Genomic DNA, 56,434 nt, shown 5'->3' with positions numbered 1-56,434 from the left:
CTCGTCAGGCGACGAGGATATCGGCCAGGGCGCCCGACGAAACGCCCGACGCGCCGCAGCCCGGCATGGCCCTACAGATGGTCCTGCTGGCGACTGCCCTGGCGGTGATGGCCGGGATCGGCTCAACCATGGGAGCCCACCTGCCGCCCTTGCTGATCGGCATCGGCGCCAGCGCGACGGCCGCCATCGTCGCCGGCATGCTGGTCGGACCGGCCCAGGTCGCAGCGCGCGTGGCGGAGTTCGTTCTGGTGCGACGCATCCATCCTCTGGTCTCGGCGCGCGTCGCGGTCGCCCTGTTCCCAATCGGCGCAGGCCTGCTGCTGGTCTTCGGGCCGCTCGCCGCCGCGCCGTTCGCGATCCTCTACGGCGCCGGCAACGGCCTCTTCACCATCGTGCGCGGTACCCTGCCGCTGGTGCTGTTCGGCGCGAAGAACTACGGCGGTCGGCTCGGCGCGCTCAGCGTGCCGGCGAGGCTGGTCGGGGCCATCGCGCCGCTGCTCTTCGCGCTCGGTCTGGCCAAGTCTGAGCCCTGGGCGCTGGGCGTCCTGATCGCCGCCTGCCTGCTGGCGCTGGCCTGCCTGTTCGTCCTGCGCAAACCCGCGCCCTAGGCTGGCGCGGAACGGCGCAGGCGACTAAGTTCGAACCATGCGCCAGACCTTCGACGAAAGCACCGATCCCTCCTTCGGGCCCAAGCACGTCCCCCTGATCCGCCAGGCCATGAAGGCCCACGGACTGGACGGCTTCCTGGTGCCCCATGAGGACGAACACCAAAACGAATACCTGCCCGCCGCCAATGACCGGCTCGGATGGGCCACCGGCTTCACCGGCTCGGCCGGCGCAGCGGTGATCATGGCCGACAAGGCCGCTATCTTCGTCGATGGCCGCTACACCCTGCAGGTCCGCGACCAGGTGGACGCCGGCGTGTTCGAGATCCGCGACCTCGTCGAAGGCGGCGTCTCGGCCTATCTCGAAACCGCCACGCTTAAGGGCCAGACGATCGGCTACGACCCGCGCCTGCACGCCCCCGACGCGCTGGAGCGCCTTAAGGCCGCCGCCGCCAAGGCGGGCGCCAACCTGAAGCCCGTCGACACCAACCCGCTGGACGAAGCCTGGGGCCAGGCCCGTCCGGCGCAGCCGACTGCGCCGGTCGTTCCGCACCTGCTCGACTATGCCGGCGAAGACTCCGCCGCCAAGCGCGCCCGCGTCGGCGAGGCCCTGGCCGCCCGCAACGCCGACGCCACGGTCCTGACCGCGCCGTCTTCCATCGCATGGCTGTTCAATGTGCGCGGCGGCGACGTCATCCGCTCGCCCCTGCCGCTCGGCCAGGCCATCCTGAACCGCGACGGCACGGCCCGCCTGTTCCTCGACCCAGTGAAAGTCTCGCCCGAATTGCGCGCTTGGCTCGGCAACGAAGTCAGCCTGGAAACGGCCGACGACCTACCCGCCGCTCTGGAGGACCTAAAGGGCAAGCGCGTCCTCATCGATCCGGCCCAATCATCGGCCTGGTATTTTTCGGCCCTGCACAAGGCTGGCGCGGACGTCCTGCGCGGCGATGATCCCTGCGCCTTGCCCCGCGCCTGCAAGAACAGCGTCGAGATCGACGGAACTCGCGAGGCCCACGCCCGCGACGGCGTGGCGGTCACCCGCTTTCTGCACTGGCTCGCGACCGACGCTCAAGGCCGCACGGTCGACGAGGTCGAGGTCGTCACCCGCCTGGAAGGCTTCCGCCAGGACACCGGCGCTCTGAAGGACCTTTCCTTCGACACCATCGCCGGCGCCGCGTCCAACGGCGCCATCGTCCACTATCGCCCCACCACGCGACTGAACAAGCAGGCCGAACAAGGCTCGCTGCTGCTAGTCGATTCCGGCGCCCAGTACCTGGACGGCACCACCGACATCACCCGCACGGTCGCCGTGGGCGAACCCAGCCAGGAGATGCGCGAGCGTTTCACCCTGGTGCTGAAGGGCCATCTGGCCCTGGCCGCCATCCGTTTCCCGGCCGGGACCACGGGCTCGGCCCTCGACGCCCTGGCCCGCGCCCCGCTCTGGCTTCAGGGCCTGGACTACGACCACGGCACCGGTCATGGCGTCGGCTCTTATCTCGGTGTGCACGAAGGCCCGCAGCGTATCTCCAAACTGCCGAACTTCGTGGCCCTGCAGCCGGGGATGATCGTGTCCAACGAGCCGGGCTATTACAAGGAAGGCGCCTACGGCATCCGGATCGAGAACCTGCAGTTCGTCACACAGGCGGCCATGATCCCCGGCGGCGAGCGGCCGATGCTGGGCTTCGAGACCTTGACCATGGCGCCGATGGATCGCCGCCTGATCGTGGTCGAGATGCTGACCGCACAAGAGCGCGCCCAGATGGACGCCTACCACGCCAAGGTCCTGGCGGTGGTTGGGCCGCGTCTGGAACAGGCCGAGGTTCGCACCTGGCTGGAGGGCGCCTGCGCCCCGCTCTAGAAGCCACGCCCCTGACCCCGGCGAAAGCCGGGGGTCAAGCGGTTGACTGGGACGTTCCCTATTCCCCGGCCATCTTCAGGATCGTCGACCACTCGTCGGCGCTGACCGGCGACACCGAGAGCCGCCCCTGGCGGATCATGGGCATATCGGCGAGGGCCGGGTTGGCTTTCATCTGCGCCAGAGTCACCGACCGGGGAAGCTTGCGAACCGGCGCCAACTCGACCGCCACAAACTTGCCTGTGGCGTCACTGGCGTCCGGAAAGGCTTCCCGCGCCACCTGCGCGATGGCGACGACGTCCTTGCCCTCCTGCGAATGGTAAAACAGCACCTGGTCGCCCACCTTCATCGCCTTCAGGTGCGAGGCGGCCGCAAAGTTGCGCACCCCATCCCAGACGGTGCGGCCGTCACGTTCGAGATCATCATAGGAATAGGTGTCAGGTTCGGACTTCACGAGCCAATGAGACGCCACGAGATCCTCCTTGCTTGCCAGGGCGGCTAGTTAAGCCCCTAACCATCCACCATCGCCAGCCATTCATCCTCGGTCATCACCTGGATCCCAAGATCGGTGGCGGTCTTCAGCTTCGAGCCCGCGCCTGGGCCGGCCACGACGAGATCGGTCTTCTTGGACACCGAACCCGAGACCTTGGCGCCCAGCGCCTCGGCCTGGGCTTTGGCTTCATCGCGGGTCATCTTCTCCAGGCTGCCGGTGAAGACGATGGTCTTGCCGGCGACGGCGGTGTCGGTCTTCGGCCGCTCGGCAGGGATCACCGATAGTTCGGCCAGCAGCGCATCGACCTTGGCGCGATTGTGCTCCTCGCCGAAGAACTCGGCGACCATCCGCGCGGCCACGGGCCCGACGGCGTCGACCGACGAGATCTCGCGGAACTCCTCGCCAGGCATTTCTGACAAGGCCGCCTTCGCCGCCGCCTGGAACGTCGGCCAGTCGCCGAACCGCTCTGCCAGAGACTGGCGCGCCCTTGTGTTGAGCCGCGGGATGGCCAGCCGCAGATGTTCTTCCAGCGAAGCTCCCGGCGGGATCAGCAAGGCCTGGGGATGACGGGCATAGGCCAAGATCGCCTCCACCGCCGTCGGTCCGACCCCGTCCAATTCGGACAGCGCCTGGGCGCCAGCGCCGGGACGTTGAGCGGCGGCGGCGTTGGCTGTGGCGATGAAGTGCTCGACGGTCTCGAAATGCCGGGCCAGGGCCGTGGAGGTCGTCTCCCCGATGTGACGGATGCCCAGGCCGAAGATGAACCGGTCCAGTGGGATGGAGCGCTTGGCCTCAATCCCCGCGACCAGGTTGCGCACCGAGGTCTCGCCATAGCCGTCGGTAGTGCGCAGCTCGGCGAGCTTTTCCTCGTCACGGGCCAGCCGGAAAATGTCGGCCGGTTCCTTGACCCACCCGCGCTCGTAGAAAGCGGTGAGCTGCTTCTCGCCCAGGCCCTCGATGTCGTAGGCGCGGCGGGACACGAAGTGGCGCAAATGCTCGATGCGCTGGAATGGGCAAGCGAACTCGCCGGTGCAACGGCGCACGACGGTTTCCACCCCGGCCGCCGTCGTCTCCTTGGCCAGCGGTGTCTTCAGCGGGCACGGGCAGTGGGTCGGGAACTCGAACGGAACCGAGTCGGCGGGCCGCTCGTCGAGCACCGGGCCGAGGATCTGCGGGATCACAACGCCGGCGCGCTGCAGGATCACGGTATCGCCGATCCGGACGTCCTTACGGGCGATCTCGTCGGCGTTGTGCAGGGTTGCGTTCTCGACCACCACGCCGCCCACCGTCACTGGGCGCAGCCGCGCCACCGGCGTCACCGCGCCCGTGCGGCCCACCTGAACGTCGATAGCCTCTAGAATGGTCCGCGCCTGCTGCGCCGGGAACTTGCGCGCCACGGCCCAGCGCGGGGTGCGGGTGATGAAGCCCAGGCGCTGCTGCCAATCCAGGCGGTCGACCTTGTAGACCACTCCGTCGATATCGTAGCCGAGCTTGGGGCGCACGGCCTCCATCGCGGTATAGGCGTCCAGCAGCCCCTGCCCGCTGATCACCCGCTGGCTCTCCGGCGTGGTTTGGAAGCCCCAGGACTTCAGCAACCCCAGCGCCTCCCACTGGGTCTGGGCGAACGGCTGGCTGAACAGGCCCCAAGCATAGGCGAAGAACCGCAGCGGCCGCGTCGCGGTGATTTTCGGATCGATCTGGCGCAGCGATCCCGCCGCCGCATTGCGCGGATTGGCGTAGGTCTTCTGGCCCGCCGCCTCGTTGGCGGCGTTCAGCGCGGCGAACTCGTCGTGACCGAGATAGACCTCGCCACGCACCTCGATCACATCGGGCCAGCCTGCCCCCGACAACCGCTTGGGAATCTCAGAAATGGTCCGCAGGTTCTCGGTGACGTCTTCGCCGGTCCTGCCGTCGCCGCGCGTAGCGCCTTGGACCAAGACGCCCTTCTCGTAGCGCAGCGAGGCCGACAGCCCGTCAATCTTCGGTTCGGCCGTATAGGCCACGTCTTCAGCGCCTGACAGCCGCAGGAACCGGCGGATCTTGGCGTCGAACTCCAGCGCGTCGTCGTTCGAGAACGCATTATCGAGGCTGAGCATCGGCACGCCGTGCTCGACCGGCGAGAACTGCTCGGCCCGCGCAGCCCCAACCCGTGTCGACGGCGAGTTTTCACGGATCAGATGCGGGAACGCGGCTTCAAGCGCCGCATTGCGCCGCTTCAGCTCGTCATACTCGCCGTCCGAAATGGTCGGCGCGTCTTCCTGGTGATAGCGGATGTCGTGCGCGGCGATCTCGTCGGCGAGCCGCGTGAGCTCCTCGACGGCCTGCGCCTCGGTCAGATCTTTCGGCGTTTTAGGCATCCATCAGAGCCCTGGCCGCGGCGCGCGCGGCGTCGGTGATCTGGGCGCCCGCCAACATGCGGGCGATCTCTTCCTCGCGCTCACTGAGCGAAAGCGTCTCCACCGCGGTGCGAATGCGCTCGCTGTCGCCGGCCTTGGAGATCCGCCAATGCGCCTCTGCGCGGGCGGCGACCTGCGGCGAATGGGTCACGACCAGCACTTGGGCGTCAGCGGCCAGGCGCTTTAGGCGCAGGCCTACCGCGTCGGCGACGGCGCCGCCCACGCCCTGGTCGACTTCGTCGAATATCATCAGGGGCTGGGGGCCCTCAGCCCGGCCCGCGAGCGAAGCCTTCAAGGCCAGGGCGAAGCGCGCCAGTTCCCCGCCCGAAGCGATCGCGCCGAGGTCGCCGAATGGCGCGCCAGGATTGGTGGCGATCTCAAAGGCGATGCGATCCTGTCCGGTCGGACCGGCGCGGTCCTCCGGCAACGGCTCCACCGCCACCCGGAACCGCGCCTTGTCCAGCTTCAGCGGCGCCAACTCGGCCATCACAGAGGTCGCCAATCGCTCGCCGGCCGCGCGGCGCGCGTCGGACAGCTTGCCCGCGTCGGCGATATAGGCGGCCCGTGTCGCCGCCACGGCGGCGTCGGCCGCCTTCAGATCATCTTCGGAGGACTCCATCGCCCGAAGACGCTCGGCGAAGCGCACGCGCAGGATCGGCAGTTCCTCGACGCTGACCGACAGCTTGCGCGCCATGCCCCGCAATTCGAACAGCCGCTCCTCGGTCTTCTCCAGCTGGTCAGGTCGGAAGTCGAAGGCGTCGGCCACCGCATCGACAGCGGCCTCGGCTTCCTGGGCCTCGCTGAACACCCGGTCGATCGCCGCGCTGGCGGTGGCCAGGCGGACGACCGCAGCCCCGTCCTCGGCCGCGCCAGCAGCCAGGGCCCGCGTGCGCGCATGCTCCACAGCGCGCACGGCCTGGGCCATGCGTCCGGTCAGGCCGTCAAAGGCTTGGCGTGCCTCGGCAATGTCGGTCAGGGCCTTCTCGGCGGCGCCCAGAATGGCGCGCTCCTCGGCCAGCCGAACTTCCTCGCCCTCATGCGGATCCAACCGGTCGAGCTCGGAGAGCCGCAGAGCCAGCTCTTCGGATTCCTCGGCGGCTCGTGCGACGGCCGCACGCAACTCATCGGCGCGAGCGCGGGCGGACTTCCAGGCGCTCCAACGTCCTGCGACCGCGCTGTTCAAACTGCCGAGCGAGCCATAGGCGTCCAGCAAAGGCCGATGAGTGCGAGCATCCAGCAGGCCGACCGTCTCGTGCTGGCCATGCACCTCCAGCAGCATTTCGCCCAGTTCGCGCAGCACGGTGGCGCTGGTCGCCTGATCATTGACGAAGGCGCGGCTGCGGCCGTCAGCCGAAAGCGTGCGGCGCAGGACCAGATCCTCGTCGCGCGCGTAGGAAATGCCCTTCTCTTCCAGGATATCCCAGACGGGGTGCTCAGGCGCCGGCGCGAAAACGGCCGACACCGCCGCCTGGCTCGAACCCTGGCGGACCAGGCCGGCCTCGGCGCGCGCGCCCGTGGCGAGGCCCAGGGCGTCGAGGATGATCGACTTCCCCGCCCCTGTCTCGCCCGTCAGCGCCGTAAGGCCCGGACCAATGGAAAGGTCCAGCGCCTCGATCAGCACCACGTCGCGGATCCATAGCCCGATCAGCATGTCGGCAAGATCGCCTGGAATCAGACGGCGCGAAAGCCCGTCAGTTCACTTAAAGTTCTATTTGTCGTCGCCGCCCTTCATGAACGGCAGGCGGGAGATCAGACCCTTGCGCTTTGCAGGCTCAGCCGACGCGGCGGCGGCTTGCGGTTCGGCGGGCGTTGCGATCGGTTCAGCGGCGGGCGCTGGATCGGCCGCCGGAGCTGCTGGAGCCGCCTCGTCATAGCCCGGCGGCTTCACGGTGGTGTCCTTGTCCTTCACGAAAGGCAAGTGCGACACCAAGCTGCGGCGCTCGCCCTTGGTCGGCTCGACCGCCGGACGCAGGCCCTTGTCGGTCAGCAGGCGGTAAGCGTCGCGATACCAGACATCGCCCGGATAGTTGTAGCCCAGCACGGCGCCGTTGCGCTTGGCCTCTTCGATAAGGCCCAGCGTCAGATAGGCCTCGACCAGACGGTAAAGCGCCTCGGGCGTGTGTCCCGTGGTCTGATAGCGGTCGATTACGGTCTTGAACCGGCCCACCGCGGCCAGGGTGTCGCCCTGACGCAGGTAATAGCGGCCGATGGTCATTTCCTTGCCGGCCAACTGGTCATTGACCATGTCGATCTTCAAGCGCGCGTCGGCGGCGTATTCGGTGTTCGGATAGCGCTGGACGATTTCCGTCAGGTTGTTCAACGCCTGGCCCGTCGCGGCTTGGTCCCGGCCCACGTCAACGATCTGTTCGAAGTAGGAGATCGCCTTCAGATAGTGGGCGTAGGCCGCCGCGGGATTGCCCGGATAGAGCGAGATAAAGCGGTCGGCGTCGCCAATGGCCTCGGCGTAGTCGTTGCCCTGATAGTGGGCGTAGGCGGTCATCAGGATCGCGCGGCGCGACCATTCTGAATAGGGATGCTGACGCTCGACCTCGCCGAAGTACTGGACGGCCTGATTCCACAGGCCGCGGTCCAGCCGGTCCGCGCCCGTGGCGTAGAGTAGCTCCACCGGGCGCTCCTCATAGGCGAGCTTCGGCTTCTTATCTTTGCCGGCGCAGCCGGCTAGGGCGAGGACAGCGACGCTGACGACAAGCGCCGTGCGAGTCCGGGAATTGCGAAGCAAGGACACCTACACCTCTAAAGGACCGACGCGCGCCCCAGCGCCGCGAGTCCACGCTTCTACATCATGCAATGCGGGGCGCAAATGCGGCGAAGCCTAGGAAAGCCTGCTGGCGCCGACATCAGCGCCGAGACAGGTTCGATTGGATGGCTCGCGACAGGTTTCGAACGACCGCGAAGGATCGTGAAACTAGGACAAACCGCCAAGAGTCGGAGGCTCAAACCGCTTCGGCGTGTTCCGTCACCAGGGTGCGATAGCGCCACGATTTGGGCGAGGCCAACAGCGCGCGCACCAGTTGGTTGTTCAGGCCATGGCCGGCCAACACGCCCTCGAAGCGGCCGAGGATCGGCGCGCCCAGGACGTAGAGGTCGCCAATGGCGTCCAGCGCCTTGTGGCGAACGAATTCGTCCGGCCGGCGCAAGCCTTCGGGGTTGAGGATACGGTCGCCCTCGATGACGACGGCGTTTTCCATCGAACCGCCGCGCGCCAGGCCGATGCTGCGCAGGTACTCGACCTCGTGCAGGAAACCAAAGGTGCGGCAATTGGCCAATTCGTTGCGGAAGGTCCGCTCGTCCATCGGCATATCGATCCGCTGACGCCCGATGGCGGCGGAGTCGAAGGCGATCTCGAAAGCGACTTCGAATTGATCGGAAGGAGTCAGGGTGGCGCGCTTGTCGCCATCGATGAACTCGATCGGCTCGATGATCTCGATGTAACGACGCGGCGCGTCCTGCGGACGCCGGCCGGCGCGGTCCAGGATCTGAACGAACGGCAGCGACGAGCCATCCATGATCGGCATTTCGGGGCCGTCCAGCTCCACCACGGCGTTGTCGATACCCAGCATCGCCATCGCAGCCATGAGGTGCTCGATGGTGGAAACGCTGACGCCGGCGGCGTTCTCGATCACGGTCCCGAGTTGGGTCTTGGTGACGGCCTCGCCCGAGACGGGAACGCGGTTGTCGCGGTCGGTCACGTCGGTGCGGACGAAGACGATGCCGGAGTTGGCAGGGGCGGAGCGAACAGCCACGCGGGTATAGGCGCCGGTGTGGACGCCGACGCCGGCGAAGATGGCCGGACCCTGGAGGGTGTTCTGAAACTCTTGTGCGCGCAAAACTCGCTGCCTTCTCGGTTCGGTCTTGCAGCCGGACTGGCCGCGATACGCCCCACCTGCCAGATACGGCTTATGCTGCGGCGCCGCAAAACAACTCCTGTTTCGCAATGTTTCGCGTTTGGCGGCTTAAGATTCCCTTAGGAATCAAGGCGAAAGCAGGGCGAGTTACAGTCCCGCGCGGTCCCTTGGTCTAGCCCCATCAGAGGACCCGCAGATCGGAGCGAGCCGCCCGTTCGCAGGCCGTCCAGACCTGATCGCGAAAGCGGTCGATCGCACCGCGCAGCCCTTTAACCGTGGGCCCTTCGCGAAGGATAGCGCGGGAAACTGATGGCAGGGTTTGTAGGAGCGAGCGGCCAAAGGTCGTCTCCATATCGGCGATGCTTGCTCCCTGCGCTCCGACCCCCGGCGCGAGGACAAGCGATTGCGGCAGGCGCGTCAGTATCCTCGCACCTGCCTCGTCGACCGTCGCGCCGATCACGGCGCCGATCGCCCCGGTGCGAGGACCGCACGCGGCGTTGAAGGCGCTGATCTCGTCGGCAAGAGCCTCGGCGACCGTGCGCCCATCCGGGTGGCGAGCGTCCTGGAGAGAGCGGCCGTCCGGGTTGGAGGAACGCACCACCACGAAGACCGCCGCTCCGTGGGCGGCTGCCCGGTCAAGAGCCGGGCGCAGAGCGTCAAATCCGAGATAGGGCGCGACCGTCATCGCATCGGCGCCAAAGCCTTTGCCTGCGCCGATCATGGCTTCAGCATAGCCTCCCATGGTGCCAGGCACGTCCCCGCGCTTGCCATCGATGAGGCTCAGCGCGCCCTGCGCGCGAATTCGATCGACCACCCTGCCGAGCTCGACCATGCCCTCCGGGCCAAAACGTTCGAAGAAACCCGCTTGCGGCTTCACCACCGAAACCCTGCCGTCGGCGGCGTCCAGAACCGCCCCGCAAAACCGCTTCAGGCCCTCGGCGTCGTCATCTAGGCCCCAAAGCTCCATCAGATCGGCCGACGGATCCAGACCCAGGCATAGGGATGAGCGGACCCGCGACAGTCGAATGAAGCGTTCGGCAAAATCGGCCATCTGTAAATTTCCCTGTCTGCAAACCCGGTTTGCGATGCGCTGCTTTTCGGAGGCGCGGCAATCGACTAAGCCGGTCCAAGCTGTGAGCTGGAGTCACATGACCAGACGCCCTCTGCCGTCCTTGAGAGGCCTCCAGGCATTCGAAGTCTTCGCGCGCACGGGCGCGATGACTCGGGCCGCCGCGGAGCTATCGGTCACCCATGGCGCGGTCAGCCGGCAGATCAAGGCTCTGGAGGCGCAACTCGGCGCACGCTTGGTCGAGGGGCCTAAACACCAGCTGCGACTCACCCCGGCAGGCCGCGAACTCGCATCGTCCTTGAGTTCGGCCTTTGACATGGTGGCCTTGGCGTTGCCGGGCGCTGAAGCAGGCCAGGAACTCGTTGTCGCCTGCCCCGGGACCTTCGCCATGAAGTGGCTGATCCCGCGCCTGCCGCGGTTTTTGCACTCCCGGCCAGGCGTGCGCGTTCGCTTTGTCGAGGATCGCGCCGGTGACTTCAGTCGCGGCGGCGTGCACGCCGCCATCACGCTTCAGCGCGGCGCTGCGCCGGCGGGCCTGCGTGCGACGCCGTTCCTAGATCACGCCTACGGGGTGGTGCTGTCGGGGGCCCTATTTGAAAACTTGCACCAAGACCGGCGCAAGGTTCTTCGCCTCCCGCGCCTTCATGCCGAAACCTTTGCGTCGGGATGGGCAATGTGGGCCGCCGACATGAATCTGGATTTGCCGGAAGAGAGCGCCGAGCGGAGCTTCGAACACAACTTCTATCTGATCGAAGCTGTCGCGGCGGGCTTGGGCGCGGCGATCACAGCCTGGGCGTTCGTGCAGGCGGACGTCTTGTCAGGGCGGCTGGCGGCCCCTTGGGGTTTCCATCCGCTTGCCAGCCGCTTCACCTACTTGCGCCCTGCGCAGGCGGACAACACGCTTGCCGCCGAGTTCGGACGATGGCTCCAACAGGAAGGGCGGCGGGACGCTAAACCCCCAACGACTGCCGCCGCTGCGCAACCGTCGTTGACGGATCAAAACAGGGCCATGTAGCCTTCAGACCGGCGCAAAACACGCAGGAGGCGATGATGAGTACATCCACCGCAATTCATCGTGCGTGGCGCGCGGCGCGAGCCGACTTCTCGGCTATTCCCACCGTCACGATAGCGGGCCAACCGGCCTAACGGGCGCATGCGCCCTGTGACGAGACTTCAATGCCCAACACTACATCCCAAGCCGCCCCAACGGGCGCGGCGGCTCCGGCCCTGTCGGCCTGGAACTTGATCAACATAGAGCTCGAAACGCGCTTCACCCTCACGCCTACCGGCCGGATCGAGCGAGAGGCAGATCCTGATCGGTCGCCCGGGCCACTGATGTTCCTGGCCGGTTGCGACGGCGGCGCCCTTGTTCAATTCAGCCATGAACTGGAAGACGATCTAGTCGCTGAACTGAAGGCTCTAAGCGTCGATGAGCCGCCGCTTTCCGGTCCGGGCCAGGTTCCGGTCCACATTGAACAATACCTCGACCTCCTGGGCGCATTCGGCCCTCTCCAGAACCATCTTGGCCTCAGCTTCCACCTGCCCCACCGATCGCACGCCCAGGTCAGCGCGCCGCTCATCGCCTCGGGAACCGCGGAGGGGGACCACCTGCAGGCGACCTTGACGCGAGAGGGCATGCCGCCCGCCCTGGTGGAGATGGGATTTCGTGACGCTGGAGATCTTTGGGCGCCCTGGTGCCTGGCGCTGCAAGACGGCCAGATCGCATCGCTGGCTTTTGCCGCGCGGCTCGGCGGCGGCGGCGCCGAACTTGGCCTGGCCACCTTGCCAGCGTTTCGGGGTCTAGGGCTGGCGGCCGCCGCGACGGCGGGGTGGAGCGCCCTGCCCTCGCTGGCCGATCGCACCCTGTTCTATAGCACGGCGACCTCGAACCTCGCCTCGCAGCGGGTCGTCACCAAGCTCGGACTGAAGTTCATCGGCCCGACCTGGGCCATCTCCAGGGCCTAAACGCAGAATGGCCGGGCGCAGGCCCGGCCATTCAATCTTTGATCGCCTTGGTCTTTAGTTGGCCAGGCGGCGCAGGAAGGACGGGATTTCCAGGTCTTCCTGATTCTCGATCTGGGCTTCTTCCATCGGCTGCTCGACCGGCAAGGCGCCGCCACGGCTGACGGGCGCCTGCCGCGGCGCGGGGGCCGGAGCCTCGTAGCGCGGACGGCTGCCGAACAGGCTCAGGAAACCGCCACGTTGCGGACGACGATCTTCATAGGTCGCCTCGGCGAACAGCGGCTCTTCATCCTGCTCTTCGACCATCGGATCGACGATCTTGGTCATCGGACGGCTGATCTGCGGCTCAGGGGCGAACATAGGAGCTGGTGCGGGCGCGGCGGCCTGAGGAGCGGCGTAGAGGTCGCCCTGCTCTTCTTCCTCGAACTTCGCAACGATCGGCGCCGGAGCGGGCGCAGGCGTCGGGATCGGCGCAGGCGCAGCAGCTTGAGGAGTCGGCGGCACATAGGCGGCCGGCTCCGGATAGCGCGGCGCTGGACGGTCGGCGAAGTTCGGCGGGGCCGGACGTTCATAGGTTGGCGTGGTCCGCATCACCGGTTGGGTGACGGGAGCCGGGCGGCTGACTTCGGCGCGCAGCGGCGGGGCGGTGAGCGGCATCCGCTCGACCTTCGGCTCGATAGCCGCGATGGAAGCTCCGTCCATGCCGGTGGCGACCACCGAAACGCGGATCATGCCTTCCAGCGTCGGATCGAACGCCGCGCCGAAGATGATGTTGGCCTCGGCGTCGACCTGCTCGGAGATCGCGTTCGCCGCTTCATCAACTTCCAGCAGGGTCATGTCGAGACCGCCGGTGACATTGACCAGGACCGCCTTGGCGCCCTTGAGCGAGACTTCGTCCAGCAGCGGGTTGGCGATGGCGTTCTGGGCGGCCATCAGGGCGCGATCGTCGCCGGTCGCCTCCCCGGTGCCCATCATCGCCTTGCCCATTTCGGTCATGACCGTACGGACGTCGGCGAAGTCGAGATTGATCAGGCCCGGCAGCACCATCAGGTCCGTGATGGAGCGGACGCCCGAATGCAGCACCTGGTCGGCCATGCCGAAAGCTTCGGCGAAGGTCGTGCGCTCGTTGGCGACGCGGAACAGGTTCTGGTTCGGAATGACGATCAGCGTATCGACGTAGCGCTGCAGCTCGCCAATGCCGGCGTCGGCCAGACGCATGCGGTGGCGGCCTTCGAAGTGGAAGGGCTTGGTGACCACGCCCACCGTCAGGATGCCGCGTTCACGCGCGCACTTGGCGATGATTGGCGCGGCGCCGGTGCCGGTGCCGCCGCCCATGCCGGCGGTGATGAAGATCATGTGGGCGCCGTCGAGGTGCTCGCCGATCTCGGGGATCGACTCCTCGGCCGCGCTCATGCCGACCTCGGGGTGAGCGCCGGCCCCAAGGCCTTGCGTCACCTGCACGCCGAGTTGGATCCGGCGATCAGTCTTGGCGAATGAGAGCTGCTGGGCGTCGGTATTGGCGACGACGAATTCGACGCCCTCGAGCCCTGCCTCGATCATATTGTTAACGGCGTTGCCGCCGGCGCCTCCGACGCCGAAAACGACGATGCGCGGCTTGAGTTCGGTCGCGCGCGGCGCGGAAAGTGCGATAGCCATTGGGACCCTATGTCCTCCGTACCGTGGTCAAGGGAACCGCCGGCGAATCACCCGCCTGGTCCCCGCGACGGCTGACGTTAAGGAAGCGCCCACCATCGTTAATTGCCGGTTAACTGCATAAGGCGAGTCGGGCGTGCGTCGACCCGGAACGGCCTGCATCCACAACAAAATTTCTTGCTGGGTAAGGCTTAGCCGCTGGAGGGGCCCCAGCCGCACCGTTCCCCCGCCCTCAGTCCCGGCTCATTCAGCGCAACATGCTCAACGAACAGGGTTTTATGCCAAGGGCGACTCACGCAGACGCAGACCGAAGCCTCGCCATACGCCCTCGGCGAGCCGCAGTTTAGAGGTTTTCGCGCAGCCAGGCGGCGGCCTTCGCCACCGGATTGGCCCGAGGATCGAGCGGCTCGCGGCGAAGTTTGACCGAGGCGAGCGCCTTGGCCGACACCGCCTCGCGCGGACCGAAGGCGGCCCGTTGCAGCACGCCGGCCGCGGCGCAGAAGGCCGGGCCCGAAGCGGCATCGGCCAGATGCGGAACCCGACGCGGACGGCCAAGGCGAACTTGGCGGTCGAACACCCGCACCGCGACCTCACGGACGCCGGCCAGTTGGCTGGCGCCGCCCGTCAGGACGATGCCCGCCCCGGCCTCAACCGGCGCGCCCGAGGCCTTCAGGCGATCGCGCAGCAGTTCCAGGGTCTCTTCGACACGCGGGGCGATGATGCCCTTCAGCAGCGAGCGCGGCGCGATCACCGGGCCTGCGCCCGGATCATCACCGCGCGGCGGGGCCTCGATCATCTCGCGATCTTCATTGGCCGAGGCGATGGCCGAACCATGCAGGGTCTTGATCCGCTCTGCGCCGGCGATCGAGGTCGACAGGCCACGGGCGATATCGGCGGTCACGTGACCGCCGCCGACGGCCAGAGTCTCAACGTGAACCAGGCTGCCGCCGCTGAACACCGCCGCGGAGGTCGAGCCGCCGCCCATGTCGATGCAGACCGCGCCGAGATCCATCTCGTCTTCTTCCAGGGCGGCCAGGGCCGAGGTGAAGGGCGCGGCGACCACGCCTTCGAATTGCAGATGAGCGCGCTCTACGCAGGCGCCCAGGGTCTGGAACACCGCTTCGCTCACCGAGACGACCAGCAGCTCGACGCCCAACGAGCGACCGAACATGGCGCGCGGATCGCGGATCGCGGCCTGGCCGTCAACCGACCAGGCGACCGGCAGAATGTGAGCCGCGCGGCGGCCCGGAATTTTGATCTGCGCCAGGGCTTGCTGGATCGCACGCACGAGGTCGCCATCCGAGATCGGACGCGCGCCAATGGAGACCCGGCCCGAGATCCGGTGACTGGCGAGTTGACCGCCGGCGGTGGCGACAGTGACGCTCTGCACCTGCACGCCGGCCACGTTCTCGGCACGCTCGACAGCCTGGGCGATGGCGTCGGACGCCTCGTCGAGATTGATGATCGCCCCGCCGCGCACGCCGCGCGACTGGACGTAGCCGACGCCCGCGGCGGTCAGGGTGCGATCACCCCGACGCACGCCCTCAGGCTTCATGATGAAGCAGGTGACCTTGGACGCGCCCAGATCCACCGCCGCGACCACAGGCTGGCGGCCCAGCGCGGCCTTCAGGCCTTCGCGGTTTTCCTTGCGGTCGTCAACGCGGCTCGACAAGTCCTCAGTCCCTTCTTCTAGCTCAGGCGCCGTTGGCGACGAGTTGGCCCGGCAGGACCCCGTCGCGCGGGCGAACAGCAACAACAGTCGGATCGCGCAGGTCGATCCGCTCGAAGCCCAGCTCCAGGATCCGCGAGCGCTGGTCGAGCTGCTCGAGCTGGATCAGGGCCGCGCCCTCATCGACCGCCGGCAATTGCACCAGCGATCCGTCCTTCATCCGCAGGTCCCAGCGACGCCCATCGACGCGAACGAGAGCTTCCACGCGCTCGGCCAGCCGCGGACGCGCGGCGACTTCAGGCAGGATCGCGGCGGCGGCCTCGTTGGCGCCTGCCCCCACGATCAGCGGCAAGGTCGGGAAGCGGCCCGGATTGGCCTCGGGGATGACGCGGCCGGTCTCGTCGATGACATGGCTGCGGCCGCCGCTCTGCCACACCGCCAGTTGGCGACGCTCGACCACGGCCAGCACCAGCGTGTCGGGCAGCAAGCGCACAACGCGCGCTTCCTTGACCCAGCCCACGGCCTCGACGCTCTGGCGGATCTGTTCAAGGTCCAGGCCGAGCAGCGGCTGGTCCTGATAGATCCCGGCCGCGCGCAGGATGTCCGGGGTGGCCATTTCCGAAGCGCCCTGGACGTGGACGGCCTTCAGCTTGAAACCCATGCTCGCTAGCTGACCGCCGACGCCGGCGCTCACTGATGCGCCCAGCTTCTCGGCGCGGTGGCCGGTCGCCATGGTCAGGACCAGGGCCACGGCGACGACGCCGCCGGCCGCAAGCATCGCGTTGCGCGGCGACAGGCCGACGCCTTGGGCGGCGCCCAATTTCCCAGGTGCGTACGACGCCCCCGGCTTACCCGCCCGGGGCTTAGATTTGGAGCTAGCGGGCGCTTTCGCCCGGGGCTTCGCTGACGCTCGCGACTCCCCCCGCACTGCCGCGGGCATACGCATCCTCCGTGATCCAAAGCACTAGACTGTCGAACTCCACGCCCTTCAGCGCCGCCTGCTCGGGAACGAGCGAAGTCGGCGTCATGCCGGGTTGGGTGTTCACCTCTAGAAGGACCAGAATGTCGTTAATGTCGTCATAACGAAGGTCAGATCGGGTAACCCCTCGGCAACCAAGCGCAGCGTGCGCCCGCTCGGCCATTTCCAGGGCTTTTTCGTACGCATGGGCAGGAATTTCGGCCGGCAGGACGTGTTTGGACCCGCCCTCGGCGTATTTCGCCGCGTAATCGTAGAAGCCCGAGACCGGTAAAATGTCGGTGACCGTTAACGCCTTGCCGTCCATCACCGCCACGGCCAGCTCCCTGCCGCGAATGTAGGGCTCGACCATCACCTCTTCACCGAACGTCCAGCTCGGGTCGATCAGTTCCTGCGGCGGCTGATTGGCGCCCTCGGCGACGATAAACACGCCCACCGACGATCCCTCGGCGTTCGGCTTGATGACATAGGGCGTCGCCATCACGTGGCTGGCGGCAGCGACATGGCGATTGAACAACCCGCCGCCCGGAACCACCACGCCCGCGGCGGCCATCACCGCCTTCGACTTGTCCTTGTCCATGGCCAGCGCCGAGGCCAGTACGCCGGAGTGGCTGTAGGGGATGGCGAGGGTTTCCAGGATCCCCTGGACGCAGCCATCCTCGCCCCACTCGCCGTGCAGGGCGTTGAAGACGACGTCAGGCTTCAAGGCCGTCAGCACCTGGGCAAGGTCGCGACCGGCGTCCACGTAGGAGACCTTGGCGCCCAGTCGTTCCAGCGCGGCGCCGCACTCCTTGCCAGAGGACAGGCTGACGTCGCGCTCGGAAGAAAGACCGCCCCAGAGCAGGGCCACGTGGTGTCCGGAAAGGGGAAGGCTCACTTGGTCACCGTCGCGGTCTTGCGGAAGTCGATGTCGCTGTCGGCCACGGTGTAGACGAAGGCCGTCCACACCGCGACGTTCTGGGCTAGTTCCTTCGGATCGACCTTGTCCAGCGTATCGTCGGCGGAGTGGTGCAGATCGAAGTAGCGGGTGGCGTCCTGCTGAAACTCGGTCACCGGCACGCCCAAGCGCTTCAGCCCCGCGACGTCGGCCCCGCCATCCTCGGCCGGTTGACGCGAGACGATCGTGTTGAGCGGCGCTACTGCGGCGGCGAAGGCCCTCATGGCCGGATGATCCAGACTGCCCTGGGGGAGCTTGGCGTTGAAAATCTCGCCGGCGCCAAGGTCGCTTTCCCCGGCGACGATGATATTGGCCGCCTCGCCTGCGTGAGCGTCGGCATAGGCCTGCCCCGAACCGCCCTGCTCCTCGGCGCCCCACATCACCACTCGAATGGTGCGGCGGGGGCGCTGGGGCAGATCGGAGATCAGCTTGGCGGCGGCCGTGGTGATGGCGATGCCCGCGGCGTCGTCCACCGCGCCTGTGCCGGCGTCCCACGAATCCAGGTGCCCGCCGATGACGATCACTTCCTCAGGCCGCTCGCGCCCCTTGATCTCGCCGACGACGTTATAGGCCGGAGCCTTGTCGCGCTGGGTCGAGGCCATGGAGAGCTTGACCCGGACCGGCTTCCCGCGCGCGACCATTCGCTCCAGCAGGTCGGCGTCAGGCGTGGACAGCGCCGCCATCGGAATGCCCGAGGCTCCGCCACCACCAGTGTGCGGCAGGCGGGTGTCGTCAGTCGAGACAGAGCGGACCAGATAAGCCACCGCTCCGCGCTTGGCGGCCTCGGGACCGCCAACCGACCGAGCGCGCACGCCGTCAGCATAGCCCTTGATGTCCTGGGTGCGCCGGGTGCGCTGAGTCACGACGGCGATCTTGCCCTTCAGCGCGCCGGGCGGCAGGGCCAGCATCTCGTCCAGGGTCTTGAAGAGCGCAATCTCGGCCTCCAGCCCGCCAGCCGGCGTCGGCGTAGAACGGCCAAGGCCGAGGATCTGCAGCTTCTGGGGATAGGGAGAGACCACTTCGGCGCTCTCGGCCCCGCGCAGCCATGATCCGGTCTCGAAGGTCTCGACGTGGACGTTCTCGAAACCCAGGCTCTTCAGCTTCGCCACGCCCCAGTCGCGCGCCCTGTCCATTCCCGGCGAGCCCTGGGGCCGCGCCCCGACTTCGGTGGTCAGGGACTCGGTCACGTCCCAGGCGGTGGTGTCCTGTAGCGCCTTGTCGCGCAGCGCCGAGGCTGTAGCGGCCAGGTCGGCGGCATGGACAGGAAGAGCGGAAATGAACGTGGCCGCGGTGGCCGCAAGCAAAGCAATACGCATGCTCGGCGGGTGCGCTACGCGCGGAGTCCTGTCAAGAGCGCGCTCGGCCGGGCGCGCGTTGGCCGCAGGGAAGGTCTGCTACTAGCGCCGCCCGATCAGCGTCGGGACGACGCAGAGGGCTATGCCGCGCGTCGATCCAAAAGCGGCGACTTTGGGGAATTTTCTCGCCGCCAGGGCACTAAATGTGTCGGACAGCGGGCGAAAATGGCGTTCATCGGAGATCTGTCAGCTTGGGACAGTCTGGACCCACCAGCCCAATTGATCGAAATTTTCCCGCCTGGCACGAATACTTCCACTTGAAGGATGAGCGGACGTACACCGCTCAGTATTCAGACAACAAATTAACCACCCGGCAACCATTGCTGCTTGCCGATTTTACATTTCGGCGTTATCCAATGGCCAAGTTTCGCACCCGCTCGGGGGTGCGAGGGAGGCTCAAAATGCAATTCAAGTTCAAGGCGCTCGCCGCGGGCGTCGCGCTCGCCGCCGCCAGCCTAGCTTCGACCGCTTCCGCCGGGGTTGTTACGATCACCAACATCCAGGGAGCCTGGAGCGTCGCCAGCCCTACCGGCACGATCTCCAACGGCTCGCCCACCTCGACCGTCAGCTGGGGAACCGGGACTGAAGGCGGCGGCTACAAGAAAAGCAGCTACGCCTTTACGGCGGCGGCGGCTCCCTATGGCGAGAACCTCGGCAACGGGGATGCGGGTACGCCCTTCAAGATCGGCACCTTCCAGCACAACAACTGGCCCGTCACCGGCACGACCCTCCAAACGGTAACGCTGACGGTCAAGGCCATCGTCAACATCGACGGCCACGACATCGGGCTTCAGGACTTCATCTACAACTTCACCCACGTCGAGACCCCGAACGAGGGCTCAGGACGCTGGAACTCCTGCCAGTTCGGCGGCACTTCTGGCGACTCGGCCAATCCCTACGGCTGCTCCGACAAGGTCGTGGTGAACCCGATCTCCTACAACAACACCTTCACCTACGGCCTCGATACCTACACGCTCGACATTGCTGGCTTCCTGGTTGGCAACACCTTGAAGTCCGACTTCATCACCAAGGAGAGCGCGGTCGTCAGCGAGAAGTGCGGCAAGGACAAGAAGGGCAAGTGGAAATACTGCGACGTCACCCACGCCTTCGACAACAAGGCCGACATCATGGCCTCGGTGAGCATGGTCAGCTCCGCGGTTCCTGAACCGGCAACTTGGGCGATGATGATCATCGGCTTCGGCGCTGTGGGGACCATGGTCCGCACCTCGCGCCGCCGGAACGCGCTGGCCGCCTAAGCGCCAGCAACGATCTCCAGTCACGCCGTCGGTCTTCGGGCCGGCGGCGTTTTTTTATGCCGTGACGATCTCCAGGTGCGCGCCGTTCTCGCTAAGCACCGCCGCGGAACTCATCCCTAGGCGGCGCCAGAACGGCATGGGCTCGAAACGCAGCCGATGGCTGAGCCAGAGGGTGATGATACGGCCGTGCGCCACGATCACTTTTGTACCCTCTCCGCCGGTGATACGCGCCATGGCCGCATCGAAGCGAAGCCGTGCGGCGAGCCCTGTCTCCTCCCCCATGATCAGTTCATCGGGCTGGCAGAACATCCGTTCGACGCGGAACTCGAACTCTTCCTGCGTGCTGAACGGGCTGCTGTCGGCGTGGTGTTCCGCCAGACCGGCGTCGATGGCGGGCGCCAACCCAAACACCGGCGCCATAGCCAATGCGGTCTCCCGCGCCTTAGGTTCTGGACTGGTCCAAAGCGTAGTCGGCGCGAAAATGCTGAGCCGTTCAGCCAGGGCCGTGGCCGCAAGACGCCCTTCAGGTGATAGCGCCCACGACGATGGCGGCGCGCCGGCCACGATCTGCGGCCGGCCGTGCTTGACGAAGATCAGGCGGCTGGGCGGCCGATCCGCTTGATTTCCCATTCCAGGTCTATCCCCAGCTTGGCTTTGACATCGGCGCGAACCGCTTCGCCGAGACCCTCGAGATCCGCCGCCGTCGCTTCCCCGGTGTTAATCAGGAAGTTGGAGTGCAGCGGCGAGAACATCGCCCCGCCATGCAGCTTACCGCGCCAACCAGCGTCATCGACGAGCTTCCAGGACGAATGGCCGGGCGGGTTTTTGAAGGTCGAGCCACCGGTCTTTTCACGGATCGGCTGGGTGGTTTCGCGCCGCGCGGTGATCTCGGCCATCCGCGCCTCAATGGCGGCGGGATCATCGGCCGCGCCTTCAAACAAGGCGCCGGTGAAGATCAGCCCGCCCTCGGCCGCCTTGGCCGACTTGCGGTAGACGAAGCCCATTTCGGCGTTGCTGAACGTCACGCGCTCTCCTGCCCGAGTCACCGCATAGGCCTCGACCAGCACGTCCTTGGTTTCAGCACCGTAGCACCCGGCGTTCATCACCGTTGCGCCCCCAATGGATCCGGGCACGCCGCGATAGAACTCCAGCCCGGCGATGCCCGCCTTGCCGGCCTCGCGCGCCAGCACCGCGTCCAGCACGGCCGCCCCGGCGAAAATCCTGTTGTCGCCGCGCGGTTCGACCTTGCCGAACGCCTTGCCCAGGCGGATCACCACCCCGTCGACGCCACCGTCACGGACCAGGGTGTTTGAGCCCACGCCGATCGGCGTCACCGGCACGGACGGATCGAGCCCCTTCAGGAAGTCGGACAGATCAGCCTCGTCCTCGGGCAGGAAAATCACGTCGGCCGGACCGCCGACGCGAAACCACGTGAAGGGCGCCAGCGGCTCGTCCTTCAGGATCCGGCCACGAACCTTGGGCAGATCGTCGCGCCAGCTCACTTGGAAAGCGCCTCAAGCTGCGCCGGCAATGCGTGAGCCCAGACCGTAATGTCGCCGGCCCCCAGACAGACGACCAGATCGCCGGCCTTGGCTTCGTCGGCGACCAGCGCCGCCAAATGCGCAGGGCCTTCCAGCGGCAGGGCGCGGCGATGTCCGAACCGGCGCAGGCCGTCGACCAGGCCGTCGCGGTCGGCGCCCTCAATGGGCGCCTCGCCGGCCGTATAGACATCGGCGACGATCACCGTGTCTGCATCGTTGAAGCAGCCGCAGAATTCATCGAACAGATCGTGCAGGCGCGAATAGCGGTGCGGTTGCACCACAGCGACCACCTTGCCCTCGGTGACCGCGCGGGCGGCCTTCAGCACCGAGGCGATCTCCACTGGGTGATGGCCATAGTCGTCGATCACCCGCACGCCGTTGGCGACGCCCGTGGTGGTGAAGCGCCGCTTGACCCCGGCGAACCCGGCCAGACCCTTGCGGATGTCGGCATCCGATACGCCCAGCTCGCGCGCGATGGCTATGGCGGCGGTGGCGTTCAGCACATTGTGCTGGCCCGCCATCGGCAGATGCAGATTTTCCAGCCGCACGATCTCGCCGTCCTGCGGGGCGAACACCGCGTCGAAACGCGAGCCGTCCGGCCCCATGCTGATCTTCTCGGCCCGCACCTCAGCCTGGGGATTGGTGCCATAGGTGATGAGGCGGCGGTTCTTGACCCGGGCGGCCATCGCCTGGACCTCGGCGTGGTCGGTGCAGACCGCGGCGAAACCGTAGAACGGTACGTTCTCGACAAAGTCCTGGAACGCCTTCTTCACGGCGTCGAAGTCGCCGTAGTGGTCCAGGTGCTCGGGATCGATATTGGTGACGATGGCGCAGGTGGACTTCAGCTTGAGGAAGGTGCCGTCGCTCTCGTCGGCCTCCACAACCATCCACTCGCCCTCGCCGACCTTGGCGTTGGTGCCATAGGCGTTGATGATGCCGCCATTGATCACCGTCGGGTCCTTGCCGCCGGCGTCCAGCAGGGCGGCGACCATCGAAGTGGTGGTGGTCTTGCCGTGGGTCCCACCGACCGCCACCGAGTATTGCAGGCGGGTCAGCTCGGCCAACATCTCGCCGCGGTGCACCAGCGGGATGCGCTTCTCGCGCGCGGCGACCATCTCAGGATTGTCGGCCTTGATCGCGGTCGAATAGACGATGGCTGAGGCGCCTTCGACATTGGCCCCGCTCTGGCCGATGAACACCTTGGCGCCCAGCTTCTCCAGCCGCTCGGTATTGGCGCTGGCCTTGGCGTCGGAGCCCTGCACCGTATAGCCGATCCGCAGCATGATCTCGGCGATGCCGCTCATGCCGATCCCGCCGATGCCGACGAAATGGACGGGGCCGAGGGCGAAGGGGACGGGTCGCTTGTTCATTTTTGGAGGGCGGTTCTCTCGACCAGGTCGGCCAGGCGTTCGGCGGCGTCCGGTTTGGCGATGGATCGCGCGCCGGCCGCCATGCGCGCCAGGCGCTCGGGGTTGGTCAGCAGTTTCAGAAGTGCGTTCGACATGGTGTCGACGGTGAGTTGATTCTCGCGCGCGACCTCGGCGCCGCCGGCCTCGGCCATGACCCGGGCGTTCTGTCCCTGATCATCGTCCAGCGCGATGGCCAGCGGGATCAGGATGGCGGGCTTTCCAGCGACGGCGAATTCGCAGACCGTGCCGGCGCCAGAGCGCCCGATCACCAGATGGGCGTCGCGTAGCCGTCCGGCCATGTCGCGGAAGAACGGGGCGATCTCGGCCTCGACCATGGCGTTGGCGTAGGTCCGCCGGGCGCCGTCCATCGACTCCTTGCGGGTCTGCTGCTGCACCTTGAGGCGGACGCGCAGCTCTTCAGGCAGCTTGGCGATCGCCTCGGGCATCAGCTCCGAAAGCAGGCGCGCGCCCTGGCTGCCGCCGGTGATCAGCAGATGCACCGGGCCATCGAGCGTCGGCGGAACATAGGGCAGTTCGGAGAGGGCGCGGATGTCCGGACGCACCGGATTGCCGACCACCACCGCGTTCTCGGCGACCCGGCCGGGCGCCTTCTGCAGCACTGGGAAGGCGCATGCGACGGCGCGAACATGGCTGGCGAGCCGCCGGTTGGCCCGGCCCATTACTGCGTTCTGCTCATGCAGCAGGGTCGGCCTGCCCTGGGTGATCCCAGCCAGCAGGCCCGGCACGGACGGATAGCCGCCGAAGCCCACCACGACATCGGGCTCGATCCGGGTGAAGGCGGCGCGAGCCTGCAACACGCCACGCACGATGGCGATGCCGGCCTGGGCCATGCTCACGGGATCGCCGCGCCGGAAGGTCCGAGCCGAAAGCCCGATGCGTTCCTCGGCGGGGAAGCTCTCGGCGAAGGCGGCGGCGCGCTCATCGGTGGCGAGCACGATACGCCAGCCTCGCGCAATCAAGGCTTCGGCCAGCGCTTGAGCCGGAAATAGATGCCCCCCGGTTCCCCCGGCGGCGACGACGGCGATCTTACGCATCACGAGCCTTTAGGCGAAGGCGCCGGCCTTGGCGAGGCCCTCGCCCTGGGAATAGGCTCCCGGCCTGCGGCGGGTCAGCGCCAAGGCCATGCCCAAGGTCAGGCAGATCGCCAGCATGGACGAGCCGCCGTACGAAATGAACGGCAAGGTCATGCCCTTCGTCGGGATCATATTCAGGTTCACCGCCACATTGATGAAGGCCTGCTGGCCGACGAGGACGAATAGGCCGGCCGCAGCCACCTGTTCGAAGGGATCGCTCAGTTTCATGGCGCGATAGAGGCCGCGGATGACGATGAACGAAAACAGGGCGATCAGCAGCAGCGAGAAGATCAGGCCGTACTCCTCGGCCCCGACCGAATAGATGAAGTCAGTGTGCAGGTCGGGCACGTGACGCTTCATCACGCCCTCCCCCGGGCCGCGGCCAAAGAAGCCGCCGGCCGAGATCGCCTCGGCGGCGCGGTCCACCTGGTGGGTGTCGGCGCGCTCTGGGCTTAGGAACCGGTCCACTCGGCTAGCGACGTGCGGGAACAGGAAATAGGTCGAGGATAATCCTGTCACCGCCACCCCGCCTAGCAGCATCACCCAGGACAACGGCACGCCGGCCATCCAGAAGGCCGCGCCAAACGCCACGGTGATCAGCACGGTCTGGCCAACGTCCGGCTGCACCAGCAGCAGGCCGACCGACAGGAAGTAGAGGCCGAAGGCGATGGAGACGCCAGGCACTCCCTGCCCCTTCTGGCCCTCAGCGAACATCCACGAGACCAGCACGATCAGCGCCGGCTTCATGAACTCCGACGGCTGAAGGGTGAAGCCGCCCAACTGCACCCAGCGCGTCGCGCCCTTGGCGGTGTGGCCCATGAACGGCAGGGCGATCATGATGGCGATGGCTATGAGATAGATGAAGAACGCCGCCCGTCGGACGCCGCGACCATCCAGCATCGAGGTCGACACCAGGATCATCGCGCCCGCCGCCGCGAACACGCACTGGCGAACCGCGAAGTGGAAGGGATCACCCACATTCATCCGCGCCGCCGCCGACGGGCTGGCCGCGAAGGACATCATAACGCCGATGGCGATCAGGGCGGCGACCGCCCCGAGCATCCAGCGATCGGTCGTCCACCACCACACGCCGACCGTTGACCTGTCGCTGCGTGCGAAGGCGTGGGCTTGGCTGGGTTTCATTGAGGATCCATCGGCGATTCGAAGGCGAAGGCGGTCAGCGATCACAAGACGCCCTCATGCTTAATTTTCCTTAACCGGGACTCGAGGCCGCGATCGTGATGTCGAAAGCCTAGGCGCGCGCGCCCTTGGCGGCCGGCGTGGTGAGCGCGGTCACGGCGGCGCGGAAAGCCTCCCCCCGAGCTTCGAAATCGGCGAACTGGTCGAACGAGGCGCAGGCCGGCGACAGCAGCACGACGGCGTCCTGACCGGAGGCGAGCGCGTCGGCATAGGCCATCGCCGTCGCCACCTCGATGGTTCCGCACTCGGCGACCTTGGCCTTGCCCTTCAGGACCTTGGCGAAGTCGGCTTGCGCCTCCCCGATCAGATAGGCCTTCTCGATACGCGGGAAGAGATCGGTCAGGTCATCAATGCCGCCAGTCTTCGGCTGACCGCCGGCGATCCAATAGAACTTCGGATAGCTCGACATCGCCTGACGGGCGGCGTCGGCGTTGGTCGCCTTGCTGTCGTTCACGAAGCGGACCTTGCCGACGTGGGCGACGGTCTCCATCCGGTGCGCCAGGCCCGGGAAGGTCATCAGGCCGTCAGCGGCCTCCTGCGAGGTCAGGCCGAGCCCACGCACCGCCGAATAGGCGGCCGCCGCGTTCTGCCAGTTGTGCCGCCCCGGCAGCGACTTGGCGCGCAACAGGTCGACAACCTCAGCGGCGCGCTCGCCGGTGGCGTCGTAGAGCAGGCCCTGCAGGACATAGACGCCCCGGCCCATGGCTTTAGACGCTGAGATCGGGACGATGGTTCGGCGGTTGGCGGCGGTGATCTCGGTGCAGATCCGCTGCCCCCAGGGATCGTCCACGCCGATGACCGCGGTGTCGCCCTTGCCCTGGTTCAGCAGCAGCCGGCGTTTGGCGGCGACATAGCCTTCCATCCCGCCGTGACGCTCCAGGTGATCGGGCGAGATGTTCAGCAGCACCGTCACGTCGGGCTTGAGGCTGGACGTCAGGTCGAGCTGGTAGGAGCTCATCTCCAGCACATAGACCGCACCGCCGTGCATGTCGTCGAGGTCCAGAACGCCGACGCCGATATTGCCGCCAACCCGTGTGTCGCGACCGGCGGCCGCGCAGATGTGGCCGATCAGGGCGGTGGTGGTCGACTTGCCGTTGGTCCCGGTGATGGCGACGATCTTCGGGCGCTTGTGCTCGGGCGCGGCGTTCACGGTCCGGGCGAACAGCTCGATGTCGCCCACGATCTCGACGCCGGCCGCCTTGGCCTTCTCGACGGTCCAGTGCGGTTTGGGATGGGTCAGCGGCACGCCCGGCGACAGCATCAGGGCGGCGAACTTGCTCCAGTCGGCGGTGGTCAGATCGACCAGCGGCAGCCCCTCGGCCTCAGCCGCGGCGCGGCTCTCCGGACGCTCGTCCCAGACCGCGACCGCGGCTCCGCCTAGCATCAGCGCGCGCGCAGCCGTCAGCCCCGTGCGGGCCAGGCCGAACACGGCGACCGTCTTGCCTTCAAAGCCGCGGACCGGGATCATGACCTACGCCTGCCCTCCCCTACCGCAGCTTCAGGGTTGCAAGACCCAGCAGGGCGAGCATCACCGCGATGATCCAGAAGCGGATCACGACGGTCGATTCCGACCAGCCGAGCTTTTCGAAATGGTGGTGGATCGGGGCCATGCGGAACACGCGCTTGCCCGTCAGCTTGAACGACACGACCTGGATCATCACCGACAGGGTCTCCATCACGAAGAGGCCCCCGATGATGCCCAGCACGATCTCATGCTTGGTGGCCACGGCCACCGCTCCGATGCCGCCCCCCAGCGCCAGCGAACCGGTGTCGCCCATGAAGATCTTGGCCGGCGGCGCATTGTACCAAAGGAAGCCGAGGCCAGCCCCGATCATCGCCCCGCAATAGACCGCGACCTCGCCCACGCCGGGGACGAAGTGCAGCTTCAGGTACTGGGCGAAGACGAAGTTGCCGACGAGATAGGCGATAAAGCCAAAAGCCGCCGCCGCGATCATGACCGGCACAGTGGCCAGGCCGTCCAGGCCGTCGGTGAAGTTCACGGCGTTGGCCGCGCCAACGATGATGAAAGCGCCGAAAGCCAAGTAGAACCAGCCCATCGGCAGCAGCAATTCCTTGAAGATCGGGAACGCGACCGAGGTCGACAGGTTCGGGGTCTCTGGCGGATTGGTGCCGAATACGACCATCAGGGCGACGGCGGCGAGCGCGATGGCGGCCTCCATCAGCAGTCTGACCTTGCCCGAGACCCCATCGGTCGTCTGCTTGGTGACCTTGGCGTAGTCGTCGGTGAAGCCGAGCACGCCATAGCCGGCGGTCACCAGGATCACCGCCCAGACATAGACATTGGTCAGGTCCGACCATAGCAACGTGCCGACCAGCAAGCCGGCCAGGATCATCACCCCGCCCATGGTCGGGGTGCCGGCCTTCTCCACCACGTGGCGCTCGATGCCGTCGGCGCGGATCGGCTGACCCTTGCCCTGCTTGGCCTGCATCCAGCGGATGAAGCGCGAACCCATGGCCACGACGACCAGCTGCGCCGTGAACAGCGCCATGCCAGTGCGGAAAGTCTGGTATTTCAACAGGTTCAGGAACGGAACATATCCGTCGGCCGACAGCTGTTGATACAGCCAGTAAAGCATCAGCCCTTCTCCTGCGAACGCACGTCGAGGGCTCCCAGGGCGGCGACCACCGCACCGGCTCTCGACCCGTTCGAACCCTTGACCATCACCAGATCGCCCGGCTCAACGGCCTTGGCGATCAGCAGCCCCAACTCCACCGCTGTCTCGGCGTAACCGCCTCTACGAGTCGGCGGAAGGGCGTCCCACAGTGATTTCATCAACGGTCCGGCGCAGAACACCAGCTCAACGCCCGCGCGATCCAGCGGCTCGGCCAAGCCGGCGTGGAAAGCAGGGCCCTCAACGCCGAGCTCGAGCATGTCAGTCAGCGCGACGATCCGCCGCCCCGTCACCATGCGTGCGCCTAGCGCGGCGAAGGCCGCGCCCATCGAGACGGGATTGGCGTTGTAGCTCTCATCGACCAGGGTGAACTCGCCGCCCGCCAGCCTGATCACCCGCTCCGCGCCGCGGCCGGCCAGCGGCTCGAAGCTGCCTAGGGCCGCGAGGCTGTCATTCAGGTCCACGCCCAAGGCTTCCAGCATCAGCAGGACCGCCATGCTGTTGGGGCCCCAATGGAAGCCGGTCTGCAGGATCGGGAAATCCAGGGCCTTGCCGTGCAGGCGAGCCTGCACGACCGCGTATCCGGCCTGCGGTTGGAAATCGACTAGGCGCGCGTCGCAATTCTCAGCGGAACCAAAGCTGCGGACGACAGCGCCGACCTTGCGGGCTTCGGCGCTCAGGAAGTCGAACCACTTGTTGTCGGCGTTCAGCACGGCCACGCCGCCGGGTTCGAGCCCGGCGAAGATTTCAGCCTTGGCGCGGGCGACACCCTCTTCGCCGTCGGGGAAGTTCTCGACGTGAACAGGTCCGACCGTGGTGATCGCCACCGCGTGCGGCCGCACGAACCGCGACAGCGGCGCGATCTCGTCGGCGTGGTTCATGCCGATCTCGAACACCGCCCGCTCGGTGTCGCGCGGCATGCGCGCCAGGGTCAGCGGCACGTCGATATGGTTGTTGTAGCTCTTCACCGACGAGTGGGCCTTACCGGCCAGCATCAAGCCGGCGCGCACCGCCTGGGTGACGCTGGTCTTGCCCACCGAGCCGGTGATCGCCCCGCGCCGCACCTGAGGCGCACGCTCGCGGGCCGCTTCGCCCAACATTTCCAACGCCCGGAGGGTGTCCCCAACCACGACGCTGGGGGCGTCCACGCCCTTGGACACCAGGGCGCCGGTCGCCCCGCCCGCCATGGCGGGGGCGATGAATTCATGCCCGTCACGCACGCCGCCCAGGGCCACGAACAGGTCGCCCTGTTCGATCGAGCGGGTGTCGATGGAAACGCCGTTCACCTTGAACGGCGCGCCGGACAGGTGGCCGCCCGTCGCTGCAACGATCTCCTCGGAGGTCCAGAGAGGCTCAGCCACGGAGCATCTCCAAGGCTTGAGCGACCTCGGCCACGTCGTCGAACGGATGCAGGACGCCGGCGATGCTCATGCCTTGCTCGTGGCCCTTGCCGGCCACCACCAGCACGTCGCCGGCGGTCATCTGCGCGACGGCGCTTCGAATAGCCTCGCGACGATCGCCGATCTCCTGCGCGCCCTTGGCGCCGGCCAGGACCTCGGCGCGGATCGCGGCCGGAACCTCATTACGTGGATTGTCATCAGTGACGATGGCTATGTCGGCGTGATCGGCGGCCGCCTGCCCCATCAACGGGCGCTTGGCGCGGTCACGATCGCCGCCCGCGCCGAACACCACGATCAGCCGCCCCTCGACGTGCGGACGCAGCGCCTTCAGCACGGTCTCCAGACCGTCCGGGGTGTGGGCGTAGTCGACATAGGCCTCGCCGCCCTTGGGGCCAGTCCCGACCCGCTGCAACCGGCCCGGCGCGCCTTCAATGGTTTCCAGCGCCGCCATCACGCTCGCAACGTCCTCGCCAGCGGCGATGCAGAGACCCGCCGCCACCAGAACGTTCGAAGCCTGGTATCCGCCCACCAGAGGCAGACGAACTTCATACACCTTGCCGGCCGCCTCGATCTTCAGGGTCTGGCCTTCGGGCGTGGGTTGGCGGCTCAGCAGCTTCAGGCCCTGCCCCGCCTCGCCCACCGAAAACACGCTCTGCCCTGAGGTTACTGCGGTCGCCGCGAAGGCGTCATAGGCGTCGGAATCGGCGTTCAGGACGGCGGTCGCGCCGCGCGGCAGCAGGGTTTCGAACAACCGCAGCTTGGCGCCCTGATAGGCCTCCATCGTGTGGTGATAATCGAGATGATCCTGGGTCAGGTTCAAGAACCCGGCCGCCACGAGATCCACGCCGTCGAGCCGGCGTTGATCAACTCCATGCGACGATGCCTCAAGCGCCACATGGGTGACGCCCTTGGCGGCCAGGATCGACATCAGTTCGGCCACATCGGCGGCGTCCGGCGTCGTCAGGCCAGGCGGGGTGAGCTGCTCATCCAGGCCAGGGCCCGTGGCGCGGACGCCCAGGGTGCCCATGCTGGCGGCCTTCTTGCCCGCGTGGTTGAAGACCTGTCGGCAGAAGGCCGCGACCGAGGTCTTGCCGTTGGTGCCGGTGACCGCGACCACCACGGGCGGCTGCGCGCCCCAGAACGCCTTCGCCGCCAGGGCGTAGGCGCGGCGCGGGTCCTTCGTCACCAATACCGGAACGCCGAGGCCCGGCATGTCCTGCGCCGAAATCACCGCAACGGCGCCGGCGGCGACCGCCTTGGCCGCGAATTCACCACCATCGACCATCGAGCCCGGCAGGGCGGCGAACAGGAAGCCAGGCTTCACCTTGCGGCTGTCGGCGGTGACGCCGGCGATGAGCGGATCAACCTCCAGGCTACGCTGGACCAGGGATGAGAGAAGCGCCGCCATCAGTGGCCGTCCGCCAGGGGTTGGGCCACGCCATCGTCGCCGACGACCTTGATGATCTCGTTCTGCCGCTCGACGCCCAGGAACGGCGCGATGCGGTCGATCACCCGCCCGGCCGCAGGAGCGGCGACCCAGCCGCCCGTCGAATAGCCGTAGGTCTTGGCGTTGCCTTGCGGCTCATCCATCAGGATCAAGACGAAGTAGCGCTTGGCCTCGACCGGGCCAGAGGTTGGGAACACGGCGGCGAACGACGACACCTGCTTCTTCGTCGAATAGCCGCGAATGGCCGGATCGTACTTTTCACCCGTACCGGTCTTGCCGCCGACGCTGAGGCCGGGCGCATTGGCCGACTTGCCGCTGCCGCCGATGACGTTGGCGCGCATGATCTGCAGCATCTGCATCGAGGTCTGTTCGGAGACCGCTCGCACGCCCTGAGGACGCTGGTTCGGCTCAAGCTTCTTGATGGTCAGCGGCACGAGATTGCCGCCGTTCAGCAGCGCGCCCATCGCGCTGGACAGCGCCAGCGGGCTGACGTTCATCCCGTGGCCGAACGAGGTGGAGGCCACAGCGTCCATGTCCCACTTGCGCGGGGTCAGCGGACGCGCCGACTCCATCAGTTCGACCTTGGCCGGCTTGGTGAGGCCCAGAGCGGTGAAATAGTGGCTCAGCCGATCGGCCCCAATGCTCTCGGCGAGCTTGGCGGTGCCGATGTTGGAGGAGTGCTGGAAGACCTCGACCAGCGTCAGGATCTTGCGAGCGGCGTGGTAGTCCTTGATCGTCCGATAGCCCAGTTGGTAGGGCTCGCGCGCGTCAAAGGTGGAGGACGGATTGGCCACGCCGGTGTCGAGGCCGATGGCCACGGTGAAGGCCTTGAAGGTCGACCCCATCTCATAGATCGAGGCCGCCGCACGGTTCAGCTTGGCGTCGTCGCTGGCGACCGACACCCGGTTGGGGTCGAAGGTCGGATAGCTCGCCATCCCCAGGATTTCGCCGGTGTGGACATCGGTGACGATCCCGACGGCGCCGCGCGGTTGGAATTCAGCGGCCGCCTTGTAGAGCTCGTCCTCAAGAGCGGCCTGGACGCGCAGGTCGATGGACAGCGCCACCGCGCCATTGGCGGCCTTGCCCCCACGCAGCGTATCGTTCAGCGCGCGTTCGGCGCCGGCCAGGCCGACCCCGCCGGTGTCAGCAAAGCCGATCAGATGCGCGGCGGTATGGCCCAGCGGATAGACCCGGCGCTCTTCGCTCTCGAAGCTCACGCCCGGCAGGCCCAGGGCATTGACGCGCGAACGCTCTTCCGGGGTCAGGCCGCTGGCCACGAAGCCGCGACGCTCGCCCTTCAGGGCCTTTTCGAGCCGAGCGCGCGAGACATTCGGCAGAGCCGCAGCCAAGGCCCTGCGCGTCTCGTTGGCGTCCCAGATCTCGCGCGGATCGACATAGAGGCCGTAGTGCAGCAGATCGGCGGCCAGCATGGCGCCGTTGCGGTCGGTCAGGTCGGCGCGATCAGCTCCGATCGGCCCCACATAGCCGTTGCCGTGACCCGCGTTGGAGAACAGCGCCGCACGCGTGGCGCCGACCGCTAGCACCGCGAAGCTGGCCGAGAACAGCGCCAGCACGAAGAAGATGCGGATGCGCGTGTCGTCTTCAGCCTTGCCGGCCGCCTTGGCGCGCTCGAACGCGTGCTCCAGGCCCCAAACCTTGGCCTTGAGCCAGCGCCAACCGGGCGCCTCGAACGTGGGGTGCGCCATAGTCACGGCTTCTGCTTCCCGATGGCGATTTCAGACAGCTTGTCGATCGTCGTCTCGTGCTTGGCCTGGAGAGGGGCCATTCCGAGGTGCGTGGTGGAGAGGGTTTCGATGCGAGCCGGTTGCTCCAGGTGCGCGACCTCGGCCTGCAGCAGGCGAATCCGGGCCTTCTCGGCGTCGATCTGCTTCTCGACCGAGGCGATCTCGGCGCGCTCTTTGCCAGCCATGGTCTTGGCCAGGTAGACCGACAGGATGATCGCGACCAACACGCCCAGGGCGACCACGTCGATCAGCCGGAAACCACGGACCTTGCGATTGAGGAAGCTCATGCCACATCGCTCCAGACCGGGGCGGCGGTCCGCACGCCCACGCGAAGTTTGGCCGACCGTGCGCGCGGATTGGCGGAGGTCTCGGCCTCCCCCGCAGTGCGCGCACCGTTGAACAGCAGTTCGAAGCTCGGAGCGGCCAGGGCCTCGACCGGCGGAAGATGACGCGATCCGCCCGGCGTCTTGCCGGCCCTGGCGGTGAAGAAGGCCTTCACGATGCGGTCTTCCAGCGAGTGGAAGGTCACGACCGCCAGCCGGCCGCCGACCTTCAGCACGCGCTCTGCGGCTTCGAGGCCAGCCTCAAGCTCGCTGAGCTCTTCATTCACGGCGATCCGCAGCGCCTGGAACGAGCGTGTCGCCGGGTGCACCTTGGCGCCACGCCGGCCGCCCAGCGCGCGCTCAATGACCTCGGCCAGGTCGAGCGTCCGGGTGAAAGGCTGCTCTTCGCGCCGACGCATGATGAAAGCGGCGATACGACGCGACTGCCGCTCTTCGCCATAGAGCCAGATGATCCGCGCCAGCTCGGCCGGCTCGGCCGTGTTGACGATGTCGGCGGCGGTCGGACCGCTCGCGCCCATCCGCATGTCCAGCGGACCGTCCCGCATGAACGAGAAGCCGCGCTCGGCCTGATCGAGCTGCATCGACGACACGCCGAGATCCAGCGCCACCCCGTCCACCGAGCGCTCACCCAGCTCAGCGGCCATCTCGGAGAAGCGGGCGTCAACCAGTCGGAAATTGTCGCCAAGACCTTCGGCGAACTGGCGGGCGCTGGGGTCGCGATCGAAGGCGACCACGTTCGCACCGGTTTCCAGGAAGCCGCGCGAATAGCCGCCTGCCCCGAAGGTGCCGTCAATGATGATCTTGCCGGGCGCCGGCTCCAGCGCGGCGATCACTTCGTCCAGCAGGACCGATGTGTGCGGAGCGCTCATTGACCCACCGCTAGCTTCGCGGCCCGCTGCTGAGCGCGCAACTGAGCCAGGCCTTCGCGGGCGAGTTCGCGTTGGGCGGCCCGGTGAGCCTGGAACGCCTCGCGCTCCCAGATCTGGAAACGGTCGCCGAGCCCGACCAGCACCACCCAGTCGGTTAGGCCGAACTGGTCGCAAAGCTGCTCGGGAAGCGTGATGCGGCCGGCGGTGTCGAAGCTCATCTTCGCCTGCCCGCCCAGCACCGAAAGCTCGATAGCCGAACGGGTCGGATCGCCGAAAGGCATCTCTTCGATCAGGGAAAGGTATCGATCAAACAAGGCCTTGCCGCCGCCTTCGACGCAATCGGCCTCGATGGAAGGGAAGCAGACGATGCCGTCGAACGGCCCGGACACCAGCGCGCGGAATTCCTGCGGCACAACGATGCGCCGCTTGGCGTCCACTTGTTTCTCGAAGGTCGAGAGAAACATCTCCGCCATCGCCCCAGATCGCGGCCCCGCGTGGACCGCCCGTTCAGCCCCGTTTCCGGTCGTCCGCGCCCTCGAAAACGGTGACGCTTGATACCCTAACGGATGCTGATTGGGTTAACATGGGATCAATTGGGAAACAATGACTCCAGAACGCCAATTCTCGGAAAAACAAAGAAGTTGAACGGGTCGTTTGATGCGCGACAACAACACTCCACAGAACATACAGAGAACTTGTTAAGTACTGTGCAGCATCCCCCGCCGTCGTGTGGATAAGTTCTGAAGATCGTGGACCAGACGGCCTATAAGCCGGGTTCTGTCTCGTCTGCGAACAGACGCGGCGATCATTCCTCTGGACCGCCCATTGCTGGACGGTTCTCGCGACCTACCCGGACGTCTCGGGCCTACGACAGCCCTACCCGCACAAGGCGGGCGCAACGTCCCTATTCGGTCTTGCTCCTGGCGGGGCTTGCCATGCCGTTCCTGTCACCAGGCCCGCGGTGGGCTCTTACCCCACCCTTTCACCCTTACCTCGGCCGCAGCCGAGGCGGTCTGCTCTCTGTGGCGCTATCCCTGGGGTCGCCCCCGGCGGGCGTTACCCGCCGCCATGTCGTCGTGGAGCCCGGACTTTCCTCGACTGCCGCAAGGCAGCCGCGATCGCCCAGCCATCTGGTCCGCGCGCTAAGTGGGGCCACAACCGCCCGGGGTCAAGCGGCGCGAGCGATCAGCTTCATCCCAATTCGTCCCACTGGCCGCAGTCATCGCCACTCATATCGTGGGATCGCGCCCCCCAGCCAAATCCGGCCAGGAGGCGCGAAGCCCTTAGAACTCGGCCGAACCGCCGTCGCACGGAACGACTGTGCCGGTCGTGTAGGCGCTGGCCCGGCTGGCCAGGAAGATCGCCACCCCGGCGATGTCTTCCGGCGTGCCGATCCGGCCGCGCGGGTTGGCCTTGGCGATGGCGTCGCCGGCCCGCGCCAGGGTCGCAGCCATCATGTGGCTCTGGAAGGGACCGGGCGCGATGGCGTTGACCAGGATGTGCTCGGGCGCCAGCCGCTTGGCTAGGTGGCGGGTCAGCATGATGCAGCCGGCCTTCGAGGTCGAATAGGCGTAGGTCTCCAGGGCCGGCGGCTCGATGCCGTTGACTGAAGCGATATTGATCACCCGCGACGGCTCTTCATGGGTCGCGGCGGCGCGCAGTTGCGGCAGCAGCTTCTGGGTCAGGAAGAAGATCGACTTCACGTTCAGATCGACGGTCTTGTCCCAGCCGTCTTCCGGATACTCGTCGATCGGCGCGCCCCAGGTGGCGCCGGCGTTGTTGACCAGAATGTCGAGCTTGCTCTCGCGCTCGGCGAGCGCGGCCGCCAGACCGGTGATCCCCGCCATGTTCGACAGGTCGAACGGCAGCGAAATGCAGGTCCCGTACTGCGAAAGCTCCTCGGCGACCCGGTCGCAGACCTCGGCCTTGCGCGAGGAGACATAGACCTTGGCGCCATTCTCGACATAGCCGCGGGCGATCATCTCGCCAATGCCGCGGCTGCCGCCGGTGACCAGGGCGACCTTGCCTTCAACGCTGAACAAATTGCGCATCAAAATGATCCTTCATTTTCGAAATCTAGGTATGAAATGGGAGGCGAACCTGTGCCTGCTGTGCTGACGGCGCAGGCAGGAAACGTCAAGCTGCGCCGGCGGGGACAGGCAGTATGAGACCCATGGCGATATCGGCCTCCATGCGACCATCGGGCATTCGCACCCGCTGCTCAAAGCGTCCGTCGATCACGAAACCCAGCGACTGATAGAGCCGGATGGCGCCCGCATTCCCCTCGCGCGCCATCAACTCGATGCGCGTGACCTGCGGCGTCAGTTGCGCGGCGGCGGCGAACAGCGCTTGGAACAAGGCCCGCCCAACACCCCTGCCCTGCCAAGCCGGATCCACCGCAATGGTCAGGTCCGACAACACATGGGCGAACTGGTCCGGGCCGATGCGCGAGGCGTGGATCTCGCCGCACAACGCCTCGTCTTGCCAGGCCCCGAGGGTCACGCCGCCAGCCAGCGCCTTGCGAAGAAAGCCCTCTACATAGGGCAAGTCCATCTCGTCGGGTCTGCGGGCCAGTCCGCCAGAACCGGCTGCCGCCGCACGATAAAGCGAAAGCACCGTTGCAGCCTGCGAGGGCTGCGTCGGCCTGATTTCAAACTCGCTCATCTCAGGCCGCCGCCCGCAGCAATGCGATCAACCTGGCGCGGGTCATGCCGTCGGCGACGCCGTCGACCTGTTCCTGCCGCCAGTGACGCTGAAAGGCCTGCACCACCGAAGTGGTCTGGGCGTCGTACTTTCCCGATGGCGCGCAGTCATAGCCAAGGCGCGTGAAGCCGGCCTGCAGCGCGAACACCCCGGCCCCCTCCTCGCCCTCGGACAGCGGCAGGCCAGGCGCGGCGTCCGGCTCGACCCACAGGCCGTGGCCCGCCTGCGCCAGTTGCTTCCACGGAAACAGCTCGCCCGGATCGATCTTGCGGCCCGGCGCGACATCGGAATGGCCGAGAATCCGGCTGTCTTCGATGCTCCACCGGGTACGGATATCGGCGACCAGCTCGATCACAGCGGCGATCTGCGCCGCCGGGAACGCCCTATAGCCAAACTCATGGCCAGGATTGACGATCTCGATGCCGATGGACCGGCCGTTGATGTCGCTCTCGCCCTTCCAGAACGAGACCCCCGCGTGCCAGGCGCGCCGCTCCTCCGGCACGAGACGGAACACTCGCCCATCTTCCTCGACCAGATAGTGCGAGGACACCTTGGACTGCTCGTCGCACAGCCGCGCCAGCGCCTCGGGGCCGCTGGTCATGCCGGTATAGTGCAGGACCAGCATTTCCGGCGGGACCGTCCGCTCGTTGAAGTTAGGCGAGACCGCCTCGATGAAGTTCACTTTGGGCTCCGAGAAGTCCTGTTACGCAGCGCGTACACGAACAGCATGATCTGGTTGGGCCGCATGGCGATGATGAGCACGCCGGCCAGAGCGACCGCCGCGCCAAACGCCATGCGGGCGTCGAACGGGTCATGGGTGATGATGACGCCAAGACCGATGGTGGCCAGCGGCGTCATCAGGGTCAACGGCGAGATCAGGTTCGCGTCATATCGCTGGATCAACCCGTAATAGGCTGTGTGCCCACAGACCGAGACGACCAGGCCGGAAAACACCACCGCCGCCCAGAATTGCCAGCTCATCGACAGGCCTGCTTGCAGCGCGCCAGGCTCCAGCACCGCTGACAACACCGACAGCACGAGCGCCGAAAGGAGCCCGACCCAGGCCTGGAACTGCAGAGGCTTGACGCCCTCCATCCCCTTCATCAGCACCGCGCCGAGCGAACCGAGGAAGGCCGAGGCGACCACGAACAGCAGCCCTTCCGATATCTTGAAACCATGGGGATCCCACATCACCGCCAGCGCCCCGAGCAGGGTCAGGGCGATGCCCGTCAACCGTCGCCGGCTAAGCCGCTCGCGCAGGATGAGGAAGGACAGCACCGTCGTCATCGGCACCATGAGCTGGCTTACGATCGCCACCGAGGACGGGCTGGCGGTCTTCAGCGCCAGGAAGACAAAGGCGAAGGATCCGGCCCCCATGCACAAGGCCACCAGGATCAGCCGCCAGAACGGCTTGGGCACCGGCCGCAGCCAAGGGAAGACCGCAATGGCGACGATCGCGAAACGCACGGCTGCGTAGAACAGCGGCGGGGCGTGAAGATAGGCCACCACATACTTCGACACGATGTTGTTCGACGCCCACAGCAGGCAGATCACGACCAGGAGAGCAAAATCACGAAGCGCCATGGCCTCGGTTAGGCGCGGTTACGCCCGCTTTGGCAAGCCCAACGCTTGTTTGACCCATGGGAAATCGAGGAGTGTGCTGGCGATTCACCGGAGATCTTTCCCATGACCGCCCAGCCCTTCCTCGGCCCCGACGTTCGCGACCTCGGTTCAGCCTGGATCGACCCGACCGCCCGCATCTTCGGGGCGGTCGAGATCGCGGCCGAGGCCTCGATCTGGTGCAATGTCGTGGTCCGCGCCGAAAGCCAGCGGGTGGTCATTGGACCCCGCACCAACATCCAGGACTTCGTGATGATCCATGTCGGATCGGGCACGCCCACCATCGTTGGCGCCAACTGCTCGATCACCCACCACGTGACGCTGCACGGCTGCGATATCGGCGACAACTGTCTGATCGGGATCGGAGCGACCATCATGGACGGCTGCATCGTCGGCGCCGGCTCCATCGTCGCCGGAGGGACCTTCCTGAAGGAAGGAACCATCATCCCGCCCAACTCGATCGTCATGGGGTCGCCCGGCGTGGTGACCAAGACCCGCGACAACTCGGTGGCCAATGCGATGAACGCCTTCCTCTACTGGCGCAACGCCCAGGCCTACGCCCAGGGCGATTACCGGCTGTGGTCGAAGGAGAGCTTCCGCGCCGAAATGGGCGCTGAACACGCCCGGCTCACGGGAGCCTAGGGCGCTTGCGGCGAGAAACCGCTGGCGCCCGCCATCGGGGCGTCTTGCCACCGCCCCGGCCGAGAGCGCTTGGCGAACGGCCCGTGGTCGCCGATGAATGAGCATGGCTGAGGAAGCAATCCCGTTCGACGGCGCGTACGACTACATCGTGGTCGGCGCAGGCTCGGCCGGGTGCGTGCTGGCCAATCGGTTGTCGCAGGACCCGCGCAACCGGGTGCTGCTGCTGGAGGCCGGCGGCCGCGACGATTGGATGTGGTTCCACGTGCCGGTCGGCTACCTGTTCGCCATCGGCAATCCGCGCTCGGATTGGCTGTACGAGACCGAGCCTGAGCCGGGGCTGAATGGGCGGGCCCTCAAGTACCCGCGAGGCAAGGTGATCGGCGGCAGCTCAGCCATCAACGCCATGATCTCCATGCGCGGCCATGCCGCTGACTACGATCACTGGAGACAGCTCGGCCTGACAGGCTGGGGCTGGGACGACGTGCGGCCGATCTTCCGCCGCCTGGACGACCACTTCCTGGGCGAGGGCGAGCACCACGGGGTCGGCGGCGAGTGGAGGGTCGAAGCGCCGCGGGCGCGTTGGGATGTGCTGGACGCCATCGCGCAGGCGGCGACGCAAATGGGAATCCCCGCGACCTCAGACTTCAACACGGGCGACAACACCGGGGTCGGCCCGTTCCATGTCAATCAGAAGCGAGGGCTGCGCTGGTCGGCGGCGCGCGGCTTTCTGAAGCCGGTCCTGAGGCGGCCGAACCTGCGCCTGGAGACCGGCGTGCTGGTCGAGAAGATCCTGTTCGAGGGGCCTCGCGCCGTCGGCGTGCGGTTCAGTCGCGGCGGCCAGGCGTTCGAGGCTCGCGCGCGCGGCGAGGTGATCCTGGCGGCCGGCGCCATCGGCTCCCCGCAGATTTTGCAGCTGTCGGGCGTGGGTCCCGCCGACTGGCTGGAGGAGCTTGGCCTACCGGTCCTGGCCGACCGGCCGGGCGTGGGGCGGAATCTGCAGGACCATCTACAGCAGCGGGCGATCTACAAGGTCACCGGCGTGAGGACGCTGAACGAGACCTATCACTCGATGCTGGGCCGCGGGCTGATGGGCGCGGAGTATGCGCTGCTGCGGCGCGGGCCGCTGACCATGGCGCCGTCGCAGCTGGGCATCTTCACGACCTCGTCGCCCGAGCACGAGCGGGCGAACATTCAGTTCCATGTCCAGCCGCTGTCGCTGGATCGGTTCGGCGAGCCGCTGCACCGGTTCCCGGCGGTGACGGTTTCGGCCTGCAATCTGCGCCCGACCTCGCGCGGGAGCGTGCGTCTGCGTTCCTTGGACCCGGCGGCCGCGCCGCGCATTGCGCCGAACTACCTGGCCACGCCGGAAGATCAGCGTGTGGCGGCCGACGCCATCCGCATGACCCGCCGCTTGATGGGCCAAGCCGCGCTCGCGCGCTTCTCGCCTCAGGAGCATCTTCCGGGCCCCGCTGTCGGTGACGACGAAGCTGCCCTGGCGCAAGCGGTGGGCGACATCGGTACGACAATCTTTCATCCCGTGGGGACCGCCAGGATGGGCCTGCCATCCGATCCCGCCGCAGTGGTAGATGAGCGCCTGCGGGTCATCGGGCTAGAGCGTCTGCGGGTCATAGACGCATCGGTGATGCCGACCATAACCTCGGGCAACACCAACACACCTACGATCATGATCGCCGAGCGCGGCGCTAGTCTAGCGCTGGAGGACGCGCGTTAGCGGCTGGGCGTTACTCGGCCGGCGACACCCTCGGCGTTCGGTGCAGCGAGGCGCACCACAGGACGCCGGCCACAAGGCAGACGATCGCCAGGACCTCCAGCACCGTGGGCCAGCGCTGCGACCAGAGGAAGCCGTAGAACAAGGCGAACAGCGTCTCGAACACGATCATCTGGCCGCCAAGCGTCAGCGGCAGCAGGCGGCTGGCCTGGTTCCAAAGGCCATTGCCCACGACAGACGCCAGGATCGCCACCCCGGCGGCGACGCCCCAGAACTTCGCCCACTCGGCCGGAGCGTGACCAGATCCGCCCCAGAAGGCCGGAACGGCGAGCAACAACGCCAGGGCGCCGGTGACTAGGCCGGTCAGCAATGACCAGTCGTACGAGGAGATATCCGCTCGCCGCGCCAGCCAGCGGGCGTTGTCCACCGAATAGACCGACCACGACCCCAGCGCCCCCACCGCGCAGGCCAGACCCAGCATCCGGAAGATCGGATCGCCATGCCCGGTGTCCAACCGGAACGCCTCGTACGCCACCAAGCCCACGCCGGCGAGGCACAGGAGCATCGAGGGAGCCAAAGCTCGCATGCTCACAGCGCCTGCCTCGCGTGAAGCGACCAGGGTCACCACCACCGGCAGCAGGCCGACGATCAACGAAGCCGAGGCGCCGCCAGCCCACTGCACGGCGGTCGCCAACAGGATGTAGTAGAGAATATTGCCGAGCAGGCTGAGGCGGATCAGGCTGATCCACTCGGCCCGGCCCAGGCGCGAAACAAGCCCGCGCCAGCGCGGGGCCAGCAGCAGCACCGCCACAGCGCCATAGGCAAGGTAGCGAGCGGCAGAGAGTTGGAAGGGGCTGAAATCGCCCAGGACCTGGGGCGCCAGGAACACCAGGCCCCAAACTGCGCCCGCGGCGACGCCACTCGCGATTCCGCGCACCATCTGCGTGCCTCTTCCCATCTTACCTATCCGCGAAAGACAGGATGATGAGGCGGGAGGCCGGCGTCTTGTCCCTGGCTCTCGAACTTTGGACCCAGGCTATTGTCGATGCCGCCGCCGATAGGCGCCCGGCGTCAGGCCGGTGCCCCTGCGCATCGCCCGGGTCAATGCGCTCTGGTCGGAATAGCCAGCCTTGAAAGCAAGTTCGGCGATCGAGGCGGTCGAGCGGGCCAACCCGTCCTGGACCGCACGTAGGCGGATCTCCGACAGCAATTGCTGCGGCGTTCGACCCAACTCCGCGCGGAACAGCGCGTGAAGCCGGCTCGGGCTCACCCCGGCCACCTGCGCCATAGCGGGGACCGACCAGTCCAGGCCCGGCTCGAGCTCTATCCGTCGGCTGAGGATTTCGAGCCGCGACGGGGCCTGCGGCACGTCGAGCAGCGCCTCAAGCAACAGCGGCGTGCAGCGCCAGGCGGTGGTCGATGACATGGAGGCAGACAGGTCCACGAACTCGATCAGCCGCCGCGCAGCCGGCGAGATCGGCAGGAACACCTGGCGCCGCATGCGCTCGACCGCCGCCTCGCCCAGGTCGGCTTGTTCGCACTCGACGATCAGAAAGCGGTTGGCCCCATCCCCGGCCTGCACATGGTCCGCACCAGGCGCGACGAAGGCGGCGCGCCCGGTGTCGAGCCGGCCGCCGCGCCCCCCGATCTCGATTTCCAACCGGCCGACCACTGGCAACACCAACTGCACGTGGTCGTGCTGGTGCATGACGCCGTCCGCGCCATAGCTGCGAAAGCTGAGTGGATGCAGTGCGTTCACACCGCGTCCACTACTCGCCTTTTCAGCAACCGTCGATCAGGCGCCGACCTGGGCCGCCTCGCCCACCTCGGCCATGGCCGCCTGGTCCATGTACATCAGCTCCCAGACGTGGCCGTCGAGGTCCTGGAAGCTGCAGCCGTACATCGGTCCCATGTCGAGGATCGGCTTCCAAGGCTTGGCGCCCGCCGCTAGCGCCTTAGCGAGGGTGTCGTCCACCTGGGCCCGACTGTCGGCCGACAGACAGGTCAGCACCTCGGTCGCCTTGGTGGCGTCGCTGATCGCACCCGTGATGAAGTCCTGGAAGCGCTCGTGCTCCAGCAGCATGGCGAAGATATTCTCCTCAATGACCATGCAGGCGGTGCTCTCGTTCGAGAACTGGGGATTGAAGTCAAAGCCCAGGGCGCCGAAGAAGCGCCGCGAGGCCTCGACGCTTTTCACGGGCAGATTGACGAAGATCATTCGCATGGGGTGTCTCCTCAAGGTTCCAAACAGTCCGCGCCCCTGGGTTGGGATCAGGACACCCCTAGGACGTACCGGCAAGTCTGCCTCCTACATCCCCGCCCGCCTTTTTTTTGGACCGATGGCCGCAGCCACCGCGCAGGCCGAAATGACACACCTCGCCCCTTGCGCGAATGGCGCAGCTTTTGCTTTGGGGAGCCCATAAGAGCACTCGATTGTCTCTCGGAGCTAAAATGAAACGCGTCGCAGCTATCACCACAGCCATCATCGCAATGGCCATGGCCGCGCCCGCGTGGGCCGCAAAGACCTTCGTGCTGGACAACGTCACGCTGCAAGGCGGCGGGACCTTGACCGGCACCTTCACGACCGACGATGCGCTCTCCTCGCTGCTGGGGATCAACATCACCGCCTCGGCCGGGACCTATGGCCCGGGTGTCTTCTCGGTGTTCAACTACAACAACGTGGCGCTCGCCGATTGGGTCTCGCTTCCGACCCAGGGCTTCCGAATTCAGACGGCCGGCGCCGCCCAGGAACTCCGCTTGGACTTCTTCCCGCTGACGGCCAGCGGGGCCAACATCCTCACCACTGCCTATGAGTACCAGAATACGGGCGGCGCCCGCGCCATTCTCGGCGGACGCGTTTCCCTTCAGGAAACCGCTCCGATCTCCGCCGTTCCGGAACCGGCCACCTGGGCCATGATGATCATCGGCTTCGGCGCGGTAGGCTCGATGGTCCGAACCTCGCGCCGCCGGAACGTCTTCAGCGCCGCCTGATCCAAACACCCTGAGAATTGCTTTGGGCCCTCTCGCTTCGGCGGGAGGGCCTTTTGCGTGCGGGCGCCGCTTGTTCCCAAAACAAAAACGGCGCTCCAGTCAGGCTGGAGCGCCGCTTGGGCCCCGGCTTTCGCCGGGTGAGAGTCATAGTTGCTTAGGCCGCCTTGCCCAGGCTGAGGCCTTCATAGCGGGCTAGGTGGTGATCGGTGGAGCCGAAGGCGTTCTCGATCATGGTGGCGCGCTTGAAGTAGTGGCCGATGGCCATTTCGTCGGTCATGCCCATGCCGCCGTGCAACTGGATGGCGTTCTGTCCGATGAACTTGGCCGCCTTGCCGATCTGAACCTTGGCCGCCGAGGCGCCCTTGGCCCGCTCATGATCGCTGTCGGCCAGCTTGATGTCGGCCATGTAGGTCATCGAGATCGACTGCTCGAGCTGGATGAACATGTCCACCATCCGGTGCTGCAGCACCTGGAACTGGCTGATCGGCTGACCGAACTGCTTGCGCTGCTTGGTGTATTCCAGCGTGCCTTCATGCAGACGGCGGAACACGCCGCAGGCTTCGGCGCAGGTGGCGACGATGGCTTCGTCGATCACCTTCTCGACCAGCGGCAGGGCGGCGCCCTCAGAACCGATCAGGGCGTCGGCGCCCAGCGCCACGTTCTCGAACGTCACTTCCGAAGCGCGGAAGCCGTCGACCGTCGGGTAGTCGCGCGTCGTCACGCCCTTCGCGCTCTTCGGCACGATGAACACCGAAACGCCTTGGGCGTCGCGCTGGCCGCCGCCGGTCCGGGCGGTGACGATCAGGTGGGTGGCGTAGGGCGCGCCGATGACGACCGCCTTGTGGCCGTTCAGCACGTAGCCCGCGCCGTCCTTCTTGGCCGTGGTCTTCAGGTCCTGCCAAGTGTAGCGGGCCTGCGGTTCGGCATAGGCAAAGGCGATGATCGTCTCGCCGCCGATGATGCTGGCGATCATGTCGGCCGCGCCGGCATAGCCCGAGTGCTTAAGGAAGCCGCCGCCGATCACCACGGTGCCGAGATAGGGCTCGACCACCAGGGATTTGCCCAGCTCTTCCATGATGACCATGTTGTCGGTCGAACCGCCGCCGAGGCCGCCGAGCTCTTCCGAGAACGGCGCGCCCAGAATGCCGAGCTCTTCGGCGAAGGCCTTCCAGACCGCCGGGCGCCAGCCCGGTTCGGCCCTCAACGCATCGCGGCGCTGCTCGAAGCTATAGTTGTCGGCCAGATAGCTCGCGACCGTATCGCGCAGCATCGACTGTTCTTCGGTGAAGCTGAAATCCATCTGGTTTCCCCGTACGACATCCCGCCCCGGCGCATCGGCCAAGGGCGGGCTTTAGGCTTGTTGTGAATTAAGAAGATCGACGACTAGAGGCCCAGCACCATCTTGGCGATGATGTTGCGCTGGATCTCGTTCGAGCCGCCGTAGATCGAGGTCTTGCGGCCGTTGAAGTAGTCGCCGGCCAGGCCTTCGGCGTAGTCGGGGCCGATATTGGCGTTGTGACCCAGGTCGCGCAGATAAGGCGCGCCGTAGTGGCCGACGGCTTCCAGAGCGAGCTCGTGCAGGCGCTGTTGGATCTCGGTGCCCTTGATCTTCAGGATCGAGCTTTCCGTGCCCGGACCCTTGCCGCTGCTTTCGCCGGCCAGGGTGCGCAGTTCGGTGAACTCCAGCGCCGTCAGGTCGATCTCGAGCTCGGCGACCTTGCGCTTGAAGAACGGGTCGGCCAGCAGCGGGCCGCCGGCGTCCGAACGCTCGGTGGTGGCGATCTCGCGAACGCGCTCCAGGCCGCGCTTCGAACGGGCGACGCCAGCGATGCCCGAACGCTCGTGAGCCAGCAGCGCCTTGGCGCAGGTCCAGCCTTGGTTCTCGTGGAAGACGCGGTTCTCGACCGGCACCTTCACGTTGTCGAGGAAGACGTCGTTGACTTCATGGCCGCCTTCCAGGGTCGTGATGCGGCGCACCTCGATGCCCGGCGTCTTCATGTCGATCAGCAGGAAGGAGATGCCAGCCTGGGGCTTCGAGTTCGGATCGGTGCGGACCAGGAAGAAGCCCCAGTCAGCGTGCTGACCCAGGGTCGTCCAGGTCTTTTGGCCGTTGACGATGTAGTACTCTTTGCCGTCATCACCGGTGACGCGCTCGGCCTTGCACTTCAGCGAGGCGAGGTCCGAACCTGCGCCCGGCTCCGAATAGCCCTGGCACCACCACACCTGGCCGTCGCGGATGCCCGGCAGGAACTTCTCTTTCTGCTCCTGGGTGCCGAAAGTGTAGATCACAGGGGCCAGCATCGCGACGCCGAACGGCAGGATGCCGATGGTGTCGGCGCGAGCCTGTTCCTCGGACCAGATGTACTTCTGGGTGGGCGTCCAGTCGGTGCCACCGAATTCCTTCGGCCACGACGGAGCTGACCAGCCCTTCTTCGCCAGGATTCGGTGCCAGGACAGATAGTCCTCGCGGCCCAGATCCTCGCCGCGATTCTGCTTATCGCGGAGTTCCTGCGGATAGTTCTGCGCGATGAAGGCGCGAGCCTCCTCACGGAAAGCGGCATCTTCGGGCGAAAAATCAAGGTTCATAGAGCGGCTCCCTGGCGCGAGCATTTACAGCGTATTTCGTTGGCGCGGACCATAGACGCCGAAAATGACGATGTGAAGATGACGCTTACGTCAACGTCACCACAAGTTTGGCGCCATCGGCCCTCGGGCCTTTATAAACTCCGCCACGACGCGTCGTGAACACGATTGGAAGACCGGGCCAAACCGGACGAGTCACGCGAACCTTCGCCGTGCGCCAGCGTTGGACCGGTTGCGCCGCGTGCAGGAGGCGTGCATCCGTAAGACCACATGCCCCGCATCCTTACCTACAATGTCCACCGCTGCGTCGGCGCCGATCGGCGTCTGGACGTCGGCCGCGTCGCCGAGGTGATCGCACGGCTGAAGCCCGACATCGTCGCCTTGCAAGAACTGGATGTCGGTCGCGCCCGCACCGGCGGCGTGGATCAGGCCCACCAGATCGCGCGGCGCCTCAAGATGGCCTTCCACTTCCACCCCGCCCTGCGGGTCGAAGAGGAACTCTATGGCGACGCCATCCTCACGATCTATCCGGAGCGACTGATCCAAACCGGTCCCCTGCCCGGCCATCCCGCCATTCCGCGGCTGGAGCCGCGCGGCGCGGTCTGGCTCTCGGCCGAGATCGAGGGCAAGCCCGTGCAGGTGATCAATACGCACCTCGGGCTAGTGCCTAAGGAACAGCAGCTACAGGCCGCCTGGCTGGCCGGCCCCTCGTGGCTGGACCACCCCATGCGTAAGGGTCCGACAATCCTGTTGGGCGACTTCAACGCCACCAGCAGTTCGGTGGTCTATCGAACGCTCTGCGCCAAGCTGGCGGCCGCCCGGCGGCTCGCGCCCACGAAATCGGCGACCTCGACCTTCCCATCGACCCTGCCGGTGCTGCGCATCGACCACATCTTTGTCAGCCCGGAGATTAAGGTTGAGGACGTCTTCGTGCCGTTCGACCAACTGACCCGTACTGCCTCAGATCACCTGCCGCTGGTGATGGACTTCAGTGTGACATGAAGCGCGTGTGCTTCTCCTGGTAGAGCAGATCGCGCCGACGCGAGGCGCGCCAGGAGTCGGTGACGTTGTAGGGATCGCCGAGGTGATAGGTGGCGATTATCTCGCCGAGCGGCGTCTGCTTCATCGGCAAGATTGGCGATAGCCGCCCCTCGCTGTTGAGGGCGTCGATCGCGGGAATCAAACCGCCCCACTCGTGCCGGGCTTTGGAAACCGCATCGCCGGTGTGGCCCAGGAAATGGCCGATCAGGCGATCACGCAGCGCGCCGATTGCGCGCTCATCAGCCTCGCATCCGGCCTCGACGCCCAGCTCGACCTCAGTGTCGAAGCCGCCGGAGCGGTTGTTCAGGTTCGCCGACCCGACACGCGCCAAATGGTTGTCGATCACGGTGACCTTCGAATGAACGATGATCGTCGTCCCGCCCGGCGTGGTGGGATACCAAGCTCGGAAGCGTCCGAAGACATCCGAGGCCCGCAGGCGCCACAGCATGTTCGATCGCGCCCGATCCATGGTCAGCTGATCGAACCAACTGGGGCTCTGACCGGTGGAGATCAGCACCACTTCGGGGCCGCCCGGCTCCCCCAATCGCCGGGAGACCGCCTCGGCGATCAGCGGGCAGGTGAAGTACTGGTTCTCCAGATATATCGTCGAGCGAGCCTCCATGATCGAGGCGATCATCAGCTTGCGAATCTCCGCAACCCCCTCACGGCCGGCCCAAGCCGGTTCGGTGCGCTGGAGCGAAATATCGACGTCCTTGAGCTGGGCGGGAATATGGGCCGGCCACGGGTCATCGACCGGCACGGTGGCCGGCGCGGGCAGCACCTCACGGGTCGCGCGGCGCCAGCGCTCGCGGGCCAGATCGCCCAGCGCCTGTGCCGCCTGCCCGTCGACCATCATCATCACCTCGTGGCGCGGCGGATGATGTTGCTGGTCGGGCATGATCCGGCGCGGGTCGTGCTCAAGATGGCCGGGCGTATCCCAACGATCGACACTGATGTCGCCGCCACCGCAGAACGCCAGGGTGTCATCGATGACCAGCACCTTCTGATGGTGGCAGGCGCCGAACGGCACCTGGTCATCGAGTACGAACTGCACGTTCGTATCCTTGAACCAGGCCCGCGCCCGGTGGGGAAAGAACTGTTGGCTGGCCGCGATGGGCAGGGCCGATTTCCAGATCAGCAGCCGGATTTCCAGGTCTGGTCGCGCACGCGAAACCGCGACCAGGATCCGCCCCACCTCGTCGGGGTCGGCAGGACCGTCGAAGCCATCCGGAAACAGACGGGCCCTGGGATCAAAGCCCCAGCCCAGCAGGAAAACCGAACGACGCGCATTGCGCAGCGCCTCGAAGACAGCGGTGTAATAGGCCTCGGTATCGACCAGAAACGCCGCGCGCGCGGCGCGCGCTTTTCGCCAGCAGGTATCGCCCGGCCTCAACACATCCATTGCCGACCAATGCCCCACTTACAACACCCAGACTTAAACAGCCTACGGCCAAGGTCGGTTCCGCGCGAGCGCTCGCATTGCGCGTCCAGGCATAAAAATGCGCGCCCGGGGGGAGCCGGGCGCGCGATCAAGGGCACTGGACCGGGGGTTGGCGCAGTCAGCCCTTGTAGACTTGGCAGGGACCGCTCAGTTCCGCGGTCAAGCGGGCCTTGCGATCACCGCTGTCCGACTTGGCTTCGCGCTTGGCCTTGTCGTACTCGACCTTGCTGCGCTCGAGCACATACGGCGCGCGGCCTGAGCGCTCGTTTCTGATGAAGGCGTCCATGGCGGCGGTGTCGACCTGGGTCAGGCCGGAATCGGCTAACCCACGGCAACGGCTGGCCTTGAGGAACTCTACGTCGCTGACGGCGGCAGCGGCGGTGGCGGAACTCGCAGCGGCGAGCAAGCCCGTGGCGGCGAATGCGATGGCGATCAGTCTCATGGCGTTACTCCCTCGAAATTTATGGAGGGAACCTGCTCGCGAAAACGGCGTCACTCAAATGAATTACCGGCAACAATTAGTATTCGAACATTAAAATACTGCAATGATGACATTGGTTACTCAGGAACCATAAACATCTTGTAATGATCCACCCACTCAGCAAAGCTCGGCCATGCTTCCACAGCTCAAACTCGATGCGGACCGCGTCAACACCTTGATTTTTGGCGCCTTCCCCGGAATTCCGGAGGAGGCGTTCCCGAGGATCACCGAGGCCGAACCCGGCCGCGTACACGTCGTCCTTCCCTATCGCCAGGGGATGCTGCGGCCTGGCAACCTGGTTTCCGGGCCGACACTGATGGGGCACGCAGACACCACCGCCTACGCCCTGGTGCTGTGCCATGTCGGCGAGGAATTGATGGCGGTGACCAGTTCGCTGGTGATGAACTTCCTGCGCGGCGCCAAGCCCGGCGATGTTCACGCCGAGGGCCGGTTGCTACGGCTCGGCCGGCGCAACGCCGTCTGCGACATCAGGCTCTGGACCGAGAGTTCGGATCGACTGGCGGCGCAGGCCACCGTGACCTACGCTATCCCATAGCCATGACCGATCAGCCCCGCCGCCCGCCTGCCCCGATCAAGACGCCCTGCATCAAGGTTTGCGTCATCGACGGTGAGAGCGGCCTATGCATGGGCTGCTACCGACAGCTCTCCGAAGTCGCCGGATGGGCGAAGCTGACGGACGATGACCGAGCCCGGATCATGGCCGAACTTGCAGGCCGCCGCGAACGCATCAGCCCCGAGAAACTGGCGATGTTCTGACCCTAAACGGTTGCGCTTGTTAGGGTTTCATCAAGGCTGTTGATTCACCGCTTACACATAGGACACGCCTAGTTTCCTCCTCGAACGCGACCGGACACTATCCCGGCCGCCGAGACGGCGAGGTATCAAGATGCTGAAATTGGCGGTGATGGCCCTGGTGGGCGCGGTGTCGGCGGTCGGTGCTGGGCAGACCCTGGCGAGCCTGAAGAACGCCAACCAGACTCCAGAACTGCGCGCCGCCGTGGCGATCGCGCCGCAATCCTCGATGGCTCAGCCCGCCTCCATCGCCAAGGGCCGCGACGGCCACTATTGGGCCGAAGCCGACGTCAACGGTTCACGCGTCCGCTTCCTGGTCGACACCGGCGCCAGCGCCGTCGCCCTGACCCTCGCCGACGCCCGGCGCCTGGGCATCGCCACCGAAAAGCTGGACTACACTTCCAAGGTCGTCACCGCGTCGGGTCAGACGCGGGCCGCGGCTGTCAAACTTGGCCGAGTTTCTGTGGCCGGCGCGCGCCTGGACAATGTGGACGCCCTGGTGATTGAGGACGGGCTGGAAAGCTCGCTGCTCGGGATGAGCTATCTAGGCCGCCTCGCCAGCTTCGAGGCGACGCAGACGTCGCTCATTCTGCGCCCCTGACACAGCGGCCAGCGCCGCGTCGACGACCTCAATCCCCGCCCCCGCTTTCACACCCTCGACGGTGAGAATCCGCCGCCAACTCCGGGCGCCGGGCAGACCGTGGAACAGGCCCAGCATGTGCCGGGTCATGGCCGCCAGATGCACGCCCCTGGCCAGCTGGCCCATCACGTAGGGCCGATAGAGCTCGACCGCCTGGAACGCGTCGATGTCCTCACCCTGTCCGAACACCCGGCGGTCGACCTGCCCCAGGATAGCCGGCTCGTGATAGGCGGCCCGGCCCAGCATGACGCCATCCACGTGCTCCAACTGAGCTTCGGTCTCGTCGAGCGTGGCGATCCCGCCGTTGATGACGATCGTCAAGTTCGGCCGCTCGCGCTTCAGCCGATGCACCAACGGATAGTCGAGCGGCGGCACGTCGCGGTTTTCCTTGGGCGACAAGCCCTTCAGCCAGGCCTTACGGGCGTGGACCACAAAACTGCCGACTCCGGCGTCGGCGCAGAGATCGACCAGCCGGTAGAGGCTCTCGGCGGGCTCCTGGTCGTCCACCCCGATCCGGCATTTGACCGTGACAGGAACCTTCACCGCCGCGCCCATCGCGGCCATGCATTCGGCCACCAGGTCAGGCTCACGCATCAGGCAGGCGCCGAACCGCCCGCTCTGCACCCGGTCGGACGGGCAGCCGACATTGAGATTGATCTCGTCATAGCCCTCGGCCTCGCCAATCCGGGCCGCGGCCACCAGATCGGCCGGATCCGAGCCGCCAAGCTGCAACGCCACCGGATGCTCGACTTGATCATAGGCCAGCAGCCGCTCGCGATCGCCGTGCAGGATCGCGCCCGTCGTCAACATTTCGGTATAGAGCAACGCCCGCGCCGACAGCGTCCGGTGCAAGACGCGGCAGTGCCGGTCTGTCCAGTCCATCATAGGTGCAACGGACAGTCTATATGCTTGAAATTTCGTCTGTTTTTTCATATACCTTAAGGACTTAGGCCAGCCGTTAGACGCCGGGTTCTACGTCATTCTACGACGGATTTCGCCACCTTTCGCTAACTCACTGCACCGGATTCGCGCCCGAACATGCCCTGCATCCGCACGCAGAAATCCGGGCGTTGGCGCGCCCCTTCAAATGCTCAGGCGCGTCCTGGGCAAGCTGAAGCTGGTGGAGGTCGATCGCGAACGTCTGGTCCAATTTGGACGGTCCAGAGCTGTGGCAGGCGCAGGTCCCGTCACCGTAGGAATGGCGATGGCCGAGCAGCGCGCCAAAGATTGTCCGACGCCGCCAGGCTGATCTAGCGAGCAAGGTTGTACGGCGATCTTCATCGACGCGAGCGACCTCTAGTTTGGGTGAGCGTTGGCGCGCTGATGCGTTGACGGCTCCTAGCCGGCCCTGGCGCGCCGCCGCAGCTAGCGATTTGCGACCTGTTGCATTTGCGGAGTGTCCGGGCGGGCGCCGTCGCCGATCCATTCCCAATGCCAGGGTTCGAAGCTGTAGTTCACAAACCCGAACCGTTCGGCGTTGGCGAGCAGCCACCGATAGGCCCGTCCCTGCGATTGATGCAGGCGGTTGGCGTCAGCGCTGGAGTCGACGCTGAAGCCGGGCGCGGCCCCGACCACGAGGTCCAAGGCTTGCCCGGTGCGGTGGACCGAACACTTGGCCCGGACAACGCCGCCGCAATTGCCGTCGCGCGCGCAGCGCGCGTCGTCATAGGCCGGACTTCGGTAGCCTGAAAAAACCCTGAGCAGTTGGGGATCTTCAGCCAACTCCGGCAATTCGGCCTTGGCCGCTATCAGCATCCGCCGATAGGCCCGTGCGACGTCGGATCTCACTTCGACCGACTTGCCCAGATAGCCTTCTTCGGCGCTCAAGCGCGTCAGGCCTGTCGAGGCCGGCGGCGCCGGGCAGACACCGGAGGCGCGAAGGGCGACGTAGGGACGGGCCGCCTGCCATTCGCCCTTCATCGACATCAGGGTCGCAACGTCCGTTCGCCCATCGCCCGTAAACCCGCGGCGGACTTGCCAACGCGCCAGGGCCGCGGCGAAGCCAGTACTTTCCGGGGCGCAGTGCGTGCCGATGGCGCGCGCTACGTGAGGCGCATAGATCGCCCATCCCTTTTCGGCGCGCCCAAACGGCGACCAGCTCATCGTGCGCACACTGTCGCCATTGCGGCGCGCGGCGTCGTCAAACCCGCTCGCCGCATCGCAGGTGGAGACCGGAACCTCCAGCAGATCGCTGATCGGGTCACTCCGAGACTGGGAAATAGAAGCGGCGGCCGCCGCTCTTACGGCGCCAGGCGGCGTCCCGCCGCCGATCGACAGCGTCAGGATGATGACCGCCGCACCTATGGAGCAGGTCCTGAACATCGCGCCATTGTGCCTGCGCGAGCCGGCGAAAAGAAGACGACGGCGATAGTGTCGCACCAAATCAGATCTGCGGCGTTACCTCCCCTTGATGAAAGTACAGCTTCCCGCCGCCCGCCTTGCGCCTGCGGCCTTGGTAATTTCCCTGATCGCAGCTTGTGGTCCCCTCACCTCCCTAGGCGGCGACAGCCTCGTTCGTCCCAAGGAGGTGTCGGCCCAGTCCCTTAAAAGCTCGCAAATGGATGAGCGTGTTCGGGCCTTCTATGCTGCGAGGGATTGGCGGCCGGCCTGGTCGCCGTCGAGCGCAGCGCAGCTTCAGGACGCCTTCAAGACGCTGGATAGCCACGCGATCGACTCCAAGCCGTTTGTCGCTCGCTTGGCGGCCAAGGACCCGCTAGGGCGCGAGATCGCCCTGACGAAGGCCGCGATGGCCTATGGCGACGCTCTGGCGCATGGCTTGATAGACCCCAGCAAGATCTTCGAAGTCTATGGGCTGGAGCGCAACGACCTGAATGTGGACCGTACGCTCGCAGCAGCTTTGAGCGCCGGCGATCTGGAGCCGTGGCTCAAGAGCCTGCCTCCCAGCGATCCCGAATACGACCGTCTTTCAAAGGGGTATCTCGGATACTTGAAAGACGCCGCTTCGCGCCAACCGGCCGCGATACCGTCTGGCGAGGCGATCAAGCCGGGCGATCAGGATCGGCGCATTCCGCAGATCGTCGAAGCCCTCGTCGCGGGTCGCTACTTGAAAGAGGCCCCGGCTAGCGAAGGCCGATATGAACCGGCCGTGGTCGAGGCGATCAAACGCTTTCAGACCCAACAGGGCGTCAATGACGACGGCGTCATCGGCGACGACACGATCGCGATCCTGAACGCCGGCCCCGCCGACCGGGCGCGTCAGCTTGCCCTGAACCTGGAGGTTCGGCGATGGTTGAAACGCACGCCTCCCGCCACGCGCATCGACGTCAATATCCCCGCAGCGGTGATGACGACCTATGAAAACGGAAAGATCATCGACGTTCGGCGGGTGGTCGTCGGCAAGCCGGACGCCGCGACCCCCAATCTGTCTGGATCATTCAGCGACCTGATCCTGAACCCGCCCTGGAACGTGCCGCAGGGCATCGCCGAGCGGGAGATCCTGCCCAAGGGCGGCGCCTATCTGCGCGAGCATGACATGTATGTCGATGAGGGCCGGGTCGTCCAACGGCCGGGCCCGAAGGCCTCGCTGGGGCGGGTCAAGTTTGACATGCAAAACCCGCACGCAATCTATCTGCACGACACCCCGTCAAAGGCCGCATTTGCGGCCAACGAGCGGCATGGGAGCCACGGGTGCGTGCGCGTTGGCGACGCCGTCGGCTACGCGCGCGGGCTCGCAACAGCCTCTGGCCTGCAGTCTGAGTTCGACGCCAAACTCGCGAAAGGATCGACCGGCGCGGTCAGATTGCAAACGGCCATGCCGGTTCGCTTGATGTACCAAACCGCGTTTGTCGCTCGCTCGGGAGAGATCGCGTTCCGACCAGACATCTACGGCTGGGATGAACGGCTGGCGACGGCGCTTGGCATGCCGGCGCCGATGAAGCGCCAAACCCGGGCTTCAGACACCGATGTGGGTCCATAAGTTGCGGAGACGCATCTGCCCGGGTCTTGGGGAGCGCTTCGGCACGCGTCAGGCGTCATTTCCTGACGATGAAGCGCGGGCTAGGAGAGTAGCGGGCTCTTGCACACTGCGGCGAGGCGACCAACGCCGAACGCGCATGACATCGCTATCTGCTTGAGCTAACAGCGCGGCCGTGACCTGCCGAGATTCCGCCTTCGGACACGCTTGGCGCCACGTCTTCTTGACGCTGGCGGCCCTGGCGCTCGCGCTGAAGGTCCTGGTTCCAGCCGGCATGATGGTCTCGACGCAGCCTCGAAATGAGCTGCCGATCCCCATCGTGCTCTGTACGGCTCAAGGCGTCATCAGCATCGAGCCTGGAGCGCCGCTCTCAAAGCATGGTGACCACGACCAGGGCGGCCAGGCCAAGCACGACGCGCCCTGCATGTTCGCTGGACATGGCGTTGGCGCGGAAGCGACGACGGCCGGCGATATCGGACGCGCCGAGTTTGCAGCCTATGCCGCCGTGGCGCCCGCGCCCACGCAGGCCGTCTCTCCGGGGCGCGGCGTTTCCGGCCCACCGCTTCCCGCCCGCGGACCTCCTGCTCAGCTGATCTGACCTCCTGGCGCGAATGCCAGGCCGAACCGGCTCGCGCCTAGCGCTGAGAAGCCGGCCGTCTGCTCATCAGCTCAGCACACGACGCCAAAGTTGCGTCGACGGACCCGTTATGAAGTCTCTCCTACTCGCTTCCAGCGCCGTTGTTGGCGCTGTGCTCCCGCTAGCGGCCCCTGCCGCCATCGAACGCGTCCCAGGCGCTGTCGAAGTCATCCCCGACACCGCCTTCAAGAACGATCCGACGAGCACGATCAAGGACATACTCGGGAGGGTTCCGGGCGTGGTGGTTCAGTCCCGCTGGGGGCCCGACGCGCGCTACCGCCATCCGGGCGGATTCTACGCCGGAACGAGCGTCGAGTGGTCGCCGGACGAGTACTTCGCCGACAACGCCAACAGCCTGACGATCGACTCTTACGCGCTGCTGAACCTGAAGGTCGGCTTCGATACGCAGCAGGGTTGGTCGGCCTATCTCGAAGGCCGCAACCTGACCGATGAGCGCTACATCTCCAGCGTGGCTATCGCCGGCGTCGCAGCGCCTGACGCCGAGATATTCAATCCCGGCACGGGCCGCGCGGTCTATCCCGGCCTGCGGCATAAGCGGTGATGGCCATGTCCCTCCCCGATGTGCGCAGGCCTGAGACCGCCGCGAGCGGTCTCTATCGCGCCTTCTGGCGCTGGCACTTTTACGCCGGCCTGCTGGTGATGCCGGTGCTGATGTTGATGGCGCTGACCGGTGGGCTCTATCTGTTCAAGCCCGAGATCGAGGGGGCGCTCAACAAGCGTCTTCTGAGCGTGCCCTCCGCCGCGACTTCAACCACGCCGCAGGCCTGGGCCGATGCGGCGCTCAGCGTCACTTCCGGCAAGCTGGTCCAACTCGTCACCCCCGTCGGACCGACCAACACCGCCAAGCTCGTGGTGGAAACGCCGAGCGGCTTACGCCAGGCTATCTTCGTGAACCCGCACGACGCCAGCGTGCTCGGGACCGTTACCGACGGCGGGGTCATGGAGTTGATCAAACGGCTGCACAGCCTCGACATCGCCGGCCCGGTCTTCAACCTGCTGATCGAGGTCGTCGCTGGCTGGGCGATCGTGGTGGTGGCGACCGGCGTCGTGCTCTGGTGGCCTCGCGGCCAATCCGGCGGGATCGTCTCCGTGCGCGGCGCTCCGGCAAGACGGGTGTTCTGGCGCGACCTGCACGCGGTCACCGGCATCTTTGCCGGCGCGATCATCGTGTTCCTGGCGGCCACCGGCATGCCGTGGTCAGCGGTGTGGGGCAAGGAAGTCCGCAGGATGACGACAGAGGCCGGCTGGGGCCGCCCTGCCGCCCCCGGCGGCCCAGGCTCACACCTGGATCACAAGACCCCGCCGGCAGTCCCGTGGGCCCTGCAGGAAACCGACATCCACGCCGGCCATGACATGGGCGCGATGACTGGCACCCGGGTTCTCG

The 56,434-nt window shown here is 66.4% G+C and carries 51 protein-coding genes, 1 other RNA gene and 2 pseudogenes (2 of these 54 cut by a window edge); 16 read left to right on the top strand and 38 right to left on the bottom strand.

Annotation, left to right across the window (positions count from 1 at the left end):
* Positions 1 to 608, top strand: the 3' portion of a protein-coding gene (locus tag Q8M13_RS20770; RefSeq protein WP_305302173.1) for an MFS transporter. The gene continues 571 nt to the left of window position 1, outside the view; only the last 608 of its 1,179 coding nucleotides appear in the window; its start codon lies beyond the left edge, outside the window; its stop codon occupies positions 606 to 608.
* Positions 609 to 645: 37 nt separating this feature from the next.
* On the top strand, positions 646 to 2,463 hold the full coding sequence (locus Q8M13_RS20765; RefSeq protein WP_305302172.1) for an aminopeptidase P family protein: 1,818 nt from the start codon (positions 646 to 648) through the stop codon (positions 2,461 to 2,463).
* 58 nt (positions 2,464 to 2,521) lie between these two features.
* Here Q8M13_RS20765 and Q8M13_RS20760 read toward each other — a convergent pair whose 3' ends face one another.
* The 6 genes and pseudogenes from Q8M13_RS20760 to pyrF form a co-directional block, all read right to left on the bottom strand.
* The gene (locus Q8M13_RS20760; protein ID WP_305302171.1) at positions 2,522 to 2,932 is read right to left on the bottom strand and encodes an EVE domain-containing protein; all 411 of its coding nucleotides are present in this window, start codon (positions 2,930 to 2,932) and stop codon (positions 2,522 to 2,524) included.
* 38 nt (positions 2,933 to 2,970) lie between these two features.
* On the bottom strand, positions 2,971 to 5,310 hold the full coding sequence (gene ligA, locus Q8M13_RS20755) for an NAD-dependent DNA ligase LigA (protein WP_305302170.1): 2,340 nt from the start codon (positions 5,308 to 5,310) through the stop codon (positions 2,971 to 2,973).
* The gene (gene recN / locus Q8M13_RS20750) at positions 5,303 to 7,000 is read right to left on the bottom strand and encodes a DNA repair protein RecN (protein ID WP_305302169.1); all 1,698 of its coding nucleotides are present in this window, start codon (positions 6,998 to 7,000) and stop codon (positions 5,303 to 5,305) included. The genes ligA and recN overlap by 8 nt, the downstream gene beginning before the upstream one ends.
* 210 nt (positions 7,001 to 7,210) lie before the next feature.
* Positions 7,211 to 8,089: pseudogene (locus tag Q8M13_RS20745) on the bottom strand (outer membrane protein assembly factor BamD); the annotation flags it as partial.
* A gap of 214 nt (positions 8,090 to 8,303) precedes the next feature.
* Positions 8,304 to 9,197: a UDP-3-O-acyl-N-acetylglucosamine deacetylase gene (lpxC, locus tag Q8M13_RS20740; RefSeq protein ID WP_305302168.1), complete on the bottom strand. Its 894-nt coding sequence runs from the start codon at positions 9,195 to 9,197 to the stop codon at positions 8,304 to 8,306.
* Between the two features lie 199 nt (positions 9,198 to 9,396).
* Entirely contained in the window at positions 9,397 to 10,266 is an 870-nt protein-coding gene (pyrF, locus tag Q8M13_RS20735; protein ID WP_305302167.1) for an orotidine-5'-phosphate decarboxylase, read from the bottom strand.
* Here pyrF and Q8M13_RS20730 point away from each other — a divergent pair.
* Together Q8M13_RS20730 and Q8M13_RS20725 are read left to right on the top strand one after the other, a co-directional pair.
* Positions 10,241 to 11,299 (top strand): LysR substrate-binding domain-containing protein, encoded by a 1,059-nt coding sequence (locus Q8M13_RS20730; protein ID WP_305302166.1) that lies wholly within the window; start codon positions 10,241 to 10,243, stop codon positions 11,297 to 11,299. The two genes, pyrF and Q8M13_RS20730, sit on opposite strands and share 26 nt — an antisense overlap.
* Before the next feature lie 161 nt (positions 11,300 to 11,460).
* Positions 11,461 to 12,249: a GNAT family N-acetyltransferase gene (locus tag Q8M13_RS20725; protein ID WP_305302165.1), complete on the top strand. Its 789-nt coding sequence runs from the start codon at positions 11,461 to 11,463 to the stop codon at positions 12,247 to 12,249.
* Between the two features lie 54 nt (positions 12,250 to 12,303).
* Here the strand turns inward: Q8M13_RS20725 and ftsZ are convergent, their stop codons facing one another.
* The 5 genes from ftsZ to Q8M13_RS20700 form a co-directional block, all read right to left on the bottom strand.
* Positions 12,304 to 13,902, bottom strand: a complete 1,599-nt coding sequence (ftsZ, locus tag Q8M13_RS20720) for a cell division protein FtsZ (RefSeq protein WP_305302164.1) — start codon at positions 13,900 to 13,902, stop codon at positions 12,304 to 12,306.
* Positions 13,903 to 14,242: 340 nt separating this feature from the next.
* Entirely contained in the window at positions 14,243 to 15,571 is a 1,329-nt protein-coding gene (gene ftsA, locus Q8M13_RS20715) for a cell division protein FtsA (protein ID WP_305302163.1), read from the bottom strand.
* Between the two features lie 22 nt (positions 15,572 to 15,593).
* Positions 15,594 to 16,508 carry a cell division protein FtsQ/DivIB gene (locus Q8M13_RS20710; protein WP_305302162.1) on the bottom strand — a complete coding sequence of 305 codons (915 nt, stop codon included), beginning with the start codon at positions 16,506 to 16,508 and terminating at the stop codon, positions 15,594 to 15,596.
* The gene (locus tag Q8M13_RS20705) at positions 16,444 to 17,421 is read right to left on the bottom strand and encodes a D-alanine--D-alanine ligase (RefSeq protein ID WP_305302161.1); all 978 of its coding nucleotides are present in this window, start codon (positions 17,419 to 17,421) and stop codon (positions 16,444 to 16,446) included. The genes Q8M13_RS20710 and Q8M13_RS20705 overlap by 65 nt, the downstream gene beginning before the upstream one ends.
* On the bottom strand, positions 17,418 to 18,797 hold the full coding sequence (locus Q8M13_RS20700; protein WP_305302160.1) for a M20/M25/M40 family metallo-hydrolase: 1,380 nt from the start codon (positions 18,795 to 18,797) through the stop codon (positions 17,418 to 17,420). Before Q8M13_RS20700 ends, Q8M13_RS20705 begins: the two co-directional genes overlap by 4 nt.
* Positions 18,798 to 19,237: 440 nt before the next feature.
* On the opposite strand from Q8M13_RS20700, the gene Q8M13_RS20695 reads away from it, so the two are divergent.
* Positions 19,238 to 20,092: a THxN family PEP-CTERM protein gene (locus Q8M13_RS20695; RefSeq protein WP_305302159.1), complete on the top strand. Its 855-nt coding sequence runs from the start codon at positions 19,238 to 19,240 to the stop codon at positions 20,090 to 20,092.
* Between the two features lie 54 nt (positions 20,093 to 20,146).
* On the opposite strand, the gene Q8M13_RS20690 is transcribed toward Q8M13_RS20695, so the two are convergent.
* The 18 genes from Q8M13_RS20690 to Q8M13_RS20605 form a co-directional block, all read right to left on the bottom strand.
* Positions 20,147 to 20,722: a histidine phosphatase family protein gene (locus Q8M13_RS20690; RefSeq protein WP_305302158.1), complete on the bottom strand. Its 576-nt coding sequence runs from the start codon at positions 20,720 to 20,722 to the stop codon at positions 20,147 to 20,149.
* Positions 20,686 to 21,594, bottom strand: coding sequence for a UDP-N-acetylmuramate dehydrogenase (gene murB, locus Q8M13_RS20685; RefSeq protein WP_305302157.1), 909 nt, complete (start codon positions 21,592 to 21,594; stop codon positions 20,686 to 20,688). Before murB ends, Q8M13_RS20690 begins: the two co-directional genes overlap by 37 nt.
* Positions 21,591 to 23,003, bottom strand: a complete 1,413-nt coding sequence (gene murC, locus Q8M13_RS20680; protein WP_305302156.1) for a UDP-N-acetylmuramate--L-alanine ligase — start codon at positions 23,001 to 23,003, stop codon at positions 21,591 to 21,593. Before murC ends, murB begins: the two co-directional genes overlap by 4 nt.
* On the bottom strand, positions 23,000 to 24,097 hold the full coding sequence (gene murG, locus Q8M13_RS20675; RefSeq protein ID WP_305302155.1) for an undecaprenyldiphospho-muramoylpentapeptide beta-N-acetylglucosaminyltransferase: 1,098 nt from the start codon (positions 24,095 to 24,097) through the stop codon (positions 23,000 to 23,002). Before murG ends, murC begins: the two co-directional genes overlap by 4 nt.
* A gap of 9 nt (positions 24,098 to 24,106) precedes the next feature.
* Positions 24,107 to 25,279: a putative lipid II flippase FtsW gene (gene ftsW / locus Q8M13_RS20670; RefSeq protein ID WP_305302154.1), complete on the bottom strand. Its 1,173-nt coding sequence runs from the start codon at positions 25,277 to 25,279 to the stop codon at positions 24,107 to 24,109.
* Between the two features lie 109 nt (positions 25,280 to 25,388).
* A complete protein-coding gene (murD, locus tag Q8M13_RS20665) occupies positions 25,389 to 26,804 on the bottom strand; it encodes a UDP-N-acetylmuramoyl-L-alanine--D-glutamate ligase (protein ID WP_305302153.1) in 1,416 nt (471 codons plus the stop codon).
* Positions 26,805 to 26,823: 19 nt separating this feature from the next.
* Positions 26,824 to 27,933, bottom strand: a complete 1,110-nt coding sequence (gene mraY, locus Q8M13_RS20660; protein WP_305302152.1) for a phospho-N-acetylmuramoyl-pentapeptide-transferase — start codon at positions 27,931 to 27,933, stop codon at positions 26,824 to 26,826.
* Positions 27,933 to 29,330, bottom strand: coding sequence for a UDP-N-acetylmuramoyl-tripeptide--D-alanyl-D-alanine ligase (gene murF / locus Q8M13_RS20655; RefSeq protein WP_305302151.1), 1,398 nt, complete (start codon positions 29,328 to 29,330; stop codon positions 27,933 to 27,935). Before murF ends, mraY begins: the two co-directional genes overlap by 1 nt.
* Complete coding sequence (locus tag Q8M13_RS20650) at positions 29,323 to 30,777, bottom strand: UDP-N-acetylmuramoyl-L-alanyl-D-glutamate--2,6-diaminopimelate ligase (protein WP_305302150.1); 1,455 nt, start codon at positions 30,775 to 30,777, stop codon at positions 29,323 to 29,325. Before Q8M13_RS20650 ends, murF begins: the two co-directional genes overlap by 8 nt.
* Positions 30,777 to 32,522, bottom strand: a complete 1,746-nt coding sequence (locus Q8M13_RS20645; protein ID WP_305302149.1) for a penicillin-binding protein 2 — start codon at positions 32,520 to 32,522, stop codon at positions 30,777 to 30,779. Before Q8M13_RS20645 ends, Q8M13_RS20650 begins: the two co-directional genes overlap by 1 nt.
* A 2-nt stretch (positions 32,523 to 32,524) precedes the next feature.
* Positions 32,525 to 32,848, bottom strand: coding sequence for a cell division protein FtsL (locus Q8M13_RS20640; protein ID WP_305302148.1), 324 nt, complete (start codon positions 32,846 to 32,848; stop codon positions 32,525 to 32,527).
* Positions 32,845 to 33,774 carry a 16S rRNA (cytosine(1402)-N(4))-methyltransferase RsmH gene (rsmH, locus tag Q8M13_RS20635; RefSeq protein WP_305302147.1) on the bottom strand — a complete coding sequence of 310 codons (930 nt, stop codon included), beginning with the start codon at positions 33,772 to 33,774 and terminating at the stop codon, positions 32,845 to 32,847. The genes Q8M13_RS20640 and rsmH overlap by 4 nt, the downstream gene beginning before the upstream one ends.
* Positions 33,771 to 34,238 carry a division/cell wall cluster transcriptional repressor MraZ gene (locus tag Q8M13_RS20630; RefSeq protein ID WP_305302207.1) on the bottom strand — a complete coding sequence of 156 codons (468 nt, stop codon included), beginning with the start codon at positions 34,236 to 34,238 and terminating at the stop codon, positions 33,771 to 33,773. Before Q8M13_RS20630 ends, rsmH begins: the two co-directional genes overlap by 4 nt.
* A 286-nt stretch (positions 34,239 to 34,524) precedes the next feature.
* Positions 34,525 to 34,908: RNase P RNA component class A (gene rnpB, locus Q8M13_RS20625), an RNA gene on the bottom strand.
* A 149-nt stretch (positions 34,909 to 35,057) separates the two neighbouring features.
* Positions 35,058 to 35,825 (bottom strand): SDR family oxidoreductase, encoded by a 768-nt coding sequence (locus Q8M13_RS20620; RefSeq protein WP_305302146.1) that lies wholly within the window; start codon positions 35,823 to 35,825, stop codon positions 35,058 to 35,060.
* Between the two features lie 85 nt (positions 35,826 to 35,910).
* Positions 35,911 to 36,438 carry a GNAT family N-acetyltransferase gene (locus tag Q8M13_RS20615; protein ID WP_305302145.1) on the bottom strand — a complete coding sequence of 176 codons (528 nt, stop codon included), beginning with the start codon at positions 36,436 to 36,438 and terminating at the stop codon, positions 35,911 to 35,913.
* A gap of 1 nt (position 36,439) precedes the next feature.
* Positions 36,440 to 37,102, bottom strand: a complete 663-nt coding sequence (locus Q8M13_RS20610) for an N-acetylmuramoyl-L-alanine amidase (protein WP_305302206.1) — start codon at positions 37,100 to 37,102, stop codon at positions 36,440 to 36,442.
* Between the two features lie 53 nt (positions 37,103 to 37,155).
* Positions 37,156 to 38,061, bottom strand: a complete 906-nt coding sequence (locus Q8M13_RS20605) for a DMT family transporter (RefSeq protein WP_305302144.1) — start codon at positions 38,059 to 38,061, stop codon at positions 37,156 to 37,158.
* Positions 38,062 to 38,163: 102 nt separating this feature from the next.
* On the opposite strand from Q8M13_RS20605, the gene Q8M13_RS20600 reads away from it, so the two are divergent.
* Both Q8M13_RS20600 and Q8M13_RS20595 read left to right on the top strand, forming a co-directional pair.
* Positions 38,164 to 38,739, top strand: a complete 576-nt coding sequence (locus Q8M13_RS20600; protein ID WP_305302143.1) for a gamma carbonic anhydrase family protein — start codon at positions 38,164 to 38,166, stop codon at positions 38,737 to 38,739.
* A gap of 103 nt (positions 38,740 to 38,842) precedes the next feature.
* Complete coding sequence (locus Q8M13_RS20595) at positions 38,843 to 40,471, top strand: GMC family oxidoreductase (RefSeq protein ID WP_305302142.1); 1,629 nt, start codon at positions 38,843 to 38,845, stop codon at positions 40,469 to 40,471.
* Positions 40,472 to 40,481: 10 nt separating this feature from the next.
* Here Q8M13_RS20595 and Q8M13_RS20590 read toward each other — a convergent pair whose 3' ends face one another.
* From Q8M13_RS20590 to Q8M13_RS20580, 3 genes are all read right to left on the bottom strand, one after another.
* A complete protein-coding gene (locus Q8M13_RS20590; RefSeq protein ID WP_305302141.1) occupies positions 40,482 to 41,408 on the bottom strand; it encodes a DMT family transporter in 927 nt (308 codons plus the stop codon).
* A 96-nt stretch (positions 41,409 to 41,504) separates the two neighbouring features.
* On the bottom strand, positions 41,505 to 42,227 hold the full coding sequence (locus Q8M13_RS20585; RefSeq protein WP_305302140.1) for an AraC family transcriptional regulator: 723 nt from the start codon (positions 42,225 to 42,227) through the stop codon (positions 41,505 to 41,507).
* A 36-nt stretch (positions 42,228 to 42,263) separates the two neighbouring features.
* Positions 42,264 to 42,692: a VOC family protein gene (locus tag Q8M13_RS20580; protein WP_305302139.1), complete on the bottom strand. Its 429-nt coding sequence runs from the start codon at positions 42,690 to 42,692 to the stop codon at positions 42,264 to 42,266.
* 659 nt (positions 42,693 to 43,351) lie between these two features.
* Here Q8M13_RS20580 and Q8M13_RS21095 point away from each other — a divergent pair.
* Positions 43,352 to 43,459: pseudogene (locus tag Q8M13_RS21095) on the top strand (PEPxxWA-CTERM sorting domain-containing protein); the annotation flags it as partial.
* A gap of 154 nt (positions 43,460 to 43,613) precedes the next feature.
* Here Q8M13_RS21095 and Q8M13_RS20570 read toward each other — a convergent pair.
* Both Q8M13_RS20570 and Q8M13_RS20565 read right to left on the bottom strand, forming a co-directional pair.
* A complete protein-coding gene (locus Q8M13_RS20570; protein WP_305302137.1) occupies positions 43,614 to 44,759 on the bottom strand; it encodes an acyl-CoA dehydrogenase family protein in 1,146 nt (381 codons plus the stop codon).
* An 83-nt stretch (positions 44,760 to 44,842) separates the two neighbouring features.
* On the bottom strand, positions 44,843 to 46,045 hold the full coding sequence (locus Q8M13_RS20565; RefSeq protein WP_305302136.1) for an acyl-CoA dehydrogenase family protein: 1,203 nt from the start codon (positions 46,043 to 46,045) through the stop codon (positions 44,843 to 44,845).
* Between the two features lie 267 nt (positions 46,046 to 46,312).
* Between Q8M13_RS20565 and Q8M13_RS20560 the strand changes: the two genes are divergently transcribed.
* The gene (locus tag Q8M13_RS20560) at positions 46,313 to 47,044 is read left to right on the top strand and encodes an endonuclease/exonuclease/phosphatase family protein (protein WP_305302135.1); all 732 of its coding nucleotides are present in this window, start codon (positions 46,313 to 46,315) and stop codon (positions 47,042 to 47,044) included.
* On the opposite strand, the gene Q8M13_RS20555 is transcribed toward Q8M13_RS20560, so the two are convergent.
* Together Q8M13_RS20555 and Q8M13_RS20550 are read right to left on the bottom strand one after the other, a co-directional pair.
* Positions 47,031 to 48,485, bottom strand: a complete 1,455-nt coding sequence (locus Q8M13_RS20555; RefSeq protein WP_305302134.1) for a phospholipase D-like domain-containing protein — start codon at positions 48,483 to 48,485, stop codon at positions 47,031 to 47,033. The genes Q8M13_RS20560 and Q8M13_RS20555 overlap by 14 nt on opposite strands.
* 157 nt (positions 48,486 to 48,642) lie before the next feature.
* Positions 48,643 to 48,966 carry a hypothetical protein gene (locus Q8M13_RS20550; protein WP_305302133.1) on the bottom strand — a complete coding sequence of 108 codons (324 nt, stop codon included), beginning with the start codon at positions 48,964 to 48,966 and terminating at the stop codon, positions 48,643 to 48,645.
* Between the two features lie 172 nt (positions 48,967 to 49,138).
* Here Q8M13_RS20550 and Q8M13_RS20545 point away from each other — a divergent pair, with 172 nt between their 5' ends.
* The 3 genes from Q8M13_RS20545 to Q8M13_RS20535 all read left to right on the top strand — a co-directional run bounded on the left by Q8M13_RS20545 (position 49,139) and on the right by Q8M13_RS20535 (position 50,419).
* Entirely contained in the window at positions 49,139 to 49,561 is a 423-nt protein-coding gene (locus Q8M13_RS20545; RefSeq protein WP_305302132.1) for a PaaI family thioesterase, read from the top strand.
* Between the two features lie 2 nt (positions 49,562 to 49,563).
* A complete protein-coding gene (locus Q8M13_RS20540) occupies positions 49,564 to 49,782 on the top strand; it encodes a DUF1289 domain-containing protein (RefSeq protein WP_305302131.1) in 219 nt (72 codons plus the stop codon).
* A gap of 130 nt (positions 49,783 to 49,912) precedes the next feature.
* Positions 49,913 to 50,419, top strand: coding sequence for a TIGR02281 family clan AA aspartic protease (locus tag Q8M13_RS20535; protein WP_305302130.1), 507 nt, complete (start codon positions 49,913 to 49,915; stop codon positions 50,417 to 50,419).
* Here the strand turns inward: Q8M13_RS20535 and dusA are convergent.
* Positions 50,363 to 51,391, bottom strand: a complete 1,029-nt coding sequence (gene dusA, locus Q8M13_RS20530) for a tRNA dihydrouridine(20/20a) synthase DusA (protein ID WP_305302129.1) — start codon at positions 51,389 to 51,391, stop codon at positions 50,363 to 50,365. The two genes, Q8M13_RS20535 and dusA, sit on opposite strands and share 57 nt — an antisense overlap.
* A 432-nt stretch (positions 51,392 to 51,823) precedes the next feature.
* A complete protein-coding gene (locus Q8M13_RS20525) occupies positions 51,824 to 52,780 on the bottom strand; it encodes a D-alanyl-D-alanine carboxypeptidase family protein (protein ID WP_305302128.1) in 957 nt (318 codons plus the stop codon).
* A gap of 235 nt (positions 52,781 to 53,015) precedes the next feature.
* Between Q8M13_RS20525 and Q8M13_RS20520 the strand changes: the two genes are divergently transcribed.
* The 4 genes from Q8M13_RS20520 to Q8M13_RS20505 form a co-directional block, all read left to right on the top strand.
* Entirely contained in the window at positions 53,016 to 54,395 is a 1,380-nt protein-coding gene (locus tag Q8M13_RS20520; RefSeq protein WP_305302127.1) for a murein L,D-transpeptidase, read from the top strand.
* Positions 54,396 to 54,615: 220 nt separating this feature from the next.
* Complete coding sequence (locus Q8M13_RS20515; RefSeq protein ID WP_305302126.1) at positions 54,616 to 54,990, top strand: hypothetical protein; 375 nt, start codon at positions 54,616 to 54,618, stop codon at positions 54,988 to 54,990.
* 109 nt (positions 54,991 to 55,099) lie between these two features.
* Positions 55,100 to 55,591 (top strand): TonB-dependent receptor domain-containing protein, encoded by a 492-nt coding sequence (locus Q8M13_RS20510; protein ID WP_305302125.1) that lies wholly within the window; start codon positions 55,100 to 55,102, stop codon positions 55,589 to 55,591.
* A gap of 5 nt (positions 55,592 to 55,596) precedes the next feature.
* Positions 55,597 to 56,434, top strand: the 5' portion of a protein-coding gene (locus Q8M13_RS20505) for a PepSY domain-containing protein (protein ID WP_305302124.1). 515 nt of this gene lie beyond the right edge of the window; the window shows 838 of its 1,353 coding nt (coding positions 1–838); it begins with the start codon at positions 55,597 to 55,599; the stop codon falls past the right edge of the window.

Origin of the sequence: Phenylobacterium sp., from assembly GCF_030681155.1 — a bacterium.
In the GTDB taxonomy this organism is placed as follows: Bacteria; Pseudomonadota; Alphaproteobacteria; order Caulobacterales; family Caulobacteraceae; genus Phenylobacterium.
The sequence above is the reverse complement of the archived record's forward strand: the minus strand, read 5'-3'. Positions and strand labels throughout refer to the sequence as shown.

Bases quoted from the DNA above. Each gene is read 5' to 3' on its own strand.
- rsmH (WP_305302147.1), bottom strand. From the start codon at position 33,774: ATGAGCGCTCCGCACACATCGGTCCTGCTGGACGAAGTGATCGCCGCG.
- Q8M13_RS20570 (WP_305302137.1), bottom strand. From the start codon at position 44,759: ATGGATTTCAGCTTCACCGAAGAACAGTCGATGCTGCGCGATACGGTC.
- Q8M13_RS20565 (WP_305302136.1), bottom strand. From the start codon at position 46,045: ATGAACCTTGATTTTTCGCCCGAAGATGCCGCTTTCCGTGAGGAGGCT.
- Q8M13_RS20545 (WP_305302132.1), top strand. From the start codon at position 49,139: ATGCTTCCACAGCTCAAACTCGATGCGGACCGCGTCAACACCTTGATT.
- Q8M13_RS20640 (WP_305302148.1), bottom strand. From the start codon at position 32,848: ATGAGCTTCCTCAATCGCAAGGTCCGTGGTTTCCGGCTGATCGACGTG.
- Q8M13_RS20605 (WP_305302144.1), bottom strand. From the start codon at position 38,061: ATGGCGCTTCGTGATTTTGCTCTCCTGGTCGTGATCTGCCTGCTGTGG.
- Q8M13_RS20560 (WP_305302135.1), top strand. From the start codon at position 46,313: ATGCCCCGCATCCTTACCTACAATGTCCACCGCTGCGTCGGCGCCGAT.
- Q8M13_RS20615 (WP_305302145.1), bottom strand. From the start codon at position 36,438: ATGAGCGAGTTTGAAATCAGGCCGACGCAGCCCTCGCAGGCTGCAACG.
- Q8M13_RS20695 (WP_305302159.1), top strand. From the start codon at position 19,238: ATGCAATTCAAGTTCAAGGCGCTCGCCGCGGGCGTCGCGCTCGCCGCC.
- dusA (WP_305302129.1), bottom strand. From the start codon at position 51,391: ATGAAAAAACAGACGAAATTTCAAGCATATAGACTGTCCGTTGCACCT.
- Q8M13_RS20700 (WP_305302160.1), bottom strand. From the start codon at position 18,797: ATGCGTATTGCTTTGCTTGCGGCCACCGCGGCCACGTTCATTTCCGCT.
- murD (WP_305302153.1), bottom strand. From the start codon at position 26,804: ATGATCCCGGTCCGCGGCTTTGAAGGCAAGACGGTCGCCGTGTTCGGC.
- ftsW (WP_305302154.1), bottom strand. From the start codon at position 25,279: ATGAAACCCAGCCAAGCCCACGCCTTCGCACGCAGCGACAGGTCAACG.
- murG (WP_305302155.1), bottom strand. From the start codon at position 24,097: ATGCGTAAGATCGCCGTCGTCGCCGCCGGGGGAACCGGGGGGCATCTA.
- Q8M13_RS20645 (WP_305302149.1), bottom strand. From the start codon at position 32,522: ATGGCGCACCCCACGTTCGAGGCGCCCGGTTGGCGCTGGCTCAAGGCC.
- mraY (WP_305302152.1), bottom strand. From the start codon at position 27,933: ATGCTTTACTGGCTGTATCAACAGCTGTCGGCCGACGGATATGTTCCG.
- Q8M13_RS20600 (WP_305302143.1), top strand. From the start codon at position 38,164: ATGACCGCCCAGCCCTTCCTCGGCCCCGACGTTCGCGACCTCGGTTCA.
- Q8M13_RS20595 (WP_305302142.1), top strand. From the start codon at position 38,843: ATGGCTGAGGAAGCAATCCCGTTCGACGGCGCGTACGACTACATCGTG.
- Q8M13_RS20520 (WP_305302127.1), top strand. From the start codon at position 53,016: ATGGATGAGCGTGTTCGGGCCTTCTATGCTGCGAGGGATTGGCGGCCG.
- Q8M13_RS20725 (WP_305302165.1), top strand. From the start codon at position 11,461: ATGCCCAACACTACATCCCAAGCCGCCCCAACGGGCGCGGCGGCTCCG.
- pyrF (WP_305302167.1), bottom strand. From the start codon at position 10,266: ATGGCCGATTTTGCCGAACGCTTCATTCGACTGTCGCGGGTCCGCTCA.
- Q8M13_RS20630 (WP_305302207.1), bottom strand. From the start codon at position 34,238: ATGTTTCTCTCGACCTTCGAGAAACAAGTGGACGCCAAGCGGCGCATC.
- Q8M13_RS20525 (WP_305302128.1), bottom strand. From the start codon at position 52,780: ATGTTCAGGACCTGCTCCATAGGTGCGGCGGTCATCATCCTGACGCTG.
- Q8M13_RS20555 (WP_305302134.1), bottom strand. From the start codon at position 48,485: ATGGATGTGTTGAGGCCGGGCGATACCTGCTGGCGAAAAGCGCGCGCC.
- Q8M13_RS20580 (WP_305302139.1), bottom strand. From the start codon at position 42,692: ATGCGAATGATCTTCGTCAATCTGCCCGTGAAAAGCGTCGAGGCCTCG.
- Q8M13_RS20610 (WP_305302206.1), bottom strand. From the start codon at position 37,102: ATGCTGGTCCTGCACTATACCGGCATGACCAGCGGCCCCGAGGCGCTG.
- Q8M13_RS20510 (WP_305302125.1), top strand. From the start codon at position 55,100: ATGAAGTCTCTCCTACTCGCTTCCAGCGCCGTTGTTGGCGCTGTGCTC.
- Q8M13_RS20550 (WP_305302133.1), bottom strand. From the start codon at position 48,966: ATGAGACTGATCGCCATCGCATTCGCCGCCACGGGCTTGCTCGCCGCT.
- Q8M13_RS20730 (WP_305302166.1), top strand. From the start codon at position 10,241: ATGAAGCGTTCGGCAAAATCGGCCATCTGTAAATTTCCCTGTCTGCAA.
- murC (WP_305302156.1), bottom strand. From the start codon at position 23,003: ATGAACAAGCGACCCGTCCCCTTCGCCCTCGGCCCCGTCCATTTCGTC.
- recN (WP_305302169.1), bottom strand. From the start codon at position 7,000: ATGCTGATCGGGCTATGGATCCGCGACGTGGTGCTGATCGAGGCGCTG.
- Q8M13_RS20620 (WP_305302146.1), bottom strand. From the start codon at position 35,825: ATGCGCAATTTGTTCAGCGTTGAAGGCAAGGTCGCCCTGGTCACCGGC.
- Q8M13_RS20710 (WP_305302162.1), bottom strand. From the start codon at position 16,508: ATGCCCGCGGCAGTGCGGGGGGAGTCGCGAGCGTCAGCGAAGCCCCGG.
- Q8M13_RS20650 (WP_305302150.1), bottom strand. From the start codon at position 30,777: ATGGCGGCGCTTCTCTCATCCCTGGTCCAGCGTAGCCTGGAGGTTGAT.
- ftsZ (WP_305302164.1), bottom strand. From the start codon at position 13,902: ATGGCTATCGCACTTTCCGCGCCGCGCGCGACCGAACTCAAGCCGCGC.
- Q8M13_RS20535 (WP_305302130.1), top strand. From the start codon at position 49,913: ATGCTGAAATTGGCGGTGATGGCCCTGGTGGGCGCGGTGTCGGCGGTC.
- Q8M13_RS20765 (WP_305302172.1), top strand. From the start codon at position 646: ATGCGCCAGACCTTCGACGAAAGCACCGATCCCTCCTTCGGGCCCAAG.
- Q8M13_RS20590 (WP_305302141.1), bottom strand. From the start codon at position 41,408: ATGGTGCGCGGAATCGCGAGTGGCGTCGCCGCGGGCGCAGTTTGGGGC.
- ligA (WP_305302170.1), bottom strand. From the start codon at position 5,310: ATGCCTAAAACGCCGAAAGATCTGACCGAGGCGCAGGCCGTCGAGGAG.
- Q8M13_RS20540 (WP_305302131.1), top strand. From the start codon at position 49,564: ATGACCGATCAGCCCCGCCGCCCGCCTGCCCCGATCAAGACGCCCTGC.
- Q8M13_RS20690 (WP_305302158.1), bottom strand. From the start codon at position 20,722: ATGGGAAATCAAGCGGATCGGCCGCCCAGCCGCCTGATCTTCGTCAAG.